Consider the following 57215-nt stretch of genomic DNA (forward strand, 5'->3'; position numbering starts at 1 on the left):
GTTCTGCAGCCCCGGATACCGAGCCCTGCTCGGCAATTGCCAGAAATGCCCTCAACCACTGAATTTCCAATCGGTATACCTCCTAATAAGGGAACTCTGGCCACGGTAGCGCCTCAGAGTAAAGTTCAAATTCCATAAAGGAATAGATTGAATAATAAATATAAATTGGTGTTATTTTCCAGGCCTAGTTAGACTCGGGGTCACAATTATTGAGAGGAACGGCTGTGGCAGGGCAAACACTCTACGACAAACTCTGGCAGGACCACCTGATCAAGACCCGTGACGATGGCTCCGCACTGATATATATCGACCGTCATCTGATTCATGAGGTGACTTCCCCCCAGGCCTTTGAAGGGCTGCGCCTGGCTGGCCGCAAACCCTGGCGCAGGGACTCCCTGGTCGCTACTCCTGATCACAATGTGCCATCCGAAAGCGCTGAACGCGCCGCCGGTGTCAGTGGTATCCGCGATGATATCTCCCGTATTCAGGTGCAGACCCTGGATGAGAACTGCCGGGATTTCGACGTGGTGCAGTTCGGTATTAACGAGCCGGGGCAGGGTATTGTGCATGTGATTGGCCCGGAAACCGGCGCCACTCTACCGGGAATGACGGTTGTATGCGGTGATTCCCACACCTCCACCCATGGTGCTCTGGGGGCTTTGGCCCACGGTATTGGCACCTCAGAGGTGGAGCATGTAATGGCCACCCAGTGCCTGATCCAGCGCAAGATGAAGAATATGCTGGTGCGTGTGGATGGGACTCTGCTTCCCGGTGTTACTGCCAAAGATGTGGTACTGGCGATTATCGGCAAGATCGGTACTGCCGGTGGTACTGGCTATGCCATTGAGTTCGGTGGCGAAGTCATCCGCAAGATGTCCATGGAAGGTCGCATGACCGTGTGCAATATGGCCATCGAAGCCGGTGCCCGCGCGGGCATGGTGGCGGTAGACCAGATCACCCTCGATTACGTGAAAGGCAAGCCCTACACGCCAAAAGGCGAACAGTGGAATCGGGCAGTTGAGGCCTGGCGTCATCTGCACTCCGATGACGATGCGGATTTTGATCAGGTTGTAGTACTACAAGGTGAGGAAATTGAGCCCCAGGTGAGCTGGGGGACTTCGCCGGAAATGGTTGTGCCCATCAGCGCCAGTGTGCCGGACCCCGCCGCCGAAACCGATGCCACCAAGAGTACCGGCATGCTGAGAGCTTTAGAGTATATGGGGCTGAGTGCCGGGCAGAAGATCAGTGATATTCGCCTCGACCGCGTCTTTATCGGCTCCTGTACCAATTCCCGTATTGAAGACCTGCGCGCAGCAGCCGCTGTAGCCAAGGGCCGCAGCAAGGCCGACAGTGTTAAGCAGGTATTGATTGTACCGGGCTCCCAGGCGGTCAAGGCCCAGGCGGAGCGCGAGGGGCTGCACGAAATTTTTGTCGAAGCCGGTTTCGAGTGGCGCGAGCCCTCCTGTTCTATGTGTCTGGCAATGAATGCGGACAAATTAGGAGCTGGAGAGCACTGCGCCTCCACTTCCAACCGCAACTTTGAAGGGCGCCAGGGTTACGGCGGTCGCACGCATCTGGTTAGCCCAGCGATGGCAGCTGCGGCGGCGATTGCCGGACACTTTGTTGATGTGCGTGAGATGGCACCAGTGCAAGCGCAAGAGGAGATGGCCTGATGAGAGCATTTACCCAGCACCAGGGCCTCGTAGTGCCCATGGATCGCGCCAATGTGGATACGGATCTGATTATTCCCAAGCAGTTTCTGAAGTCTATCAAGCGCACTGGCTTCGGCCCCAATCTGTTTGATGAATTGCGCTATCTGGATGAGGGTTTTCCCGGCCAGGACTGCTCGAACCGCCCGATCAACCCGGATTTTCCTCTGAACTTCCCCCGTTATGAGGGTGGCTCGGTGCTGCTGGCGCGGGAAAATTTTGGCTGCGGCTCCAGCCGTGAGCACGCCCCCTGGGCGCTGGAAGACCACGGTTTTCGTGCAATCATTGCACCCAGTTTTGCCGATATTTTCTTTAACAACTGCTTTAAAAATGGGTTGCTGCCAATCGTTTTGCCAGAAGAAGTCGTGCACCGCCTGTTCGAGGAAACTCACGCGCAGGAAGGTTACACGCTTACGGTCGATCTTGAGCAGCAGCATATACATAAGCCCTGTGGTGAGGCGATTGCCTTTGAGGTAGATGCCTTCCACAAGCACTGCCTGATCAATGGCCTCGATCATATCGGCCTGACCCTGGAGCACGCTGATGATATCCGCTCTTATGAGTCGGCCCGACGTGAAAAAGCCCCGTGGCTTTTCGATGCGGTTCAATAATTAAAGGAAACTCCTGTGACAAAGAAAGTGATGATTTTGCCGGGTGACGGCATTGGCCCGGAAATTGTTGAACAGGCCATGGCAGTGCTGGAGGTCGTATCCGGTAAATACCATTTGGGCCTTAGTTTTGAGCAGGGTCTGATTGGTGGTGCCTCCATCGATGCGCATGGCGAGCCCCTAACCGACGAAACGCTCAAGGCCGCAGGCGAATGTGATGCGGTATTGCTCGGCGCTGTCGGTGGGCCCCAGTGGGATACCCTGGCGCGTGAAATTCGTCCGGAAAAGGGGTTGCTGAAAATTCGCAGCGGGCTCGGCCTCTATGCCAATCTGCGCCCGGCCATTCTCTATCCGCAACTGGCCGACGCCTCTTCGCTCAAGCCCGAAGTGGTGGCTGGGCTGGATATTCTGATTGTGCGCGAACTCACCGGTGGAATTTATTTTGGTGAACCCCGCGGAATTCGCACCCTGGAAAATGGTGAGCGCCAGGGTTACAACACCTACGTGTACAGCGAATCGGAAATCGAGCGTATCGCGCGCTCCGCATTTGAAGCGGCGCAAAAGCGCAATGGCAAGCTCTGCTCCGTCGATAAAGCGAATGTATTGGAAGTCACCGTGCTCTGGCGCGAAGTGCTGGACCGCCTGGCGCCGGAGTATCCGGATGTGGAGCTGTCGCATATGTACGTTGACAACGCCGCGATGCAGTTGGTGCGTGCTCCCAAGCAGTTCGATGTGATGGTAACCGGCAATATGTTCGGCGATATCCTCTCCGATGCCGCTGCCATGCTCACCGGTTCTATCGGGATGCTGCCTTCTGCCTCCCTGAACGAAAATGGTTTTGGCCTTTATGAACCCTGTCATGGCTCCGCCCCGGATATTGCCGGGCAGGGCATTGCCAACCCCCTGGCCACTATCCTGTCTGCGGCGATGATGTTGCGTTATTCCCTGAATATGGGGGAGGCGGCGGATGCCATTGAGGCTGCGGTAAGTGAGGTACTGGAACAGGGGCTGCGCACTGCTGATATTTACACAGAAGGTTGCCGTAATGTTTCCACGGCGGAGATGGGTGCCGCTGTTGTCGCCGCGCTGTAAGCGCGTGGCGTCACACATTTACCTTTTTTACTATCGCGCCGCTTTCTCGGTGGCGCACGCTGATCACATCACTAACAGGACAAAGCAATGCAGAAAATAGGTTTTATCGGCTGGCGTGGAATGGTCGGCTCGGTATTACTGGAACGCATGAGCGCCGAGGACGACTTTGCGCATATCGCTGAACCGATTTTCTTCTCCACCTCTAATGCTGGCGGCAAGGCGCCGGATATTGGCCGCGATCTGCCGCCACTTGGAGATGCCTACGATATTGATGCGCTGGCAGGGCTGGATGCCATTGTCAGTTGCCAGGGCGGTGATTACACCAAAGAGGTTTTCCCTCGCCTGCGCGAGGCCGGCTGGCAGGGCTATTGGATCGATGCGGCATCCAGCTTGCGTATGCAGGAAGACGCGGTAATCGTACTGGACCCGGTCAACCGCGATGTGATCGACCGCGCAATTGCTGTCGGGCAGAAGAATTTTATCGGCGGCAACTGCACTGTCAGTCTGATGCTGATGGCTCTGGGCGGACTGTTCAAGGCCGGTCTGGTGGAGTGGGTGAGTGCCATGACCTACCAGGCCGCCAGCGGTGCCGGCGCCAAGAATATGCGTGAGCTGATTACACAGATGGGTGCGATCCGCGACGGCGTGGCAGCAGAGCTGGAAAACCCTGCCAGCGCCATTTTGGATATCGATCGCAAGGTGGTTGCGGACATGCGTTCGGCAGATTTCCCCACTGCGCAATTTGGCGCGCCTCTGGCCGGCAGCCTGTTGCCCTGGATTGATACTCAGTTGGAGAATGGCCAGAGCCGTGAGGAGTGGAAGGCCCAGGTGGAAGCCAACAAGATTATGCAAACCCAGAGCCCAATTCCAGTAGATGGCACCTGTGTGCGTATCGGCGCGATGCGCTGCCATAGCCAGGCCTTTACCGTGAAGCTGAAAAAGGATTTGCCGCTGGTAGAAATCGAGCAGTTGCTGAACAGTGCTAACGATTGGGTCAATGTAGTACCCAATGAGCGTGAAGCCACTTTGCAACAACTGACGCCTACGGCGGTTACCGGCAAGCTGGATATTCCGGTGGGGCGCCTGCGCAAGTTAAGCATGGGTCCAGAGTACCTGAATGCCTTTACTGTGGGCGATCAATTACTCTGGGGGGCGGCAGAACCGCTGCGCCGTATATTGCTGATTTTGCTGGGTAAGCTGTAACTGGTACAGTTTGGTATAAGTTATCTGGAGGCGCTTATTGCAGCACTTGTTAATAGAGGACATTTTGCCAAGCTGTGAACCCCATCAAGTAAAAAGCCGCTACTGGTTGTCATAGCGGCTTTTTCGATTTTTCCCCACGGGTATAATCGCCCCCTCATTTTTCCTTTCCAACTCAACGAAGTGAATAGCCATGTCCGAAGCCGCCCGCGAATTGGTCATCGTCGGTGTTGATAACGCCGCCTTTGCCCCTCTGCTTGAAATCCTGGAGGAGCGGGAAATTATTACCGCCGAGCAGCTGTGTTTGCTGGAGAGCGAGGAGCGCGAAGTGGACCCCCAGGTGTTCGCCAATCGCAGTATCTCTGTACAAGCCCTGGAAAAATTCGCTTTTGCTGAGGGGCAGGTGGTGATTTTGCTGGACTCCAGCGATGTCATTAACGCGGCGATGACCAGCGCTGAAAACAGTGGTGCCTGGGTGGTGGATGCGGCCAACAATACCCACGGCGATGAGAGCGTTGCCCTGATCCATCCGGCATTTAATGCGGCGGAACTGGCTAACGCAGAGCGTCGTCTGGTGGCATTGCCCAGCGCCGGTGCGGCCATGGTAGCCGAAGCGCTATTTCCACTGGCAGAACAACTGCAGGGTGTACAGGTGCAACTCAATCAGCCTGTATCCGCACTGGGGAAAGCCGCCATCGATGCTACAGCGTCGCAGACAGCGCGTATGTTCAGCGGTCAGGAAGCGGAAGTCGACCCCGCCATTGGGCACCGCCTCGCGTTTAATCAGCTCAGTGCCAGTGAAGCCCTGCTCGTCAGTGGCCACACGCTCGGCGAATTGACGTTGATACACGATTTGCGCCGTTTGCTCGGCGATAACGTCGCGGTGGATGCCTGCATTAACACCGTTTCTGTGTTTCACGGACAGCTGGCCAATTTGGGTATCGTTTTACGCGAAGACGTGGACCTGGAAAAAATACGCGCATTGTTAGCCAATGGTGTGCGCCTTCAGTTGGCAGAGCAACCCTCGGCGGAAAACGCTGTGGGCAGTGACGTGACAATCATCGGTCGCCTGCGCCAAAGCCTTTTGGGCAAGCGTCAGATAAATCTTTGTGCGGTGTCGGATAATCTGCGCAAAGACGTTGCAATGAACTGTGCACAAATTGCTCACTTGTTGCTAAAAAACTACTGATACTTAATACTTAGCCGCCATAGTGAAGGTGTTATCTTAACTTTGGTCCGGCTGCAAATGGCGAAATAATCGCCAAGGTTGGTGGCCGCCTGCACGGCGGTCAAATAGTCGAACGATTACTGTTCAGTAATGGGGATTTTCTGAAGGCGCGCTTTTCAGATGCCCTGGGAAGATTCTAACAATAAAGGGAATCGGATATGCGTGTGCGTAAGTTGGCACTTGCAGTTGGTCTAGTCGGTGCACTGGGAAGCAATGCGGCTCTGGCGCTCGGACTGGGGGAGATCAAACTCAACTCCACCCTTAATCAGCCACTCGATGCGGAAATTGGCCTGTTGCAAACCCGCGGCCTGGACGATGCTGAGATCAAAGTGCGCCTCGCGGGGCCGGATGAATTTGACCGCGCAGGTGTGGAACGCTCTTACCTACTCACTTCACTGCGTTTTGATGTGGATTACTCTGGTGGCAAGCCGGTGGTCCGTATTACCAGCCGCGAGCCAATCCGCGAGCCTTTCCTGAATTTCCTGGTGGAAACCCGCTGGCCCAGTGGCCGCTTATTGCGTGAATACACCCTTTTAATGGACCTGCCGGCGTTTTCACCAAACAGCGCCCAACAGCCGGTGCGCGCCGCTGAGCGCGAGCGCCAGCAGGTACGCCGCGACACCCAGGTGCAGAGGCCCGCGCCGCGCCCGGTACAGCCTGCCCAGCAACCGGTTGCCCAGCCTGAAGTGGAGCAGCCCGCAGAAACACCGGCGGCGCAACAGCCCGAGCCTGTGCGCCGTCAGCCGCAGCGCGCTGCCACAGATAGCGGCGACAGCAGCCAAGTTTACGGTCCGGTTTCCTCTGCCGATACCCTGTGGGAGATCGCCCTGGAAAATCGTGTGAGTCGTGATTTTTCCGTTCAGCAAACTATGTTGGCGATTCAGCGCCTGAACCCGGAAGCTTTTATCAACGGCAATATTAACCTGTTGAAAAAAGGTGCTGTGCTGCGTCTGCCAAACAGTGAGGATCTGCGCAGCCTGAGCCTCACCGAGGCAATCTCCGAGGTCGCCCAACAGAATGATTCCTGGCGCCAACGCAGCGGTGTTGAGGAAGTCGCCACGGGTGCGCCGCTGGATGCGCGCCCGGTAGAGGAAGAACGCATTGTCAGCAATGAGGTTGAGGGGCGCGTTAGCCTGACTGCGCCCGGCGACAATGAGTCTGTAATTTCGGGTTCCGGAAGCGGTGCAGAAGACAGCGAGGCGCTGGAAGGCGATCTGACGGTGGCCGAGGAAGAGCTGGATAAATCGCAGCTGGAAAATACCGAGCTGCGCGAGCGTATCGCCGAACTCGATGAGCAGATCGATACCATGGAGGCCCTGGTAGAGGTTTCCAATGAGGAGATGCTTGCGGTGCAAGCCGCAGCCGAATTGTCTGATCCGCTTCTTGATACCAGTGATATTGACAGCGCTGAACTGGCAGATAATACGCTGGGGAGTGATGAGACGCAGCTGGACGAGTCCCTCGCCGCTGAGGCTCTGGATGACGCAACAGAACAGAATGATACGCAGGTCGCTGAAACTGAACCGCAGTCGCGCAATCGCGTAGTGTCTGTTCAGACCCAGCCCGAGCCCAGCCTGATGGAGAAGCTTGGCGACAATATGCAACTGGTCGGCATCGGTGCCGCGGGTTTGCTAGTGGGCCTGTTTGGCTTCTTTACTTGGCGTCGTCGCCAGGCTGAGCAGGAAGCAGAGCAGCAACTGGAGCAACAGTTGGCCGCAGAGGAATCTCTGCAGGTGATGCCGGAAGAGACCGCTGAAGCTGATGAGACATTGGCTGCCGTAGAGAGCATGGAAGCCGATAACGCTTTCGACCTCGGCGATCTGGGTGATGTGGGCACCGATGACCCCATCTCCGAGGCCGAGATTCACCTGTCCCTTGGGCAGTACGAAGAGGCAGAAAGTAAATTGCTGCTGGGCCTGGAAAAAGATCCCCAGGTGGTAGATGCACGCCTGATGTTGATGGAAGTTTACGCCCACAATCAGGACGTTGAGAAGTTCGACGATCACTACATCCAATTGCTGGCTATCAGCGATGGCCCTGCGGCCGACCGCGCCGCGCGCCTGCGTGAAACTATTGCTGATGCTCCAGACTTTGAAGCCCCGGCGATGGATTTTTCCAGCGAGTCTCTGGAAGCGGCGCAACTGGATGATATCGGTGCTGCACTGGATCAGGATTTCTCCGCAGCAGAACCGGCCCAGTCCTCTATAGACGATTTTAATGGCGACAATTCACTGCTTGACGACCTCACCATGGACCTCTCCCAGGATGGTGAGAAGCTGGATAGTGAGAAAGCAGATGGCGAATTAGCCTCTGAAGAACTGTCTCTCGATTTGGAGGATAGTTTTACAGAACCTGCGCTGGAGGCGGGCGAATCCCTCGATCTGGACAATGAGTTCAACCTTGATGACCTGGATCTCGATGGTGCTTTTGACAGCGAGCAGGATGGTTCCCAGCTGGCGTCCAACAATAATGAAGAACTAAACCTCGACGACCTCGATCTTGGTGAGCTGGATCTCGGCGATCTGAATACAGGTGAAACTTCGGAATTGGCATTGCAAGACTCGCCAGTAGAGGAAGTTGCCGCCGAGAATGCGTCAGATTTGGCGCCAATTGATTTCGATACCTCAGAATTGGATCTTGATTCCCTGGCGCTGGATAGCGCTGAGAGCCATGAGGTGGGTGCCGACGAGCTGGTAGCGGAGCCCGAAGAGGCTGCAGTGGCGGCTGACAAGGCGAAGTCCGGTGGTTCCATTGGTGGTCTGGACTTCGAATTGGATCTCTCCATGATGGAAGAGGCCGAGCAAGAGCCTCAAGCCGATGAGGCCCTGGCAATTGAGGAGAGCCTTGAGGCCCAGGAACTGGACTCTCTGGAGACTGATCTCGATATTACGTCCAGCGCGGGTAGCGAAGATGAGCTCTCACTGGAGACTTTCTCCGAGAGTGACCTGGATATGATTGGTTCAGAGCTCGATGGGGAACTGGACCTCGATAGTATTAATCTCGATGATATTGCCGGGGACCTTGCCTCTACTGAATCTCTGCAGAGTGAAGATGGCGCCGCTGTAGCGGATACTACTGTGCCCAATAGCCTGCCCCAGGAAGAGGATCTCGATTTTGATATGGCCTCTCTGGAAGCGACTGGAGAGGAGCTGTCTCTCGATGAGGCTTCAGTGGAAGAAGAGTTTTCTCTCGAGGAGGAGCTGGCCCTAATTGACGAGTCCACCGATGGGGATCTGTCTTCCGGTCTGGACCTCGAAAGTGACTTGGGGTTGGAGGCTATGGCAGACCAAGCGCAGGGACTCCCTGAGCAAGAGTCCCAGCAGCAAGCGGATGAGGCTGTTGCCTCTCAGCAGCAGGAAACCGAGTCTGAATTTGCCGGCTTGGATTTCAACTTGGAAAATGATCTCAACTCCGAACTGAGCCTACTCGAAGGCGGCGATGAGATGGGTACCAAGCTGGAGTTGGCCCAGGCCTATATGGATATGGGTGACAAAGAGGGCGCCAAGGATATTCTCAAAGAAGTGGCCCAAGATGGCGGCGGCGAGCATAAGAGTCGCGCTGAGGAGTTGTTGGAGCGCATGGTTTAAGCGCTTCTCAACTCCGCCTGAAAAAACCTCGCACTGGATGCGAGGTTTTTTTATTTTGTCGGAGAATTCCCGGTTTCCCCCGGTTTGTATCCAGATAGTTGGATTTTGCTTTTTTACGCTCTCCTCGACTTTGAGGTGGCATCAATAGAGTAATTTTGCCGTTATGACGCAGGCAATTGAACGCGAATATATTTACAAGGCCAATGGCGAAGTTCCCCCTGGCGAGCAACTGCCCGAGGGGTTGCGTCGTATTGCGCTGGGCATTGAGTACTGCGGTGCGCGGTTACACGGCTTTCAGAAGCAGAAGTCGGCGGCGGAAACTGTGCAGGCCCACCTGGAGCGTGCCCTGTCAAATATAGCGGCAGAGCCGGTCACCCTGGTCTGTGCTGGGCGCACTGATGCCGGCGTGCATGCCACCAATCAGGTGATTCACTTCGATACCCATGCCCAGCGCCCGGAGCGGGCCTGGGTTCAAGGGGTGAATACCAAGTTACCGGATTCTGTGCGTGTACGCTGGGTTCGTGAGATGCCGGCGCAATTTCATGCGCGTTTTTCCGCCCATGCGCGGACTTATCGCTATTTGATTCACAGTGCCCCGACGCGCTCAGCGCACAGTTCGTCAGAGGTGACCTGGACCCAGCATCCACTGGATCTGGATGCCATGCGCGAGGGGGCGAAGCACTTGATTGGCCGCCAGGATTTCACCAGTTTCCGCGCTTCCCAGTGTCAGGCCAAAAGCCCTGTGCGGGAAATTACCCGCTTGGATATTGCCCGTGTTGGCCAGCTGATCGTGCTGGAAGTGAGCGCCAATGCGTTCTTGCATCACATGGTGCGCAATATTACCGGTGTGCTGATGGCGGTGGGCCGGGGGGAGCGCAGCCCGAGTTGGGTGGGAGAAGTGCTGGAGAGGCGCGACCGCTCCGCGGGTGGAGTTACCGCGCCACCATTTGGTTTGTATCTGGTGGATGTGCAATACCCGAAGGAGTTTCAGTTGCCTAACTGTGATCCGGGTCCTCTGCTGGTGCCTCTGGCGCTCGGCTCGCTTGCACAGCCTTAAAAGCTAGCTTTTGCTTCCCTTGCAGCCGTGAGGCTGCTACGCCACTTGAATAGCACGCGTTTCGCCCCCGGTGTCAATCTGCTAGTATCCAGCGTTCCCTCATTTTTGTTGGCCGCTCGGCTGGCTCCAGGTTAAGCGATGCAAGTGAAAATTTGCGGCATCACCCGTGTAGAAGATGCCCTGATGGCGATTGATGCCGGTGCGGATGCACTGGGATTGGTTTTCTACAAGGCGAGTCCCCGCTATATCGATCCGCAGGTTGCGGCAATGATTGCCGAGGCGGTTTCTCCTTTTGTTACCCTGACCGGCCTGTTTGTGGATGCTGCCCAGAGTGAAGTGGACCAGACTTTGGGGTTGGTTCCTCTTAATTTATTGCAATTTCACGGTGAGGAAGCTGCCCGTTACTGCGAACAGTTTCGCCGGCCCTATATCAAGGCCCTGCGTATGAAGGAGGGCTTGGATGTTGTCGCAGCAATGCAGGAGCACCCCAAGGCGCGCGGGTTTTTACTGGATGCCTATCGCCCTGGTGTTCCCGGTGGCACCGGTGAGACTTTTGACTGGGATAGGGTTCCTCAGGAAAGCGGCCGGTCCATAGTGCTTGCCGGTGGACTGACAGCGGATAATGTTGCTGCAGCAATATCGGCAGCGCGGCCTCTGGGCGTGGATGTCAGCGGCGGCGTAGAGCAGGCGCCGGGTATCAAGGATCGGCAAAAAGTGAGTGCTTTTATTCGTGCAGCTAAGAACAACTAGCTGGCGAGACAGAATATTTTAGCGCCACAAGAATGTGTCGCTGCCGGCAATGTCGGCGCGAGCCAGTAAATACCAGCAGATCCACGCATCTGCGCCGGTATTTTCTGGCAATGCTTGAATAGCTCTGGAAGGGCTATCTCTACATAAGATAAAAGCGGCATAGGGAAGTGCCGCCGCCGGCAATGCCGGCGCGAGCCAGTAAATACCAGTAGATCCACGCATCTGCGACAGTATTTCTGGCGGTGTTTGAATAGTTCAGGAGGAACTATCGCTACATAGGATGAAAGCGGCACAGGGAAGTGCCGCCGCCGGCAGTGCCGGCGCGAGCCAGTAAATACCAGCAGATCCACGCATCTGCGCCAGTATTTTCTGGCGATGCTTGAATAGTTCAGGAGGAACTATTCAAGCATTAATAAATAGGCAAATAGTTTAAAACCACGTGACCCACGGAGTATGAGTGTGAGTAAGCCAGGTGCTATCGATTTTTCCACCTTCCCGGATGCGAGCGGACATTTTGGTCCCTACGGCGGTCGCTTTGTATCGGAGACGCTGATCAGCGCACTGGATGAGCTTCAGGCAATGTATAGCCGCCTGAAAGATGATCCGGATTTTGTCGCTGCCTTTGATCACGATCTGGCGCACTACGTAGGCAGGCCATCGCCGCTGTATCTTGCTGAGCGACTGACTGAGCAGGCGGGCGGTGCGCGAATCTGGCTTAAGCGCGAAGATCTCAATCACACCGGTGCACACAAAGTAAATAACACCGTGGGCCAGGCGTTGCTGGCAAAGCACAGTGGTAAGAGTCGTGTTATTGCCGAAACCGGCGCAGGCCAGCACGGTGTGGCCACCGCTACCGTAGCCGCGCGTTTGGGGTTGCAGTGCACCGTTTATATGGGCGCTGAAGACGTCAAACGCCAGTCCCCCAATGTCTACCGCATGAAGTTGTTGGGTGCCGAAGTCGTACCGGTGGAGTCCGGTTCCAAGACCCTCAAAGACGCCATGAATGAGGCCATGCGTGACTGGGTAACGAATGTCGATAATACTTTTTACATTATTGGTACAGTGGCTGGCCCTCATCCCTATCCGCAATTGGTGCGGGATTTCAATTCTATTATCGGTCGCGAAGCGCGCCGTCAGAGTCTGGAGCGCTTTGGTCAGTTGCCCGACGCCCTGGTGGCCTGTGTCGGCGGTGGTTCCAATGCGATTGGTCTGTTCCACCCTTTCCTCAATGATTCAGAGGTGAAGATGTTTGGCGTTGAAGCTGGGGGTGAAGGCCTGGCCTCAGGTAAGCACGCGGCGCCACTCAACGATGGTATTCCCGGTGTTCTGCACGGCAACCGCACTTACCTGATGGAAGATGAGGACGGCCAGATTATCGAAACCCACTCCGTTTCTGCGGGCCTCGATTACCCCGGTGTTGGCCCCGAGCACGCCTGGCTCAAAGATATCGGCCGTGTGGAGTATGTTACCGCCGATGATAAAGAAGCGCTTGATGCCTTCCGCCGCCTAACCCGCACCGAGGGTATTCTGCCGGCGTTGGAGTCCAGCCACGCGGTCGCCTATGCGATGAAGCTCGCAGCTGAAATGGCGCCTGAGCAAAATATCGTGGTGAACCTCTCCGGCCGGGGGGACAAAGATATTTTCACCGTTGCCGCTATCGATGGCATTGAGGTTTAGCGGCGTTCTGCCCACCTGCCCGGGTGGGCGTATCGAAATAATCGTGACCAAGTGAGCTGGCACTAGGCCAGAAGTAGCTCAGGGAATACACAGTGACAGAACAAAATAGAATTGATCGCCGCTTTGCGAGACTGCGCGGTGAGGGCCGCAAGGCCCTGGTAACTTATATCGTCGCCGGCGATGGCGGCCTGGATAATACCGTGCCGTTGATGCACCAGCTGGTGGCCAATGGGGCGGATATTATTGAGTTGGGTGTGCCTTTCTCCGACCCCATGGCTGAGGGGCCGGTAATCCAAAAGGGGCATGAACGCGCCCTGGCCAATGGCGCCTCGCTGCGCAAGTGCCTGGCGTTGGTGAAAGAGTTCCGCCAGGTGGATGCGGAAACCCCGGTTATCCTGATGGGATATGCCAATCCGATCCAGCGTATGGGCGAGCGCGAGTTTGCCGATGCGGCGCTTGAGGCCGGTGTTGATGGTGCCCTTACGGTGGATTTACCTGCGGAAGAGTCGGGTCCGCTCAACAAGCTATTGGCCGATCGCAATTTGCGCAATATCTTCTTGCTGACGCCCACTACCACTGAGGAGCGTATTCGCGAGATTACCGGCCTGGCCAGCGGTTTTGTGTATTACGTCTCCCTGAAAGGGGTCACAGGTGCTGGCCATTTGGACCTGGATTCTGTGCGCGATAACCTCGAACATATTCGCCGTTTCACCGATCTGCCATTGTGTGTGGGTTTCGGTATCAAAGATGGCAGCTCGGCGCGCTCAGTCAGTGCCCATGGCGATGGGGCGGTAGTAGGCAGTGTACTGGTGTCTGCGGTGGATGAAGCTGCGGACCTAGTCGCAGCCAAGGCGAGGCTGGGGGAAATCGTCAGCGAGATGCGCCAGGCGCTGGACCGCTAGGCTTTCACCCAAGTTTAAGCGAAAAACTGGCCAGATCACCAAAAATAGCGGCTGATCTGGCTCAGTTTGATGTTCAGCTTAGTGTTTTAATTCGTAGCCTGAAACTCACCGGTCGGTAAAATGCACCGGCCTACAGAAAGCATCCGGATTTGGAAACGAGATGAGCTGGTTAGAAAAAATTGTTCCCGCGGTAATTCGCACCGAGCGACGTGCCGGCAGCAGCAAGGTCCCAGAGGGGGTATGGAAGAAGTGTGTCAAATGTGACGCCATGCTTTACCGCCCGGAGCTGGAGCGCAACCTGGATGTGTGCCCCAAGTGCGACCACCATTTGCGCATCGGCGCCCGCCGTCGCCTGGATATATTCCTCGATGAAGATGGACGCGAAGAGCTGGCTACCGATGTGTTGCCAGTGGATCGCCTGAAGTTTAAAGACGTCAAAAAGTACAAAGACCGTCTTTTGCAAGCACAAAAATCCACTGGCGAAAAAGATGCACTGATCGCCATGCAAGGCACCCTGAATGGAGAGCCCTTGGTAGCGGTGGCCTTCGAATTTGCTTTCCACGGCGGTTCCATGGGCTATGTGGTGGGTGAACGCTTTACCCGCGCGGCCCAACGCGCTTTGGAACAGCGTATTCCGCTGGTGTGCTTTTCTGCCACCGGTGGGGCGCGTATGCAGGAGGCCCTGATCTCTTTGATGCAGATGGCCAAGACCTCGGCGGTATTGGAAAAAATGAAGATGGCGGGAGTACCCTATATCTCCATTATGACCGATCCAGTGTACGGCGGCGTTTCAGCCTCTTTGGCCCTGCTGGGCGATATCAATGCGGCCGAGCCAGGTGCGCGTGCCGGATTTGCCGGCCCCAATATTATCGAGCAGACCATCCGCCAGAAGTTGCCCAAGGGCTTCCAGCGCAGTGAATTCCTACTGGAGCATGGCGCCATCGATATGATTATTCCACGCAAGGATATGCGTACCACCGTCTCGCGCTTATTGGGTAAACTGAGCGGTAATTAATTATTTCCCAATTCCCCGGAGGTCCTTAAGAGCAGTCGGTAAGAACGTCTGGCTGCTGCCTCCCACCAGCGATCTATCCAATTATGTCCTCACTACAAGATTGGCTCACCCGCCTGGAGCGGCTGCACCCCTCTGAAATCGAACTCGGTCTCGAGCGTGTCTCTTCGGTTGCAGCTGCCCTGGGGGTACAAAAACCCGCCCCTACGGTGATTACCGTGGCTGGAACCAATGGCAAGGGCTCCTGCGTAGCGACAATGGAGGCACTCTTGTGCCGCGCCGGCTACTCCGTCGGCGCTTACAGTTCTCCACACCTATTGCGTTTCAATGAGCGGATACGCATCAATGGCGAGGAGGTATCGGATCAGCAGTTGGTGGAGTCCTTTGTCGCGGTGGAGGCTGCTCGCGGGGCGACCAGCCTTACCTATTTTGAGTTCACTACCCTGGCTGCACTGTGGTTATACCAGCGCGCGGGGGTGCAATATGCTTTGCTAGAAGTCGGTCTCGGTGGTCGGTTGGATGCGGTCAACTTGGTGGATGCCGACTTGGCGGTTATTACCAGCGTGGCAGTAGATCACGAGGATTGGCTTGGTAGCGATCGGGAAGTCATCGGCCGCGAGAAAGCGGGCATCCTGCGTCCCGGGGCTCCTTTTGTCTGTGCAGATAGCTCTCCACCCCAATCTGTGCTGTCTGCGTCAGAAAAGCAGGCCAGTTCCAGTTATTTTATCGGCCAGGACTTTAATATCTCCTCAAGTGGTGAGAGTGAGATTTATCACTTTGGCGATTTGGTTCTGTCATTACCGGATATCACTTTGCCGCGCCCCAGTATTGCTGCTGCGCTTACCGCGCTGACGCTTCTGGATGCGCTACCCCAGGAGGGAATAGAGGTAGCCTTGGCCCAAATAGCCCTGCCTGGGCGCTGCCAGCAAGTCTACTGGCGTGAGCGAAATCTGCTGTTGGATGTGGGGCATAATCCGGCGGCGGCTGAACACTTGGCTACTTGGTTGAAGGCCAATCCGGTGGAGGGGAAGACCCACGCCTTGGTTGCGGCGATGGAAGATAAAGATCTCGTCGGTCTATTCGCTCCTCTGCGCAAGTTGGTAGATCGCTGGCACCCGGCCTTGCTGCCGGAAAATGGTCGTGCCACAGAGGGTGAGGCACTCTGCACCGGCCTGCTAGAAGCTGGGGTAGATGAGACGAATGTGGATCGTCGCTGTCCAACAGTGGCTGAAGGGTTGCGGCAACTGCTGCCAACCCTCAATCCACAGGATAGGTTGCTTGTATATGGATCCTTCTTTACTGTGGCGGAAGTTCTGCAGCAGATGCGAGACGAGGGTAATGGAGAATTGCGAGGATAAGGCCTCCCGCAGAGGGCGGCTGAACGACGGCTTTAAACAGCGTATTGTCGGTGCGCTGGTGCTGATTGCGCTCGCCGTGATTTTCCTGCCAAGTCTACTGGACCGGGAGTCAAAGGGGCATATCAGCGAGGTAAGCCAGATCCCGGCAGAGCCGGATATCAGCCCTATTGAGATTGCTCAGCCGGAGCCTGTTGCCGGTGTGGCGCCAGCACCGGCGGCTGGGGGAATTTTTCAGCCGGAAGTACCCGAGAAGTTCTCTAACCCCGCAGAGGGTGCGGCAAAATTTGCTGCCGCCGATACACAGCCGGGGAAGGGAAAAGATACAAATGATTCGACTTCATCAGTGGAGGTTGATACTGCCAAACAGGCGGCATCGCCATTGGTTGATGATCAGGGGCAACCGATGGCCTGGGTGGTTCAGGTGGCCTCCTACAAAGATGATTCCCGTGCACAGCAGCTGCGCATGCGCTTGATGGATGAGGGGTATCGCGCGTACACCCGTGCTGTGGAAACGGATAAGGGGCGCTTTGTGCGGGTCTTTGTAGGGCCGAAAGTGAATAAAGCCGACGCACAGACTATTAAGCGGGAGCTGGACGCACTACTGCAGGCGCAAACCCTGGTGCTTCGCTTCAAAGCTTGAGGTTTCTGTGGCTTGCGGCGGGCTGGCACTTTGCTAAAAAGGCTGGGCCGGTCTGGTCACCAAAGTAGCGGCAACCTATCCAGCTTGTGCCAGTATTTCGCGGATGGCTAGGATATTGGCTGGGCTTCTTTCACTTCTTGGTCTGGTATATCGCCTGTTTGCCCCGTGGCTATCCTCACGCAGAGGTACGCCTAAAGGGCAATTCATCTGCGCTTTTTTTGGCATAAATCCACTGCCGTAAGGTGATTAATCTACGGAGTTTTGCAGTTTGGAAAGGAAATTCCAATCGATTCGTCTACGGCTTCACGCGCTTAGTCCCTTAAGTTAGAATGCGCGCTCTTCGCGGCAGCAGCCGCCACGCAGGTAGGGTTGAATGAATTGGGCTGACTGGACCATTCTGGCTATTGTGGGTATCTCCACACTTATCGGCCTTAGTCGAGGTTTCGTGCGCGAAACCCTGTCACTGCTCACCTGGATTGCCGCTTTTGTGGTCGCGATGATGTTTCGCGAACAGCTGGCGCCACTGCTTTCAAACCTTGTCGACACCCCATCCCTCCAGGCGATTGCCGCCTTCGCCATTCTGTTCTTCGGAACGCTCCTGGCTGGGGCGCTTTTGAATATGATGCTCTCCGCTTTTGTTGAGGCCACTGGCTTATCGGGTACCGACAGGGTACTGGGCATGGTGTTTGGTCTGGCGCGTGGGGCCATTGTGGTGATGGCACTGCTGATTCTGGCTCCGGCACTGGTGCCGGTGGAGCAGGATAGTTGGTGGAGTGAGTCGGTGTTAATTCCCCATTTCCTCGAATTTGAGGGCAGTGCGCGGGAGCTGGCCAAGTCTGTGAAGGACTATTTCGTAGAGTTATTTTAATCGGGCGCTAGCGCCGCTTTTTCGATCAATAGGGTCAAATATATGTGTGGTATCGTCGGTATCGTCGGTAAGAGTGATGTCAATCTGCAGCTCTATGATGGGCTCACTCTGTTGCAGCACAGGGGGCAGGATGCTGCGGGCATCGTGACCTGTGACGATGATCGCCTGAACCAGCAAAAAGCCAACGGTCTGGTGCGCGATGTGTTCCGCGCGCGGCATATGGAGCGCCTGAAAGGTAACTTTGGTATCGGCCATGTGCGCTACCCCACTGCGGGCAGTTCCGGTCCCGCCCTGGCGCAGCCTTTCTATGTGAACTCTCCCTATGGCATTGCCATGGCACACAATGGCAATCTCACCAATGTGCGGGATGTGGTTGAAGAGATCTTCCAGCAGGATCTGCGCCACATTAATACGGATTCCGATTCCGAAGTGCTGCTCAATGTATTCGCCCATGAGCTGCATAAGTTACATAAGCTGCAGCCTAAGGCTGAAGATATCTTTACCGCCATGCGTGGTGTGCACAAGCGTGTGCGCGGCGCCTATGCCTGTGTGGCCCTGATTGTGGGTTACGGTATCGTCGCCTTCCGCGATCCCAACGGTATTCGCCCACTGGTTTACGGCAAGCGTGAGACCGAGAAAGGCACCGAGTATATGGTGGCCTCTGAGTCTGTTGCCCTGGATGTACTGGGTTACACCCTGGTGCGTGATGTGGCCCCTGGTGAAGCGCTGTATATCGAGCTGGACGGTACTGTGCACTCTGAGCAGTGCGCGGAAAACCCGACCCTGACCCCCTGCATTTTTGAACATGTGTACTTCGCCCGCCCGGATTCCATTATGGATGGCGTTTCCGTACACAAGGCGCGTTTGCGTCAGGGTGAGCACCTGGCAGATAAGATTCTGCGCCTGCGCCCCGACCACGATATCGACGTAGTGATCCCCATTCCCGATTCCGCCCGCACCGCCGGCCAGACTGTGGCACACCGGCTGGGGGTGAAATTCCGTGAAGGGATGGTGAAGAACCGCTATATTGGCCGTACCTTTATCATGCCTGGGCAGAAACAGCGTAAGAAATCGGTGCGCCAAAAGCTGAATGCCATCGAGCTGGAATTCCGCGGTAAGAATGTGCTGTTAGTGGATGACTCTATTGTGCGCGGTACCACTTGTAAGCAGATCATTCAGATGGCTCGCGATGCGGGTGCCGCGAAAGTCTATTTCGCCAGTGCGGCGCCAGCTGTGAAGTACCCCAACGTGTATGGTATTGATATGCCGTCTGCCAGTGAGCTGGTTGCGCACGACCGCACGACTGAAGAGATCTGTGAAGAGATTGGTGCAGACTGGTTGATTTACCAAGACTTGGAAGACCTGGTCGTAAGTTCCAGCGGAGGTAAGCAGAAAATCGATCAGTTCGACTGCTCCGTTTTCGACGGTAACTATATTACCGGCGATGTGGACGAAGATTACCTCGATAGCCTTCACGCGGCGCGCAACGACGAGGCCAAGCACAAGAAGGCCGACACCAGCACTCTGTAAGTTATCTCCGGCGGCGCTCTGTTCACGGCAGAAGAGGGCGCCATGCACGACTGTTTCGGTTAATATGACCGCTTCCAAAAAATACTGACTAGGAAGCGGTATATGTTTGAAGACGACGGTTACGCTCTGGAAACTCTGGCCGTTCGCGCCGGGCAGGTCCGCTCGGAAGAGGGCGAGCACTCCGAAGCCCTCTATCTCACCTCCAGTTACGTATTCCCCTCTGCTGCAGAAGCCGCTGCGCGCTTTACCGGCGAGAGTGTCGGCAACGTTTACTCTCGCTACACCAACCCCACTGTTCGTATGTTCGAGCAGCGCATTGCCGCGCTTGAAGGTGGCGAGGCTGCGGTAGCCACGGCCAGTGGTATGGCCGCGATCCTCAGTATTTGTATGGCACTGCTGAAAAGTGGCGACCGGGTGATTTGCTCCCGCAGTGTGTTTGGTACCACCACCGCGCTGTTTGGCCGCTATATGGAAAAATTCGGCGTGCGTGTGAGCTATGTGGATCTCACCGATATGGATGCCTGGAAGCAGGCGGTGGATGGCTCCACCAAGCTGCTGTTTATGGAAACCCCGTCCAACCCCCTGTGTGAAGTGGCGGATATCCGCGCGCTGGCGGAGGTGGCCCACAGCGCCGGCGCTCTATTGGTGGTGGATAACTGTTTCTGTACTCCGGCCCTGCAGCGCCCACTGGCGCTTGGCGCCGATATCGTGGTGCACTCCGCAACCAAATTCCTCGATGGCCAGGGGCGCGCCCTGGGCGGTGTCGCCGTGGGACGCAAAGAGGTTATGGATGAGCTGGTGGTATTCCTGCGCACTGCCGGCCCCAGTATGAGCCCGTTTAACGCCTGGGTTTTCCTCAAGGGCTTGGAAACGCTCAAGCTGCGTATGCAGGCCCACTGCACCAACGCCCTGGACTTGGCCTGGTGGCTTGATGAACAGGAGATGGTGGAAAAGGTCAACTACACCGGCCTGCCCAAACACCCCCAGCACCGCTTGGCCCGCGAACAACAGGATGCCTTTGGTGCGGTGTTGAGCTTTTCCGTGCGCGGTGGTCGCGAGGAAGCCTGGAAGGTGATCGACAACTGTAAAATCCTGTCTTGCACCGCTAACCTCGGCGATGCCAAGAGCACTATCGTACACCCGGCCACTACCACCCACGGGCGTCTCAGTGATGAGGACAAGGCTCGCGCGGGCATCACCGAAAACCTGATTCGTATTTCCGTCGGATTGGAGAATGCAGAAGACCTGAAGCGCGATCTGATGCGGGGGCTGTCTTTGTTGTAGGCGCTTTGCAGGGCCTTTGCTTAAACCAGGGCACTCCCTGTCTTCCTATGATTAATAGCGGGTGCCAAATTCGCTTTTTTGCGAGTTTGGCACCATAGTACTCGCCCTTCAGCGTTGGCGGGTGCTTACACCGGGCCGCTCCTTGGCCTGAGAAAAAAATGAGCAGTAATGGATTTGCCGTGCAAAAAATAGTTTCCGCCATCGTTTCCGATATTGGCAGTGTTTTACTGGGAAAAGAGCGTCAGGTGAAGTTGGCCTTGGCCTGCCTTTTGTCAAAAGGTCACCTGTTGATTGAAGACCTGCCAGGTATGGGCAAGACCACCCTGGCCCATGCTCTGGCGCAGGTGTTCGGTCTCTCCTATAAACGCGTGCAATTTACCAGCGACATGCTGCCGGCGGATATTCTCGGTGTATCAATTTTTGAGCGGGAATCCGGGCAGTTTCATTTTCATGAGGGGCCGGTTTTCAGCCAGCTACTGCTGGCCGATGAGATCAATCGTTCCTCTCCTAAAACTCAGAGTGCTTTGCTTGAGGCAATGGAGGAGCGCCAGGTTAGTGTCGACGGCGAAACCCGCGCGTTGCCACAGCCTTTCTTTGTGATTGCCACCCAGAACCCACTGCAGCAGTCCGGTACTTTTGCCCTGCCGGAGTCACAACTGGACCGATTCCTGATGCGCATCAGCCTCGGTTACCCCAACCGCGAAGCTGAGCGGGCCCTGTATTTAGGCGCTGATCCCCGCCAACAGCTGGCCAAGCTAAAGCCGCGTATCGACCTCGCTACTCTGAAAAAAATGCAAAGTCTGGTGGGGCAGGTGAAGGCTTCTGACAGTCTGCTCGATTATTTAGAGCGTTTGGTGCTGCATACCCGCCAGAGCCCAGATTGTGCGGTGGGTTTATCGCCCCGAGGGGCACTGGCGCTGCTGCGTGCTGCCAAGGCCTGGGCGCTGATTCATAATCGCGGCCATGTCCTGCCGGAAGATATCCAGGCGGTGCTGCCCTCGGTGGCTGGGCACCGTTTGCAGAGTGATGGCGGCAATGGCGATCAGCTGGTAGAGCGCCTTATGCGCCAGGTGGATATTATCGCGGCCTAAACAGATGAGTGTGATCCGCGACCTTCCCCGACAGGCTTCCAGTACAAGCTCGCGCAATTTTTTTCGCAGGCTGGGTGAGCGCTGGCTCAGCCGACGAGCGCCTCGCTCACGGGACATCACCCTAAATCACAGCCGCCTATTTATCCTGCCCACCCGCGCGGGGCTTGGTTATTTATTGATAACCGCTTTGCTTTGGCTGCTGGCCACCAATTACGAGAACAATCTGGTTTTTGCCCTGACCTTTTTGCTGATCAGTGTCTTCGTTATCTTGCCTGTGCATACCTTCGCCAATTTGAGTGGACTGCGCCTGCAATTGCTGGGCACTGAAGCGGCCTTTGCCGGCGATTTCGCCGAGGCACATATTAATCTGAGCCGAGCGGACAAACGCCAACGGGAGTGGATACAAATTTGTTGGCCACCGGAAGAGGGCGCATATGTGGATCTCTGTGAGGAGCCCTCGGCGGACTTCCGTATTGCGCTGCCAGCCCTGCAGCGAGGGCGAATTCAGGCGCCGCGCTTAAGAGTCGAGAGCCGCTTTCCACTGGGGCTGTTTCGCTGCTGGAGCCGCATCGACCTGGATGTTGAATTCCTGGTGTATCCGCGACCACTCGCCGCTGGCCCCCTGCCGTTGGGAGAGGCCCAGGCAGAGGGTACATCCGGCCAGGTACGTCGCGGCGGGGATGATTATGCCTCTCTCAAACCCTACCAGCCCGGTGATTCCTTGCGCCATTTGGCTTGGAAGCAATATGCCGCCGGTCGCGATCTCTATAGCAAGGAGTATGAGAGCCGCACCGATACCCGTCTCTGGCTCGACTGGGAGTTGTTGGAAGGGCGCGATGTAGAGACCCGCCTGAGCAACCTGTGTGATTGGGTCTTGCAGGCGGAGAAGCAGGGAATTGCCTATGGCCTGCGCATCCCCGGCACTACTTTGCCGCCCTCTCTCGGCACCGAGCACCAGCAGCGAGTGTTGTCAGCGCTAGCCCTGTTTCCCAAGTGGGGTGGCTGATGGCGAGCAACCGGGATCTATTGCCGCGCGAAAGCCTACTGTGGATTTTCGCTGCGCAGTTTGTCGCCCTGCTACCACAGCTGAGCCAGTTGCCACTGTGGATTGGTTTTGCCTGGGCGTTTGCGGTCTATTGGCGCTTGGAGGTCTTTCGCGGGCGCCGTGATCTCCCGGGGCGCGCCCTCAAACTATTGGTGATTGCGCTTACAGTGGCGGGTTTGGCGCAAACCTACCAGCGTTGGTTTGCACTGGAGCCGATGGTGGCGCTGCTGGCTCTGTCCTTTACCCTGAAAAACCTGGAATTAGTCAGCCGCCGAGATGCCTTTGTCAGTTTGTTGCTGGCCTATTTTGTTGCCGCGACCCTGTTTGTGCGTGAGCAATCGATTCCCTATGCCCTCTACGGATTGATCGCGACCCTGGTGATTACCGCTGCACTGGCAGCACAGCTGGGAAGCTTCAGTGCGCGGCCGCGTCGGGCCTTGGGGCTCTCCTTGAGATTGTTGGCGCAGGCTACACCCTTGATGCTGCTGCTGTTTGTGGTTATGCCGCGCCTGGGCCCTCTGTGGAATGTGCCCCAGGATACTTCTGCCGGCCGCACTGGTGTGAGTGACTCTATGGCACCGGGTGATTTCACCCGCTTATCCAAATCCGCCAAGCCGGCACTGCGTATCTCTTTCGATGGACCCATACCGCCGCCGGAGCAACGTTATTGGCGAGGGCTGGTGTACTCCGAATTCGATGGGCGTACCTGGCGGCAGGGTTTTGGTGTGGACCCGCGCAATGGTGGCCGGGTGTACTGGAATAGTGGCGAACGTCCACTGCCACAAGTCGGCCCGCGCTACCGCTACCAGGTGATCCAGGAGGCGAGCCGCAGCCCTTGGTTGTTCGCCCTGGCAAGACCCGCCTCGGACAGCGCGGGAGTAGGAGAAACCACGGACGACCGGTTGGTAAAACGTTCCCCGGTATATAGTCGCTTTGCCTATGAGGTGCGTTCTTGGCCCCGGGATTCCCAGGTTATTCAGTCCACACTCAGCGGTGCCGAGCGCCGTCGCAATTTGCAGCTACCGGCAGATGGAAACTTGCGCATCCGAGACTGGGTGGAGCGCCTGCGCCGCAGGGGGTTGAGCGGTGAGGAGATCTCGTCACAGTTACTGGCCCTCTACAATCGCGAATTCACTTATACCTTGAGCCCACCAGCACTCGGCAGAGACAGTGTGGATGAATTCCTGTTTGACAGCCAAAAGGGATTCTGTGAGCACTTTGCCGGCAGCTATGTTTTTGCCATGCGCGCCGCCGGAGTGCCGGCACGGGTGGTGGCGGGTTACCAGGGTGGCGAGTGGGTGAGTGGTGAGGAGTACCTGCTGGTGCGCGAGTACGACGCCCATGCGTGGGCCGAGATCTGGCTCGATGGACGCGGCTGGCAGAGGGTGGACCCCACTGCTGCGGTTGCCCCGGAGCGGGTCCGGGATGGTCTGGAGAGCGCTGCCGGGGAGGAGTTTATGCGGGATTCGCTACTGCCGGTGCACCGCTTCGATATTCTGGTGAAGCTGCGCCTGCAGTGGGACATGATCAATTACCGCTGGTATCAGACCGTGATTAGCTTTGATAGTGAGAAACAGCGGGACACCTTGCAGCGCCTGGTGGGAGAGCTCTCCCCCCTGCGGATGGCCCTTTTTTTTGCCACACCGGTGGCGGTTGTACTATTTGGCATTCTTCTGTGGACCCGTTTTACTGGGCGAGGACGAAAACAGCCTGTGGTAGAGCGCCTCTATGCGGTTTTCTGTAAGCGCATGGCTCGGGCAGGTATCAAACGGCGACCCGGTGAGGCGCCGCGGGACTTCGCCGAACGTATCGCACTGGAGAGTCCCCCATTGGCAGAGTTTTCCGGGCGTGCGACAGACGCCTTTGAGCGTGCCGCTTATGGCGGGGATAAAGAAGCATTGAATGAGCTGCGCCGACTACTGCGCTGGCGCTTGGGGCTCTCTTTTGGGGTGTCGGTACGTAAAAACCGGCTGACGGGTCATTAACTCTTGGAAAGTCTATCGCGTAAGATGCCTCATAGGCTGCAAAAATTTCTGCTGGGCTACAGTGGCACTTCCCTGGCTACCGGGCTGCAGGTGATTCTCCTGCCCTGGATTGCGCTCACCGTGGTGGATTTGCCGGCTCTGCAACTGGGCTGGGTGCAGGCTTCGGTGCTTTTGCCCAATCTGGTGTTCCTGCTGTTCGGCGGTGCCCTGGCCGACCGCCGTGATCCGGCCACTGTCTCCGCACTGGCTTGCATTGGTCTGGTCCTCTGCCACACAACTCTGCTGCTGGTTTACCTCCTGTCCATGATCTCCCTGCCGATATTGATGCTCTACGGTATTTGCCTTGGGATTTGTAGCGCTTTCCTGCAACCGGCGCGGGACAATCTGGTACAGCGCAGTGCACGCCAAGGCGGTGGGCAAACCTCCGAGCGACGGGTGCAGAAAACTGTGACCTGGATGATGTTGGCCCAATACGGTGGTCAGGCTGTGGGGATGTTGCTGGCGAGCCGCTTCGAACACTGGGGGCTGCAAGCCCTGCTGTTAGTACAGATAGGGGTATTGCTGTTGGCGGCCACAGCCTTGATTAGTCTGCGCGCGAGTGGGGCCAGCCGCATGACTAAGGAAAAAATCACCCACAGCCTGATTCTCGATGGCTTATCCCAGGCCTGGCGTCACCCAGTACTGCGTGAGTTGACCGCGTTGATGGCCTTTAATGGGTTTGTGCATATCGGTGTTTTTCTGGTGGTACTGCCGCTGCTGGCGGAGGATTACGGTCGCGGCGCCGGTTATTACGCCACGCTGCAACTGGCCTTCGTAGCTGGTACCGTAATTGCTACGGTGACTATGTTGCGCCGTGGCCAGGGGGCTGAACCTGGGCGCGGTATTCTTATGTGCCTGCTCTATAGCGCAGCGCTGTTGATTGCCATCAGCCTCGGTCCTACGAAGTTTGGCCTAATCCTGCTGTGTCTGTGTTGGGGGGCGGTGGCGGCGGCTTCCGCTGGCCTCGGTCGCGGCATAGTACAGTTGCTCGCCCCAGCGGAATACCGCAGCCGCATCATCTCCATTTATCAGTTTGCGCTGTTTGGCTCCGCCGCTCTTGGGGCACTGGCCGCTGGAGTCTTGAGTGAATACGCTGCCCCCCTGACCACCTTGCTGTGGGCGGGGATTTTAAGTCTGCTCGCCTTTGCCCTGGTGGCTTTGAGTGGTGCCCTGCGCCGGGTCAAAATCACTGACAGCGAGGTCTGAGTTGCTTCGTGCGACCAACATAGACGCCGCCACCATATAGTTAGGTGGGTCAGCCAAGAGTGGAGTTGTTGGTGAGTCCCGCGAAAAAGGCCAATTGGTCGGAAGAGGTCACGCGCCACAGTCATGCCCTGGATTTGAGTGAGGGCCTCTTTAGCCTGGAGGACCCGAAAGCGATCGCACAGGGCCTGAAAGCGGCTGCGGAATCCAGCCAGCGGCGCAAGTCTGACCCCTATCGCTCCGCTATGTCTATGCTGACGTTCTATATCAACCGGGCGGGACAGAGGCTGCCGGCGAAAAGGCGGCGATTACTGGAACAGGCCAAGGAAGAATTGCGCGGGCTTTACGGGCGTCCGCGCCGGCATTGAGCCGGCGGTGGAATGTGGTGTTGAGATGAAAAACTTTAGGGCGCTTGGCAGGGCAGGCAGCGCACATAGAGGGCGCGCGGGTCGCGATAGCTCTGCAGCTCGGCGATTGGCGCCAATACCGGCTGCACGCTGTTTAGCCAGGCGCCGAGTGGCAGATTGGCTTCAAGGCTCGCGGCAATTTTCGCGTCTACATTGTCGCTCAAAGCGCGCAGGAATTTTTCGCCGGGGCTCAGTTCACGCTGGATCTCTACTACGTCGTATTCTTCGATTTCAGCAAGCTGCGCGGCGTCGGCGATGGCGTCGCTGAGATTGCCGAGATCGTCTACCAATCCTAATTTCTTGGCGGCGCGGCCGGTCCATACCTGCCCCTGGGCAATCTTGTGCACCTCTTTGGGAGTGCTGCCGCGGGCTTCGGCGACAATACGCAGGAAGCGTGCATAGGTGTTATCCACCCCTTGCTGCAGAATGCTGGCTGCTGCTGGCGACAGGGCGCGATCCAGGCGCATACTGCCGGCCAGGTCCGAGGTACCTACGCCATCGGTGTAAACACCGATATGCTCAAGGGAGTTCTCAAACGTCGGGAAGGCGCCAAATACACCGATAGAACCGGTGAGTGTGGCCGGGGAGGCCCAGATGCGATCGCCGCCAGTAGCGATCCAGTAGCCACCGGAAGCGGCGAGACTGCCCATGGAAATCACCACTGGAATTTTTGCTTCACGGGTAGCCAGCAACTCCTGGCGAATGGCCTCGGAGGCAAAGGCGGAGCCGCCGCCGCTGTCGATACGCAGTACCAGGGCATCCACTTCTTTTTCTCGGGCGCGTTGGATTAATTTGCCGAGACTTTCACTGCCGATGCGACCGGCAGGTGCCTGGCCGTCGACAATAGAACCACTGGCGGTAATCAGACCAATTTTCTTGGACTCCCGGATAGGCTTGGCTGCCTCAGCAAGTTTATGGCTGCGCAAGTAGGCGAGGGCGTCAATAAACTTGTACTCGCGCTTTTTACTATCATCTTCGCCGATGGTCTTTTTCAGCTCCTCCATTGCCTCAATGCGGCTGGCGAGCTGGTCTACCAGTTTATTGGCCAGTGCGGCTTCGGCCCAACTGCCCTGATGCTGCTGCAGTTTTTGTGGCAATTCATTGATAAACAGGTCGATGCTCTCGGCGGGCAGGTTGCGCAGGCCGGTTACCTGCTCGCTGTATTCTCCCCAGAGTTCATTCAGCCAGCGCTGGTTGTTTTCACGCGAGGCGGGGGACATATCGTCACGGGTGTAGGGCTCGATAAAGTCTTTGTAATCGCCCACGCGGAACACATGGAAGTTGACTTTGAGTTTCTCCAGGGCGCTCTTGTAATAGTTGCGATAAACACCGAAGCCGGTGAGCATCACTGAGCCCATAGGATTGAGGTAGACCTTATCTGCGTGGCTGGCGAGGAAGTACTGGGGTTGGGTGAAGTTGTCACCCACAGCGTAAATAGGTTTGTCCGCAGCTTTAAAGCGTTGTAGAGCGGCGCCTATTTCATCGAGCTTGCTGAGACTGCCACCCACCATGTGGTCCAGCTCTAGCACCAGTGAGGAGATACGCTTATCCGTGGCGGCATTGTCGATAGCGTCTACCAGATCTTTGACGCGCACCTCTGCGGGGCCGCGGTTGCCGCCCAGGAAAATCGGTAAGGTGGCTGGCTGGGCCAGTTCATCCACAAGAAAACCATGGGGTGCTACGCGCAGGGCCGCGCCCTGTGGAACCACTAAACGCTCGTCCTTGCTGAAAATGGCGATACCTAGAAACAGCAAAATCAGCAGGAAGACGATATTGGTGAATACTCGTCGTAACCAAGTGATGGAGCCGCCAATCGCAGCTAAAAAGCCTCGGGCAAACCCTTTTTTCTGGGGTGAATCAGTCAAACCTCAAAACTCCTCAGTGCGTGGAAAGCGCATGTTTCCACGCCTTTGTGTCTGGAACCATTGGCGGAAATTCCGTCATGGGGTTACTGCATGCGATGCCAGCGACTGCTCATCATTGCAGAAAAGAATAGGATAAGGCTCAAAACCATCATTACGCCATCCTCCCAGCCTCGTGTAGGCATCATTACGTCGACAATGCTGGTGGTAATGTACAAAAGCAGAATAAAACAGAGCCAGAGATAACTGCGATAACGTTGCTTGATCAGGCCCGGCAGCACCAGCAGTAACGGTACCGTCTGAATCAGCCAAAGGGAGAGAGAGCCCCCCTCGATAAACAGGTTCCGCACTGCAAACAGCACCAACAGGCCGATATAGCAAAACCAATTGATACGGAGCGCAATGTGTAGTTTGCGCTGAATAGTGTCGTTCACGTTGAATCCTTTATTTGGCAGCTGGAACCGCTAGGGTCTGGGCCAGTTGGCCGACACGTGTACCGAGCGCCCTGCACAGGGTGATTTCATCTTCGCTCAGGTCGCTGGTATGCCCTTTATTCCAGTGAGAAGCGCCGTAGGGCGTACCGCCGGTACTGGTCCGCATGAGGGCCGCTTCAGAGTAGGGAATGCCAGCAATCAACATGCCGTGGTGCAGAAGTGGCAGCATCATTGAGGTAAGTGTGGTCTCTTGCCCACCGTGTAGGCTGCCGGTGGCGGTAAATACCGCAGCTGGTTTGCCAGTGAGGCTGCCATCCAGCCAAATGTCGCTGGTCTGGTCGAGAAAATAGCGCAGCGGTGATGCCATATTGCCAAAGCGGGTGGGGCTGCCCATCAACAGGCCTGCACACTGACGCAGGTCGTCGAGGGTGCAGTAGGGCGCGCCCTCACTTGGCACAGGGGCCAAACTGGCCTCGGAGTCGGGAGACACTGCGGGTACGGTGCGCAGTCGCGCGGCGATACCGCTGGCTTCCACCCCCCGCGCTAGCTCAGCAGCCATGCGCGCAGTGGCGCCGCTGCGGCTGTAATAGAGAATCAGCACATAGGCTTCGCTTTCGGGCGACATTTAGAGTAGCTCCAGCGCATTTTCTGGTGGGCGGCCGATCGTGGCTTTGTCGTCTCTTACTACGATCGGGCGCTGGATCAGGATGGGATTTTCTACCATGGCCTTGATTAGCTGAGCTTCGTCAAGGTCCCCGTCTTTCAGGTTGAGTTGCTTATAGGGTTCCTCTCCGGTGCGCAACAGGTCGCGTGCAGGGATGCCGAGTTTTTGCAGTACCTGGTTTAGCTCTTCAGCAGAAGGAGGGTTTTGCAGGTAGAGAATCACTTCCGGTTCCACACCGTTGTCCTGCAGCAATTGCAGGGTTTGACGGGATTTTGAGCAGCGCGGGTTGTGGTAGATCGTCCACATTATGTCGGTATCCTGTTACTGTTTGGCGTATTCTAACCGAATACCGTAGCGGAATTCTAAGGCGCAAGTCGAGTACTCGCAGCATTTGGCGGAGGTCGCACACAGGGAATGAAATTGAAATCAAGCGTGAAAGACTGGCTCGTTCAATGGCGGCGCTTTGCGACCTCTTTATGGTCTTTATTTGTGGAGAAAAACTGCCAAAAAAGTGCGGCGGCTCTCACTTATATGACTCTGTTCGCCATAGTGCCGCTGGTGACAGTGAGTTTTGCGATGCTGTCGCTGTTCCCGGACTTTGCCGGCCTGCAAACTCGCTTGCAGGAACAGCTTTTTTCCCACTTTGTACCGCAAAGTGGGCGTGAGGTTCAGGAGTATATCAGCAGTTTTTCCGCCCAGGCGCAGCGGCTTACCGGGCTGGGTATTGCCATGCTGGTGGTAACTTCGGGACTTACACTGCGCAGCATTGAGGGTACCTTTAATTCTATCTGGGATGTATCCCGTGGGCGCAGTGGGGTTTCGAGCTTTCTATTGTACTGGGCCATTCTCAGTCTTGGGCCCATCTTATTAGGGGCAGGGCTTGCTGCCAGTACTTTCTTGCTCTCACAGAAGCTGTTTTTAGGTGGGGAAGAGGGTATCGGCATGATGGCTGTGGTGCTGCGGGTGCTGCCTTTTATTTTCACCACGATTGTTTTCACCCTGCTTTTTGTCGCTGTGCCTAACTGCTATGTGTCCCTGCGCCATGGTATTGAGGGAGGGGTGGTCACTTCAATTGCCTTTGAAATCATGAAATACCTGTTTGGTGCCATCGTTGCGCGCAGTTCTGTACAGGCTATTTATGGGGCCTTTGCCTTTGTGCCTTTGTTCCTGTTGTGGATTTATATGATGTGGATGTTGGTGCTGGCAGGCTGTGTACTGGTGCGAACCCTTTCTGTGTATCGCGCTGCAACCCAAGGCCGTCAGCATTCAGACCTGGTTGCCACTTTGATTGTCCTCTGGCAAATGTTTAAAGGTGGATGGCATGGCAAACCGTTGCGCGAGCGTGATATTTCTTTGCTGGGAATTAAATTTGGCCAGTGGCGGCGCTTGCGGGATGTCTTACAGGCACATCGGGTGATTGCCCAGACCGATGGGAGTGATTATGTCCTACTGCGCGATCTAAATGCGGTATCGCTCATGGAGCTTTCCAGTTGGTTGAATCCTCAGTGGATTCCCAGTGGTAACACAAGCGATTTACAAGGGTTCGAGTGGTACAGCGAAGTGGAGAGTCGTTTTGCCAAGGCGCGCGGGACTGCCGGGGAACAGCTGGGAATCACAATTGGATCTCTTTTTACCGCAGCCTTGGAAAAGGAGCAGGCCGAAGCCAGTGAAACGGAAATACCAAAACACTTAGAAAATGAAATTATGGAAGCGGAGGGTCAGGATGATGTTGCTGATAATAAAAAAAATGAAGAAAACTCTGGTAGTAACCTCTCTATTCTTGGTAAGCGTAATCGGCGCTTGTGAGAGTGACAGGCGTTTGCACTCCGTGAGTGGTGCGCCGGTTGTTACCGAGGGGAAAATAGTCCTGGTCAACTATTGGGCGGAGTGGTGCAAACCCTGTCGGGAAGAAGTGCCGGTACTTAATGAGTTGGCGCAAACCAATAGTGATGTGGTAGTGGTGGGGGTTAATTTTGATGGTTTGCCCACACCTGCAGCAATTGAGCAGGCGCAGAAACTGGGCATAGAATTTCCGCTGTTGGCCCAAGAGCCAGATGGCCGCTGGGGGCAACCCTGGCCTGAAGTACTGCCTACAACTTTAGTGATTGGTGAAGATGGTCGCTGGATAAAAACACTGGTTGGCCCTCAGACTGCTGAGGACTTAAAGGTGGCTCTCCAGTAAAGTTGTCTCTCTAAGATAATTAAAAAAAATTAATCAATATAACTATAACCAAAGTATCTATAACCAAGGTAACTATAGGGCATTGGCATATCGCTGATAGCATGCCGCCACTTTTTTAGTTTGCCCAGGGTGGGATTCTCATACCATGCACATCGGCGCTTTTGTTCTGCTTCTCGGTTTTGTGGTTTTAATGTTTGGCTTGTACCGCTGGCAGCGTGGCAGGGACACCCTTGCCCCTGGTGTGTTTGCTGGGCTGTTACTGGGTGTGGCTTTTGGGGCGCTTCTACAGCTATCGCGTAACTGGGGTGTTGCTCCGGGTGAGGTTCTGCCCTGGATTGAGATGTTGGGCGATAGCTATGTAAACCTATTGTATATGTTGGTTATGCCACTCGTACTCACTTCTATTCTGGTGGCAGTGGTAAAAGTGAGTCACACTCAGGCGCTGGGTAAAATTAGTGTGTCGGTGCTGGGGGTTTTACTCGGCACTACTGCAATTGCCGCCCTGATAGGTGTGGCCATGGCCGATTTGTTTGGGCTCTCTGCTGCGGGTCTTGTCGAAGGAACCCGTGAGGCGGCAAGAGTAGAAGTGCTCAATGAGCGAATTGGGCGGGTCAGCGATCTCTCGATTCCCGAAATTATCACCTCTTTTATTCCGCGCAATATTTTCCTGGATTTGACCGGAGCCCGCTCTACCTCTGTAATTTCAGTGGTTATTTTTGCTGTGCTATTGGGGCTTGCGGCCCTGGCTGTACGCCGTGAGTTTCCGCAGGAAGGTGCCGCTATCGAGCGCTTTGTGCATGTCGCGCAAGTCTGGATTATGAAGTTGGTGCGTTTGGTTATGGCATTCACGCCCTACGGAGTTATGGCGCTGGTTGCTGGACTGATTGCCAAATCCAGCTGGGCGGATATTGCCAATCTGTTTGGTTTTGTCGTGGCTTCTTTCTGTGCGATAGGCCTAATGTTTTTGGTGCATGGTCTATTGCTGTTAGTAAATGGAGTGAATCCACTGCACTACTTCACCAAGGTCTGGCCGGTGCTGGTGTTTGCCTTTAGCTCCCGTTCCAGTGCCGCCACCATTCCTCTGAATGTGGAAACCCAGGTAGATGAACTGCGCAATTCACCGGCTATTGCCAACTTCTCTGCATCCTTCGGTGCCACTATTGGTCAAAATGGTTGCGCGGGAATTTATCCTGCGATGCTTGCCACCATGGTGGCGGTGCCGATGGGTATTAACGTGTGGGACCCAATGTGGTTGGGCACCCTGTTGGTAGTGGTGGTAATCAGCTCCTTCGGTATTGCCGGAGTGGGTGGTGGGGCAACTTTTGCCGCACTGGTGGTGCTGCCGGCAATGGGTTTGCCAGTTACCATCGCGGCGCTATTGATTTCTGTGGAGCCGCTGATTGATATGGCGCGCACTGCTCTCAATGTGAATGGCGCTATGACGGCGGGTACTTTGACCCAGCGCTGGCTTGGGGATGAGGTACCCGGTCCAGAGGTCGTAGAAGGATAAGTAAGAGTCGCAGGCCTATGGAATAAGCACCTGAAAAAATAAAATTTCTTGTCAACCTTTGATCCAGTAGAGCGTTCTAATCAGTGCAGTTTAAACCTTATTGGTTTTCCTCAAATGGAAATGGAGTGATTTATGAAAAAACTGATTGGACTCTCGCTGTTGACTATTGGCCTGGCTTTTCCTTACTCCCTTTATGCACAGAGTGATGAGAGCGAACCGCATGACCACGGTGACCATGTTGAAGATCGTCTCGATCAAAAAGGCGATCGCATAGAGGCGAGATTGGATCAAAAGGGAGATCATATTGAAGAGCGCCTCGATAACAAGGGTGATCGCATCAATGAACGCTTGGATCAAAGAGCTGAGCAGGCTGCTGCTAATGGCAATGATAAATTGGCTGAGCGACTAGACCGCAAAGGGGATCGTATCGACAACCGGCTTGACCAGAAAGGCGAGCGAATTAACGAACGCTTGGATAACAAGGGTACAAAAATCAATAATCGGCTAGACAAAAAAGGAGAGCGCACAGATCGCCGTATGGATCGACGTGCCAAGGCCCGTAAGCGTGAAGAGGGATGATCCCGAGAACTGGGGTGGCTTAAATAAAAAAGTGCGGGCGAAGTCTTTGTATGACGACTTCAAAATCAATAAAAAGAATCTGGAAGAGTATTCTGTGCGCAAGGACTTCAGCCGGTTTCTATGAATCAGTTCCTCGCCCAGGTGGAGAAACGGGCATTCACCATGGCGAATTACGCTGTTGGCAATCGGGATGATGCACTGGATATCGTGCAGGATTCCATGTTGGCGTTGGTGAGGAAATATAGTGGCCGCGATCGGGCCGAGTGGCGGCCGCTGTTTTTCACTATTCTCAACAACCGGATTACCGATTGGCACCGGCGTAACAATAAGCTATCCCGCTGGCAACTATTTCGGGAAAAGCTACCGGCAAACAGCGATGAGCTAGATCCAGCGCCGCTGGAATGGGTCGATAGCCATAATCCCGCCCCGGATAAGGTCCTTGCTGGCGAACGCCTATTGGAAGCCATCGATAGTGCTGTGGCCAAGTTGCCCCTGCGCCAACAGCAGGCCTTCCTGCTGCGCTGTGTCGAAGAATTCGATGTTGCCGAAACTGCGCGGGCAATGTCCTGCAGTCAGGGGAGTGTTAAGACCCATTTATCAAGAGCTATGCGCAGTTTGCGCAACCATCTAGAGGCATTCCAACTAGAGGCAACGCAATGAATAGTCGGCAAGAAAATCCAGTCGTGCAGAGTGATTCATTAAAGAAAGCTGCGCAGCATGCAGTTGTCCGGCGGGAGCGTGATATTGATACAGAGACTCTATCGCGGCTTGCTGCAGCCAGACAACGCGCAGTGGTGGCAAAGAAATCGTATTATCGCGACTCTCCCGGCTGGCTAGTTTTCACTGGCGCTTGTGCATCATTGTTGTTATTGCTGTTTTGGCCTGTATCCAGCGAGCAGGCCGCTACCGAATTGCTGAGTGCCACTGATTGGTATTTATATGAGGAAATGGATGTCGAAATGGTTGAGGATATGGAGTTCTACCAGTGGTTGGCGGATGAGTTGAATGGGCAATCCTCCTAGTGATGAAAAAGTGCTTTTTACTAAGAAAAGTATCGCTAAAGGCCTTTTCTATACGGTGCTCTTTTTTACAGCCCCGCTACTGGCGCAGGATCTGCAGCCACTGGATGAGGACTTCCTGATGTTTGTCGGGGAGTGGGCCGATGAGCAGGGAGATATACAAACGCCGGAAGCGCTGGAGATGTTGTTACCCAAGCCGGAAAAGCCAGCGATAACAGGCAGACCAAATACCGGGGGAGGGGAGACCCACGAGGAGCTGAGCGATGAGTGAGCGAAGAACCATATTGATTGGTTGGCTGGCCGCCGTGTATTTATCGCTCTTTGTGAATGTTTCCCAGGCACAAGATTGGCAGAGTCTCAGTGACAGTGAGCGCCGACTTTTACAGAATTTTGAGACGCGCTGGTCACGACTGAGTGAAGATCGACGGGAACAATTGTTACGCGGGGCCAGGCGCTGGAGTGAAATGAACCCCGAGCAGCGCCAAGAAGCGCGTCAACAGTATAAGCGCTGGCAGGATATACCCAGAGAGCGGCGCGCCCAGTTGCGGGACTCTTATCGCCGCTTTATGGACCTACCCGAGGAGGAGCGCCAGCGTATTCGCGAGGCGCGCAAGCGCTTCCGTCAGATGCCTCCCCAGCAGCGTAAACAGTTGCGGGAACAATGGGAGAAGGATAAACGCGGCCGTGCGGAGAATCGGGAAAGGCGGAACCAGCGGGAACGGCGCCGCAGGGAGAGACGGGAGCGGCGGCAGCAGAGGCGAGAGGAAACGGAGAGAACCTGATGTTTCTTACCCCCTCAGGTTAATTCAGCGTCTATTCAGATGAATTTGACTACTCTGGCTCCCGTTGATGAATAACGGGAGATCGATTGTGCAACTCTTCAAGCAGTTTATCGCTGGCGCGGCAGTCGCCGCGCTGGTGGCCTTGAGTGCTACCGCCAAAGCGGGCCCCAATGGCTACACAGACCCCTACGGTGCGGATAGCTACGACTTTGCCCGCGTCACCGAGGTTACTCCCGTTTACACCGATATTCAGGTTCGTAACCCACGCACTTACTGCCGGGATGAGCAGGTGGCCTACCGAGAGCCCGCTTCTCCGGCGGGTACTGTGGTTGGCGGGCTGATCGGTGCCGCTGTTGGCAACAGCTTGGGACGTGGCGGTCATCATGGTCGCTATCACCACCATCACGGCCAACGGGCTGGAGCCACTGTTGCGGGCGCACTGGTGGGAGCGCTGGTGGGTAACCAGATCAGTCGGGCCAACGCCCCAACTTATTACGCCACGGAATCTCGTTGCCAGGTTGTCGACGAGTTCAGTACACAGCGGGAATTAGTCGGATACGATGTGCGCTATCGGTATAATGGTCAGGTTTATCTGACTCGTACAGATTACCACCCGGGCGAGAGAATCCGGGTTCGTGTCGCAGTCTCGCCGGCGCCTTGAGCCGGCGGAAGGCGGTCGAAATAGTAAAAGGTGGAAAACCAGGACATCCACAGGAGCCGCACAGTGAAATCGAGCCGCACTTTTATTCGGCATTTTCTTTTCCTTATCGTTTTGTTTCCCGGTCTATGTGCTGCCTCCTGGCAGGGTGGGCCGGCTCCGCAGAGGGAAAACTTCCGGCATGAGTTCCGCTGGGTACAGGACGGGGGTGTTTCCCGGGAAAAGGCCGCTTCGATTGTGAAACGGCGTTTTGGCGGCAAAATATTATCGGTCTCTGAAACCCGCAAACAGGGCCAGGTGGTCTACCGGGTAAAGGGGCTGTCCGATAAGAGTCAGGTCTATGTAGTTTTTGTGGACAAGAAGAGCGGCAGGATCTCCCGTTAATCACCCGCTACCACAGACTCGCAGTACAAGGGAAAGAATATGCGCGCACTATTAGTCGAAGATGAAGTTTTACTGCGCCAGCAGCTGGCAGAATCACTGCGCGGCGCTGGCTATACCGTAGATGAGGCGCCGGATGGAGAAGAGGCGCTCTACCTGGGGCGTGAATATCCTTACGATGTCGCGGTTATGGATCTGGGGCTGCCAAAAATGGATGGCATTCAGGTGATTCAGACACTGCGTGGCGAAGACAAGCATTTCCCTATCCTGATTCTCACCGCTCGCGGCCACTGGCAGGAGCGTGTGGCCGGCTTGGAAGCTGGTGGTGACGACTATCTGGTAAAGCCCTTCCACACCGAGGAGTTACTGGCGAGATTGAATGCGCTGGTGCGGCGCTCCGCCGGGTTTTCTTCACCCACGATCAAAGCGGGCCCGATACTGCTGGATACCAGCTCTCAGCGGGTCACAGTCAACGACACCGAGCTGGAGTTGACCTCTTTTGAATACAAGGTGCTCGAATACCTGATGCTGCACCCGGATGAAGTAGTCTCCAAGACCACCCTCACCGAACATATCTATGAACAGGACTGCGACCGGGATAGCAATGTGATCGAAGTGTTTATCGGGCGCCTGCGCAAGAAATTTGATGCGGCGGCACAGCTTAAGCCCATCGAAACCCTGCGTGGCCGCGGTTACCGCTTTATGGCTCCCAGTTGACCCTGATTTGTAATGCGACTGTTTTCCTTTTGGCTGAATTCCCTAAAAGGCCGCCTGGCACTGGTTACCAGCCTGGTGCTGGTGGCTTTTGTGCTGCTGATTTCCGGGGTGCTGGAGCACGCTTATCGCACCTCTTTGAATGAGGCCAAACAGCGCGAGCTGCAGCTTTATATCTACACCCTGTTGGCACTGGCGGAACCTGAGGGCGAGAGTCTGGTGCTGCCGCCCGAACTGCCCGAACAGCGCTTCAACCAGCCGGATTCCGGCCTGATTGGCGCAGTTTTGGATGGGCAAGGGCGGGTAATTTGGCGTTCTGAATCGGCTCTGGCAATGCCAGAGGTGGAATTTTCCCCGCTGCCTCAAGGGCAGCAGTCTTTTATGCGTATTTCCCTGCCAGGTGGCGATGCCAATTACAGCAGCTTCCGCCAGGGAGTGGCTTGGGGTCTGGAAAATGAGCACCCTTTTACCTTTGTGGTGCTGGAGGATGCGGCGCCGCTACAGGCACAGGTCGGGCAGTTCCGTTCGACCATCTGGCAGTGGCTGGGGGTGGCGGCGCTGTTGCTGGTCTTGGCTCAATGGCTGGTATTGCGCTGGGGATTTGCGCCGTTAAGCGCACTGGCGCAGGCCCTGCGCGATATGCAGCAGGGTGGCAGCGATCGCCTGGAGGGAAACTTCCCGCTGGAGTTGCGCCCGCTTACCGACAACCTGAACCTGTTGATTGAAAATGAGCGGCGTCAGCGTGAGAAGACCCGCCATACCTTGGCGGACCTGGCCCACAGTCTGAAAACGCCACTGGCGGTACTCAAAGGGTTGAGCCTGGAAAAGGACCCCGATGCCGCCGGAAAAACCCTTGCAGACCAGGTACAGCGTATGGACAGTATTATTAGCTACCAACTTCAGCGTGCGGTAGCCAGCTCCCCTAAGTCTATCCTGCGCGGTATTGCCGTGGCGCCACTTCTGGAAAAGATCCTGGATGCCCTGGAAAAAGTCTATCGCAGCAGGCCCTGTGAAGTGCGAAGGGAGTGTGCTGAGAACGCCCTATTCTATGGGGATGAGGGCGATTTGATGGAGCTGCTTGGCAACCTGCTTGATAATGCTTACAAGTACGGTGCCGGCCAGGTTCGAGTTGTTATTGAGAACCCCGAGGAGGGGCGCAAGCTCTCTATCCGGGTCGCTGATAATGGGCCCGGCCTAGATAGCGATAAATGGCGCGAAGTAACCCAGCGCGGAGTACGTGCCGACCAGCAACAGCCTGGCCAGGGTATTGGCCTGGCTGTTGTGGTGGATATTGTTGAGAGTTACCAGGGGCAAATCAGCGCTGAATCTCTTCCCGAAGGGGGCACGGAAATTACTGTACTGTTGTAGTTACTACATGGCCCCTCCTGATCGTCACTCGCTAAAACCAATCGGCTCGCATATCGAACGGCAGGTTATTGCCACTTTGCAGCAGGCTTATTTGCGGCTGGATATTGGGTAGTTCCCATTCAAAATAAAAGAGGGCGGTGTGCAACTTGCCACGGTAAAAATTGCCATCTTCCTCGCTGGTAGTTCCTTCCAGGGCATTCGCGGCGATAACCGCCTGTCGCAGCCAGATCCAGGCCACCATAATGCAGCCGAAAACATCTAGGTAGAGAGTGGCATTACTGAGTCCGCGATCCACATCCTCCTGTAATTGCGTAAACAGGGCCATGCCCGTTTCGTCGAGCTTTTGCAGGGATTCCTCCAGGGTATCGGCCATGCTAACCAAACTCTCTTTCTGCCGTGCTTCCAATACCGTTTTGCGGATTTCCGTTTGCAGCAGCTGGTAGGCCTGGAAATTTTTGCTGGGCACTTTGCGCGCGAGTAGATCGAGGGCGTGGATACCTTCAGTGCCCTCGTGAATGGCGTTCAGGCGATTATCTCGATAAAGCTGTTCCAGGGGGAATTCCCGAATATAACCGGCGCCGCCGAGTACCTGGATGGCCAGTTCATTGGCTTTCAGGCAGTATTTGGAGGGCCAGGATTTCACTACCGGAGTAATTAGGTCTAACAGAGTGGCTGCCAGCTGGCTCTCTTCTTCCGTGGGTGCGCTGTGCTGGTCTTCATAAAGAGAAGTGGCGTACATACTTAAGCCCAGGCCACCCTCGGCATAGGCCTTTTGCATCAGCAGCATACGGCGAATGTCTGCATGTTGAATAATGGGTACTTGCTTGGCGCTGGGGTCCTGGTTGGAAGGCAGGCGTCCCTGGGGGCGGTCCTTGGCATACTGCAAGGAGTAGGCATAGCCCTGATAACCCAGAATAGAGGCCCCTGCGCCGACACTGATCCGAGCCTCATTCATCATCTGGAACATATATTTGAGCCCCTGATGAGGCTCACCGATCAGGTAGCCCACTGCGCCCTGATCCTCACCAAAGCTCAATACTGTAGAAGTCGTGTTGCGAAAGCCCATTTTATGCAGCAATCCCGCCAGTTTTACATCGTTGGGCTGGGCTACCTGGCCGTTTTCATCAAGGAGCATTTTAGGCACTAAAAATAGGGATATTCCCTTAACGCCGGCGGGAGCACCCTTGATTTTTGCCAATACCAGATGAACGATATTTTCTGTCAGAGACTGGTCGCCGCCGGAGATATACATCTTTTGTCCGCGAATACGGTAGCTGCCATCTTCAGCCTGTTCGGCACTGGTGCGGATATCGGCCAGAGCTGAGCCCTGATCGGGCTCTGTGAGGGCCATAGTGCCGGCGAAGCGGCCATCGAGCATCTGCGGCAAAAACTGTGCCTTTAGGCTGTCACTGGCAAATGAGCGCAGTAGGTTGGCGGCGGCAATAGTCAGGAAGGGGTAGCAAGCACTGGCAATATTTGCGGCACTAACATAGCCAAGGGCCGTGCTGATTATCGCTTTGGGCAGCTGCATACCGCCTTCATCAAAATTGCAATGCCCCGCGAGAAAACCGGCCTCGGAGAAGGCATCCCAAGATTGCTTGGTCTCTGCGATCATCTGTATTTTTTCGCCGTCAAAGTTGGGCTCATTGGCATCGCCCTTGGCATTGTGGTTGGCGAAAAATTTTTCGGCAATAGTGCGTGCGGTTTTCAGTGTTGCATCGAAAACTTCCCTGGAATGCTCCTTGTAACGTGGTCGCTGTAGCAGCGCTTCGGTATCGAGAAATTCATAGAGTAGAAATTCGGTATCACGGTCGTTGAGCAATGAATTAGTCATGCTTACCTCATTATTTTTTTTATGGAGCAAATGTACATATTAGTCCGACTACAAAAATTTCAAATCCACTGCACTATTGCTGGAGATAGACTCTCGTGCCGTGCTGATCAAATATTTTTTTGAGTGCTGGATAAATAAATGTCTAGTTGGTGATTGAATGGCAGATAAGTAAACGCTGAGGCTCAAAATTGGGCAATGACTTTTTGTGTGAATGCGCTTGGCGATATGGTGGGAGAAGGCCGTGGGCCATAGACTGGCAGTGGTCTTTACAATTGTGCATATCGCAAAAAAAGAAGGACTAGTCAGTAGCGTTCTGGTAAGTGGGTGCAGACCCTTCGGTGGGACGGGGGGTCACTTGTCGCCATAAGCTGCGGGCAAGATCTGCGGGGTCTCGCTTGCAGCCCTGTGCTATCCAGGCAGCAATAGCTTGTGCGACATCTGGCCATTGGATACGTACAGATTTTGGCCTCTCCTGCAACCAGGTGTGAATACTATTGGCATCTATGGAGCGTACGATCTTCGCCAGCTTTAGTTGTTCTAGTGCTTGGGCATTGGCTTCCTGTTCAAATTGATAGGCCAATGGTCGGCTTAGGATGGGTTTGCCTTGAGCCAGGGTCTCTGCCAGTAATTCAAAACCACTGTTACAGATTACTGCACGGGCATTGACCAAGTCCTGTTGGAATCCTAGTGTGGACGGCGACTTTATCTGGATATTGTTTGCCGTGGGCAGATTTTCTGGCACACCGTAAACAATAAATTGCCGTTCTACTTTGGCCAGTTCCTCCAGCATGGGTATTGGGTGTTCAAAGGGCAAGTAGACCAGAATGTAATCTTCTGTGTCACTCTCGGGTTTGGGTTGAGGGGGGACTATGGGCGGTAATATGGGGTTGCCAAAGTGATGCCAGTGCAAACCCAGGCTTTTTTTTGTGGGAGCAAAGATACGTAAAACGGTATGAAAAGGCCAGTTATACCTGGGCATGGGAATCGAGTGTAAAAAAGCGTATTGGTGACCGATACCCACACTGGGCTTTTTGTGCATTTTCGCCGCCCAGGCGGTGACAGGTTCATAGTCACTGATGATTAGGTCGTATTCGCTGACTGGCAGTTTGCGGACATCCTGGATTAATTGGCGCAATTTAGCCTGGGCAACCGTGGCCAAGCTTCTGAGGCGCCCCTCACTGTGGACAATGGTCATTCCCTCCCGCCACCAATAGTCGCCAAACAATTCCATGCCAAACAGGTTTTCCTTGGGTCTACCTGAAAACAGCCATTGGATTTCAAGTTCTGGGTATTGTTGCAATGCCTTTGCCAATGTGCGCGAACGGGCAATATGTCCATTGCCGGTGGCCTGAACGCCATAGAGTATTTTCATAAAAGGACGGCGCCAGTGGCTAATGCGACACATGAACCCAGAAGGGCACCGGCGAAAATATCAGAAGGGAAATGTACTCCCAAGCCTACACGGGCGGCGCCTACCCCGGTCGCCCAGATATAACCTAGTCCCCACATTGGGCTGACTTGTTGAGTCATAAATGTAATAAAAAGAAAGGCTGCAGAGGTATGTCCCGAGGGCAGGCTGAAACGGTCATGGGCGATAATAATCGGGCGCATACCGGGGATAGCCTGAGGTGGACGCCTGCGGCGGGTCGTATTTTTGATTGTCCAATAGAGAGAGCGCTCTACCGCCAAGCCAGAGCATGCGGCAATAAAAAGCTGAGTGGCGGCGTTGGAAATAATATAACTGAGGAGTACGGCGACGGTGAGCCAGCCATCTCCAGATTTGGATAGCCAAAGGTACCGTCTGCGTGAAGTGGGACGTGACGCCCGTTCCGTGAGATACAGAACCAGGGACACATCAATACTCTTCAAATTCATGGATAAGTCTCGCATGCCGCAAACTTAAAAATTGATTATTGCACGGAGTTGACCAAATGATGTCGTAATAGTGAAATCTCAAAATAGATGTTATTTACGCCTATATACCGCTTTAAAAAGCTTGGCAGAAAATTGATCCAGGATAGGTGAACAAGGCGCTAAGAAAGGAATGGCTGGAAAGAGAGTCGGAGCAGCTTTCCGCGGCTCCATGATTTGCCCGTTAGAAAAAAGCAGAAAGGTTTTGAGAATAGTGGCTAGGCCGATTTGATTTCGATCGTTCCAGAGCCGTGTAGATTCTCCACCAGCTTATGGCCGCAGAGTTTTGATGGCGTGAAATAGCCCCCTTCGCCCTGATAGTCGAGGAGATATTGCATGATTGCCAGGGAACCAGAGACGGTAACATCGTAGCCGTTGGCGGTGGTGAGTCGGCCAACTTTACGCTCACCGCGACGGTCATTGCGCACTTCTCCCCAAACCCAGGTTTTCTGGCCGGCACGACGCTCTTCACTGGGGCCTCGAACAGACTTGCTCACTTTTGCTTTCAGCCAGTTTTGTAGCCACTGGGTACGAAGCAGCCAACGAAATCCATTCAGGCGCTTTAGCTTCTTTGCTCTTGCAGGGCTCATGGGGATGTAGGCCTCAATGTTTTGAATACCGGTTGAGTGGAAGGCAGTGGAGATATCGCCCCAGGGAATTGCGACAGCAAACTTTTCACCTCGGCCAAAATCGATGGTGCGGGTAAGCTGCCCATGGCCAATGGTTTCGATTTTGCCATTGCGCCGAATGGCGCCTCCCATACCGAGGCTTTCGATAGAGGTCTTGGCTGTACCGGGGCTTAAACTCGACTCCGAGTCGAAGCCAAGCGCCAGGTGCGTGGCTGACGGTAGAGCCCTGTGTAATGCGGCAGCGAGGCAATCAGTAGGAATGACATCGAATCCCGCACCAGGGCAAAGTACGACGCCCTTGGCTTTGGCTTCATCATCAAGACGGTGTGCGGACTCATAAACGGAAATTTCACCAGTGATATCCTGGTAGTGGGTACGGGTGTTGAGGCAGGCCCTCATCATGGATTCAGCGGTAGCAGAAAATGGACCGGCGCAGTGGATAACCAGATAAACGTCTCGCAAGCTGCGTTCCAAGACTTCTGTATTATCCAAGTCGATGGCCATGGCCGGGAGATTAAGGGCTTCTGCCAGAGGCTGTAATTTTTGAGCATTGCGACCAGCTAGAATGGGGCGATAACCCAGCGCTACAGCTTGGCGGGCAATCAGCTCACCAGTGTAACCATAGGCGCCATAGATCATAATATTCTTGTTGTTCACCGGTTTTCCTTGTGGGTTCGAGAGCGGGCTGTCCGAGAGGATCAAGCTTGGCGCCAAATTTTATCGATTAATATCGGCTTCTGTCTGACACGAGAGGTTATCCCTCTGGCATTAAATGGCGCAACACAGGGATTGGAGACTGATTGGATTTATTTATTCTGGCGCTTTTTTTACGTGGGTGTTATCCATCATTTCGAAGGCTTTTTCGAGTTTAAAGCGGGGGAATGTTTTTCCATCCTCTGAGACTGTGTCGCTAAACATAGCGTAAGGTCTAGCCGAAACAATATAGTTTCCGTAGAGAGCGCGATAGATCACCAGGAGCTCTTCTGTTTCGCTATGGATGGCCGTGTGCAGGACTTCGTAAAGATTTCCTTTGTAGTGGCGATAAAGACCGGGTTTCATCAACAAATACCAAGTTAACTCAAATGGTGTGGAGACAGCTGTAGCTGCTCAATACGGCGGCCGTGGAGAATTGCTACACCGGAATAGCGATGTTCTCCAGTGGAAGTAAATTCAAACTCATAACTGCGTTGCAGGCTGATCTGGCCTCGACGGTCACGCTTTAAGCGGGTGCGTACCAGCACGACCGTATCGTCGAGAAGTTGCACTCCCAGTTGTTTGCAGTGATTGGCCGCAGCGCGCCTGACATGTTCTTTTGCTGCCATATTGGCCCAGATATACCAAGCCACGGTAGCTAATAGTAATAACCAAAGTAGATTGTCGGGTGAGTAGTACATTGTTCTACAGTTGCTATGATCGCGATCCGCAAGAATAACACTGAAGGAGAGGCGATGTCTGGCACCATAATGATCACCGGCTGTAATAGAGGCATAGGTCTGGAGTTGACTGCCCAGTTTGCCAAGGATGGATGGCGTGTATTCGCCTGTTGTAGAGATCTGAAAAAGGCCGATGAACTCAACGCCTTACAGGCTAAATACCCATTGATAGAGCCCATCCAGTTGGATGTAACCGACTATGAGCAAATGATTGCTCTCGGTAAGGCCTTGAAAGGGGAGCCTATCGATATCTTGCTCAATAATGCGGGATATTACGGCCCAAAAGGCACTGGTTTTGGAAAAGTGGACCGGGAAGAATGGCGCCGCGTATTGGAGTCCAACACCATTGCGCCATATATGATGGCGGAAACTTTTTGCGATAACGTAGCGGCCAGCGACTACAAGCTGATAGCCATGATGAGTAGCAAGGTGGGCAGTATCGCCGATAACCGCTCTGGGGGTGGTTATATTTATCGAAGCTCCAAAACAGCACTCAACCAGATCGTTAAAAGCTTGTCGATTGATCTCCATGATCGCGGAATCACAGTTATGGCCCTGCACCCGGGCTGGGTGAAAACTGCGATGGGAGGTCCCGGTGCCCTGATTTCAACGGCACAAAGTGTGGCTGCACTGAAGAAGCTGCTTACGCAAGCGGGTCAGGGTAAGAGTGGACGATTTTATAATTATGATGGCAGTGAAATCCCCTGGTAATCCCCATATCTCCTCAATTGGCCTCTGTTGATCACCTACTAAGAAAACGCCCTTTGGGTAGGAAGAACCACTCCCTGAATTTGCCGCATGTTTGTACCGATTGCAAGATTGGGCAAGGATGCGGAAGAAGTCTGCTACCCGCAAATTCAAAAGACGCGAGAAAATACACTTAATGGAGGGATGACTATAGCTCCTCCACTTATTGTTATCAGTAGTCAGCGTGGCGTAGAAAGCATTTAGGCAAGGAATTGCCAGTCATTAATGCGTGCAGCGGAGATTGAGAGAAAGTAATGAATAGCGTAACTGAAAGTCTCGAACATAGTAACGGGCAATCTCAGGAACGTCTTTTTACTGGGTTGCGGATTTTTCTGAGTGCCTCTTTGGCGATTGTGGCAGCCCAGCTTGTTGGTGTGCCCAGCTGGGTGGCGGCCCTGGGTGCTGTTACCTATTTTGCCAGAGGCGGCAGTTTGCGTTCCGGTGGCTATAACCTGGCCTGTGCAGTTACAGGACTTGGGCTAGGATTGGTCGCAATTGTGGGAACTGCAGGGTGGCAACTGGAACATCCATGGTTAGCTTTACCTATGGCCTTATTATTATCGGCCATTGGGGCCTGGGCAATGGGTTTGGTTACTGGGGTTGGCAATATTATTAGTTATGGGATTGGTATCTTGATCGCTTTCACAGCTCAGCAACCGATCTCTTTAGATGGTTATTTCCTGCTTATTACTGCTGCTGTACTTGGCGCGATAGTCGCGGGGTTGGTTGATTTTATCTGGCCGGGAAAACTCTTTATCTCTGGATCGACGAAAAGCAAATAACTTTTGGCTGTTGAAGAAAGAGAGAGTACTCCGGACTCCCATTATATCTGTGAAAGAATTGTTCTGAGGTATCGATAATGTTGAAGAGCATCGTATTTACAGGGGCCTTTGTTTTTTTAACTGCACTGGCTTTCACTGAGCCCGAGGCTTCCGGTCCTGAAGCAGAGTCTGAACTGGAATACCTTTTATATTAGATTTAGTGAGTGTGAAGGATCTCTGAATTATCCGTCAAAGTTATCAGAAATAACTGTTAGAAAGCACATGGGGGTGCAACATGGAAGCGACATATTGGCATGAGAAGTGGAAGAAAAATAATATAGCTTTCCACGAAGCCTCTGGAAATTCCTTACTGTCGGAGTTCTTTTCACAGCTTTCTCTCTCTAAAGGCGATAGGGTATTTGTTCCACTATGTGGCAAAACCCGTGATATCGCCTGGTTGCTCTCTGGAGGTTATCGAGTCGTCGGTGCCGAGCTGAGTGAAATGGCGGTAGAGCAACTATTTCAAGAGATGGATATAACCCCAGAAGTCGAGCAAATTGCCAACCTTAAGCGCTATAAGGCCAGTAATATTGATATTTATGTAGGGGATATTTTCGACCTGGATAAGGAAATACTACAGGAAGTTGATGGTATCTATGATCGTGCCGCCTTGGTGGCGTTGCCACAAGACATTCGCCCAGGGTATGCCCAGCACCTGATGGCGATGACAAAAGTGGCCCCTCAATTACTGATATCTTTTGAGTATGAGCAGTCTGAGTTAGCGGGTCCCCCCTTCTCCATCAGCTCTCAGGAGATTTTTGAGCGTTACAATGCGGATTACCACCTGAAGATGCTGGCCTCCAGGGATGTGCCAGGTGGCTTAAAAGGGCTGGTACCAGCGAGGGAAGTGGCTTGGCTGCTTACCAGGCGCTAGTCGCTTAGGGCTCACGAGGGCACAATGATGGTTAGCTGGGTAAATCAGGCAATGCCATTGTGCCGGCAATAAGCGCTTCTTTTTTATGCTTGGGCCACCTCTTGATGGCGATTTCCAATTTCAGTGCAGAAGATTTATCCTGAGTTTTTACCTGATATTCAAGTGTGAGAGGCCCTTTACCGCGAAGGGCCTTGGCCGCTTTGGCCCCGCCACCACAGTGCTCGGCAAAGCGTCGTTGAATATCTTTAGTTATCCCCGTATAGAGGGTACCGCTGGAAGTGCGGATTAAATACAAAAACCAGGCATCCATTAAAATCTTGTCCGCAAGGGATTTTTCTCAGTTTCTTGTAGGTTAAAACGCATAGCTCAGTTAAAAAAGAGACTGCTGCTCGCCGGCTAGGGGTGGTGCATTAAATTGGCTGCTATCCAGGGATAGGCGCCGGTGATTTAACCCCAATTTCCTAATGGCGACAATAAACCGCTGCCGCAGTAACTGAGCGAAAACCCCTGTACCGGTTCTGCGTTGGGAAAAGTCACTTTGATAGTCCCGCCCACCGCGGCTCTGTTGTATCAGACTCATTACATGGTCGGCCCTTTGTGGGTAATGTAGTGATAGCCACTCACGGAAAAGTGGCGCCACCTCATGGGGTAGCCGCAGGAGGATATAGGCCGCCCTCTCGGCACCTGAATCCCGCCCGGCCTTCAAAATAGCTTCCAGCTCACAGTCATTAAGTGCGGGGATCATTGGAGCTGCAAGTACGGCCGTGGGTATCCCAGCCTTGCTCAATTGTTCGATAGTACGCAGGCGGGCAGAAGGCCCCGCTGTGCGAGGTTCCAATTTCCTTTTTAAATCCCTCTCCAGAGTAGTCACACTAATTGCCACCTGAGCAAGGTTGTCCTGTGCCATCTCAGCCAAGATGGGAAGATCCCGTAAAATCAGCTGGCTCTTGGTGACAATGGTGACCGGTTGTCGAAACTGCTGCATTACTGTAAGCAATGCCTGGGTTATGCCTTTCTCTTTCTCTAGCGGCTGATATGGGTCTGTATTCGCGCCTAGTGCTATGGGACTACAGGTGTAGCTTGGTTTGCGCAGCGTCTGCTCCAACAATACGGGCGCGTTAGCCTTAAAAAAGATCTTGCTTTCGAAGTCGAGCCCTGGGGAAAGATCCATATAGGCATGAGCTGGTCTCGCGTAGCAATAGACACAACCATGCTCACAGCCACGGTAAGGATTGATAGACTGAGTAAAGGGGATGTCGGGCGATTGATTGGTGGCGATAATCGACTTGGCCTTCTCTTCAATGGCGGTAGTCAGTAGTCGCTCCAGAGGCTCAGCCTCGGTTTGCCAACCATCGCTTTCCCGTGTACTGATGTGCTCGGCAAAACGACCATTGATATTACTGGCGGCTCCGCGCCCTTTATGTAAGGGCTGAGGATTGTTTGATTCTATCTTTTTCATCGGAACTAGGGTGCTGTATGTTTGTACAGTTTACGGTTTTGGTTCAGTACAAAGCAATGGCCAATCAATCTTTGTAATTGTCTATCCGCGGCTACTTAGTCAGCTCACTCAGGAGATGGAATCTACGAATGGCTCAGGTCCAACCTTTCAGGATTGATATACAAGAATCTCAGCTGGCTGATATGCACCGAAGGATACGGGAGGCACGTTGGCCTGAGGCAGAAACCGTAGATGGATGGGCGCAGGGAATCCCTTTGAATTATCTTAAGGATTTCTGTGATTATTGGCTAAATGACTATGACTGGTATGCCACTCAGCAGAGGCTGAATCAATATGACCAGTTCATAACAACCATTCACGACCTGGAAATTCATCTAATTCATGTCAAAAGCAGTCATAGAAGCGCCACGCCAATCGTAATAACCCATGGTTGGCCCAGTTCTTTTGTGGAATTTCTCAAAGTGATAGGGCCCCTGACTGAGCCGACTCAATATGGGGGGAGTGCTGAGGAGGCTTTCCATGTGGTATGCCCATCGCTCCCTGGTTTCGCTTTTTCGGGTAAGCCTGTAACGACGGGGTGGGGTATCCCAAGAATTGCCGCTGCCTGGGATACCCTAATGCATCGCCTGGGGTATCAATCGTACTTGGCTCAAGGGGGAGATTGGGGCCGGTCGGTGACCACTGAAATTGGCATACAGAATCTGGGCGCGTGCAGGGCTATTCATATCAATAATCCCAAGGAAGAGCCAACCGCTGAAGCCTTGCATTGGCCCAGTGAGGAAGAGAAAGAGGCTCTGGCCGGAATACGATTCTTCAATTGTTGGGATTCCGGTTTTGCCAAGGAACAGAGCACCCGCCCTCAAACACTGGGGTATAGTCTTGCGGATTCTCCCATAGGACAGGCTGCCTGGATATTAGAGAAGTTTCATTTATGGAGCAATTGCCAGGGAACTTTGGAGAGTATTTTTACCAGGAATGAATTACTAGACAATATCATGCTTTATTGGCTGACAAATACAGCGGCCTCTTCTGCGCGACTATTTTGGGAAAGCTTCGATGCCCCCTATGGCCCCGATCAGGAAAAGGTAGTGCAATTGCCTACTGGAGTCAGTATTTATCCTGGGGAGATGGTAAGAATACCCCGTTCTTGGGCTGAGGGGCGTTATAAGAACATTTGTTATTGGAATCATTTGAAACGGGGAGGGCACTTTTCGGCTTTTGAACAGCCCGAATTATATGTCGAGGAAATAAGGGCCTGGAAGAGAAGCTTGCAGTAGAAGCTGGTAACTTCTCTCCATAAGATAGCCCTCACCCTACAAGGTGAGAGCCGCCCCCCCCATAAAGCCCTCATCCATTATAAGAGCCTCAGTGTTACGCAGACAGAAACTGGCATCACTTGGTCATATCAAAAATTGGTAGAGTTTCTCTACTAACTGGCTACAGATTATTTCCTCAGTTTCCAATACGAAAGGGTTTTATTGAGCTTAATGAATCTAATTGCCGAGATATCAATTATTCTGGGGCCAATTTGGGATTACGAGACACTTTCGGTCTCGGGGTTATACTTAGGTGGCATGGTTAGTCCGGGTCGCTCATCATCCCAAATCATATTGACGATTTTCCATGAATGCCCATCGTGATAAAGCTGAATGCTGTTTATCCCCCGCTTGATAAACTGGGTTTTATCACTATCTCTCCAGGCTTCGTAACTACTGAATGCGTGAGCGATATTGCCGAAAGACTCAATAATATTGTGAATTTCTACCTCATAAAAAGCGGCATCTCCAACCACCCTCTGAAAATTTTCAGGGTAATCCTGGATATCCATGACCAGCGCCTGGGGATTACCTTCACCATCTAAAGAGGTTCGAATGACTTTAGCGTAAGGTGTGAATAGCGATAATTGTTTTTTCCAGTCGCGCTTGAATCCTTCTGGGCCAGAAATTACTTGATACAATTCTGTAAGAAGCACTCTGATTTCACTATGAGATCTCATTTCTAACTCCCTCTAGGTTTTTTAGGGGCTACTACTGTTTTATTGTTTAACTTTTACCTGTAAAACATTTTGTATTATTTTCTGGCTCGGAAGGGAGCCAGGATAAGATTTTCCACCCTTCTTCAGTATTGGCCAATGTATAAGTACTGCATTGATAATCCAGAACCTGTTTTTCTGAGGTGTAGCGTTTAAGCAGTATTGTTGTAACTGACATATTCTCATTCTGAAAGAAAGACTTAAACTCAAGGATCTCAGAATTTTTATAACCTCGCTTGGCTAGACCATCACGTATTTTAGATAGTACTTCTTCTACTTGTGCTGAATCTTGTGGGGTTAAAATGTGTGGGCCAAAGATAAAGTGAGGTGATTCTGTGAAGAAGTGAGATGCGGAGCTTTTTATATTGTTCGAAGAAAATTCATTAATGAAGTCTGTGATATGTTCTTCGACTGTGGGCTCTGCGAGTGATTGAAAGCTGGTACACATGAGCAAGGTTGCTAGGAGAATAATTCTTTTCAACTTGATTTCCTTTAGTTAAATTGGGGTAACTCTCTTAGGGTTCGCCATTCTCAGTAACGCTTATTTATCGTGATTGCGTCCCAATAACAATCATTCTTTTAAGATGATAAATTAAATAATATTCGAGTGTAAATATGTCCTTGTTCTTAGCGATGTTTGGGTTTTCGCTCACTATGTCGATCACGCCAGGGCCTGTAAATATGGTAATCGTCTCATCTGGAGTGCAGTATGGTTTTGCTCGTACCATTCCATTTGTATCTGGGGCGACAATAGGATTTACCTTGCTGCTTGCCATGATCGGCTTTGGACTTTACCAGGTACTGGAGCGTTATCCACAGGTGTTGCAGTATCTTGCTATCGCTGGATCACTCTATGTCATCTATCTGGGGTACAAGATTGCCAGCGGGCCCACGGAAGAGATAGCTGTTTCTGAACGTACCCTGCCACGCTTCCATGAGGGGTTTCTTCTGCAATGGTTAAATCCAAAGGCATGGATTGCCTGTGTATCTGGTGTTGCCTTGTTTTCAAGCCCTCAGAGTAACAGTTTATTTTATTTTGTGGGGATTTATTTTTTTGTCTGTTATTTGTCATTAACCGCCTGGGCTCTTATGGGGGATAGAATCAGGCTGGTGTTAGGGACTGAAGTGAGAATTAAAATATTTAATAGAGTGATGGGGGCATTGTTAGCAACTTCCGCAATCTATCTGCTATACAGTCAATTTCTTGAAAAATAGCGCCTTACAGCTAAGGTGCTTGGCTTGACTGGTGAGCCGGATCTCTTGCGACCATATCGTTACATATATTCATTGATTGTAGTTTCTAACCCTGTGAGATTGATGTTCGCAATGACATAGGGAAGCCGGGAGGGAATATTGATTTATGATTAAGCCTTATATTATTTCTTTTCTATACTAATTGGCAGTAACCTCCCTTTAGGGGCGAGTCTGCTATGGAAAAAACAAAACCTTTTCGTAAGCTTGGGGCTCAGGAGGCTCTCTTTGTAGAGTTGACCGAGAGGTCTAAGGGTGCAGTACAACTGGTTGTCTTCTTCAGAGCATGCAAGTCTATAGGTGTTGAAGAGTTAATGGAGGGGATGGAATACCTACATAATCGTCATCTAATGCTCCGTTCTCGTGTGGAAAAAAAATCTTATGCTCAATGGTTCTGTGATGTAGGATTCCGAGATATTCCTACTGAGATTAAGAGCGATACATCTTCTTTTGATTATCAAGCAGAGTTTAACCGATTGGGAAATGAAATTCTTGAGTTAGATAAATATAGTTATCGTTTGACGATTTACACCGATAAGCATGGATGTGTCATGTGGGTTGCTCTTGTTGTAAGTCATGCTGCCATTGATGGACGTTCAGCATTAATTTTGATTCGTGATTTGGATAGGTTCTTGAGGGGGCAGCAAAAAAACCAGTTTTCCGCCTCCATAATGGATAAATCTATGGTGGAATATATTAGCTCAAGGCAGAGGCTTAAAAAGCCACAATTATCTGGTTACAACAATAATTGTAAAACCGTAAAATGGCCGGTTGAAAAGGCTGAACATGCTTCCTCTCGGAGTGGGTGCTCTATTTATCGGCTTCTCCCTAAAAAGCTGTACGATCATTTTTGTTTGCTTGCAAAACAGGAGAATGTTCAAACGACTTCAATCTATAGTGCTATTGCTGTCCTCGCTGCAAGATCGTTACCAAGCTTCCATCCCATGACAGAATTAATGTTACCTATTAATGCCCAATACTTGTGTAAATCTCAAATAGAACAAGATGTTGTAGGAGAGTGTACGACTACGATAACTTTATCCTTATCCGCAAAAGATACCAGCCTCGATTTGTTGAGTCTTGCACGGCTAATACAAAAAAAAGTTCGTTTATGTTTAAGGCGTAATAGTTTTTTTGAGCCTCCTTTGAAGCTCGATTATAGGCTCGTGGAGATAGAAGATCTGGCTGAGTATTATGCTTCTAAAAAAAACTATTTCCCGTCAGGTCTTTGTGTTTCTAATGTGGGGGATGTGTTTGGGTATACGGGTTTATTGGAATTCTTTGATTTTGGTTTGGTTATGACTGTTCAAACTCATGGGGCGCACCCAATAATGCTGGTGACTTACGCTCTAGGTGGGGAAGGTGTTTTTGTTTTTGGTTATTGTGAGCCACTTATCAGTAAGGAGAGTGCGCTTAAATATGTGAAAACTTACATGGAGTTAATTGCCGATATTTCCAATGGTTATGCTGTTGAATAAAGTTGCTTTAAAAGTATAGCAGTTCTTCCTAAGTTTATAGTTAATAGATACATTCCTGAATCCCCCAGTTTTTTACTCTCATTTGAGTTGTTTCCAGAGTATAAGGTTTCTCAAGTTTGCGGTGATTGCCGACAGTAGAGGTTAGATAGGCTATTGATTGTAGATGAATAAATTTAAGGGTTTACAGGTATATTGACTGCACCTTGGATATCGGTCTCTTTTTGTTTAAAGAATTTTAAATGAAAATACGTTTGGGCGTGTCGATATTAAGTAATCTATTTATTTTTCTATACTAATTAAATAGTCATCTTAACTTGTGATGTACATCTGTGCAGGATTGAAGCTATGCAATCAGAGCCATATTCACGAGAGTTAGGTGCGGTCGAGGCCTTGATGGTCGAGTTTGCCAGGGAGTGTCATGGTGGGACTCAAATTGTCTCCTTTATTAAGGTACTTCAACCATTAAATGTGAAGACTTTGCAAGACGGGCTGGCCTGGGTGCACCATTTGCATCCTATGTTGAGAGCAAGGGTTAAATTGGGGGCGAATTTCGAATGGCATTGTAATGTGGACTTTAGCTCAATCCCTTTAGAAATTTATGTGCTTGATCATGGTTTCAATTTTGAGTTGGAGTATGTGAGGCAGTCTAAAAAAATTATAGATATAGAAAAGTATACTTATATGATTACACTTTACATTGGTAATAACCAGTGTGTGGAATGGATTTCCTTAGTTGCAAATCATGCGGCTATTGACGGTAGATCAATAATGGTCTTGTTCTTTTATCTAGATTTATATTTGAATAAAGGTGGAAACCTAGAGCTAGAGCCGCTGCCATTATATAAGCCTATAGAGGAATATCTCAAGGAAGCGGGGTACAGTGGTGGTGATCATCTGCTTCTACCAGGTAAGGACTATCTTGCATGGCCGGTCGAGCAAACCGCAGACTTGGCCAGGCGTCAAAGTAGAGCAATCCTGCGTACTTTATGTTTCGATGATGTAGAAAAATTAGCCTTAATAATCAAAGAGAAAAAAATAGGTTTTACTGCGCTGTTCAGTGCTTTGGCAGTTATTTCATCTCAGCAGTTGGCCAATCATCGTCCATGGACAGAGATCGTATTGCCAATGGATGTACGTGGTCTGTGTAAACCAAAGATAGGTTTAAATGTTATTGGGGCCTTTACAGCGATAACAACTGTGGAAGTTTCACCGCACAATTCTGGTGTGGGAGTTTTGAACTTGGCCATAGAAATACAAAATAATTTGAATGAAAGATTTAATCCCAGCGAGTTGAAAGGCTTGATTTTTGAGTCTAGTTGCAGGCTAAAAGATATCATGCAAGCTGCAAATGAATACTCCCATAAAAGAGAGTCATTTCCAGCGGGCATTTGTGTTTCGAACCTAGGCAGTATGAGAGGATTGTGTGGTGAATTGAAACATTTTGATATAGCTGCTGGTATGCTTGTTCAAAATCATGGTCACTACCCTATGATGGTGATTGCCTATACTACCAATCAAAATGGGGTATTTGTTTTTGGGTATTGTGAGCCACTTATTAGTAAAAATAGTGCGATAGCTATGGCTGATCAGTATATGGAGTTATTGCAAGAGCTTGTTTGTTCCTCATGAGGTCTGAACTGATGAACCCTTGTTTGTTCAATTTTTAAATTGATATATTGCCGTTCATTTCCCCCCTTTCTCCTATACTGAATACTGATTGTGTAGCCTTTCTATACGACAACTTCCACCAATGTAGGGCTCAAACATGCACTTAGAGCCATTTTTTCTCGAGCGGCATTCCCAGGATACTAACTCTAAGAGGATGACTACTGGGTCGGATTTTGGGGGCCAAATTTCGCTTTCTAAGCGGGGGTGCATCAAACTTCTGAGCAGTACTAGTGCTGACTTTCTATTGAGTAATGTTGTTCGTCAGGGTGAGAGATCCTTGTGATGTGGTTCGGTTGCATGAATATTAGTCATGAACTTTATCGGCATTTTTGATGAGTTATCGACCCTAATAAATTGTGATTGCTAGGAATTTTTACAAGTTGATCAAAGTCATCAAATCATATGTAGCTAAGGCCTTGTGGTTATTTAGGAGTTTATTAATTAGCTGGCGGGAAAGAGTTAATTTCATAGTGCTTTATACAGATGATGGCACAAGGTTGTATCCTTCTGAGGAGATGGGTGATAGTACATTCCACTGGAGAGTAAACTTGTGAATGATGTGGTTGTCATTGTAGGGCAAGGGCTCTATTTGTCTGTGGCAGCAATTATTGGTTTGGGTATTTCCCGGATATTAAGAATTGATAATACACTAGGATGCTTATTGGCTGGTGTATTGGCTGCTTTTCTGTTACCGGTAATCGATTATGATACAGGGTTGAGGGCAACCAGCTTAAGGGAATTGGTTTTTTTTGTGATTTTGCCCGTTCTAATTTTTGAGTCTGCTTGGCAGCTGGAGCCAAGGATTTTAAAGCGTTGGATTGGTCCGATTCTATTATTTTCGACTCTAGGGTTAGTCATTTGTGCCTTCCTGATCGCAGCAATTACTTATTATGGAATTGGCCATCCGGCGGGATTTCCCTGGATAGCGGCATTGTTGACTGGTGCTATTCTGGCGGCTACCGATCCTGTAGCGGTAGTGAATAAGTTGCGACAAGAAAAAACTGGGGAAGATTTACTTTCTCTTGTTGAAGGGGAAAGCTTATTTAATGATGCCGCAGCGGTAGTCCTTTATTCTCTGGTCCTAGGGTTGGCCACTTACTCAATTGTACAGGGGACCGGAGTAAGCGCTGAGGCTCCATCGCTGAGTGTTAGTTCAGTAACGCTGTATTTCTGCATGATATTCTTTGGTGGCGTTGCCGTAGGCTTGATTTTGGGGTTGCTGACAACACTGGTTATTTTGTTCCTACGAACACCAAGTGCAGCATTAATGACTCTAGTGATTGTGGCTTTTGGTAGCTTTTACCTTGCGGAAAGCATTTTGCATGTATCTGGTATTATTTCTGTTATGACCTGTGCCATAGTGGCTAGAGCCTGCTTGCGAAAACAAAGGAAAACCTATCTGGTAGATGCAGAAACCACTTGGGAGTGGTTGGGGCTTCTCTTTACTTCAATTATTTTTGTGATCATGGGGTTGGTCATTACTTTCGAAATGTTTACCCATCAATGGTTGGCGATGTTAATTGCCACGGCCGCAGCACTGGGCGCTCGGGCCCTGTCGGTGGTGCTGGTAGCACCATTAACACGCTTCGTGGGTCCGCCAATTCCAAAGTCTTGGCGACTGCTGATGAGTTGGGGTGGCTTGCGTGGAGTGATTGCTGTAGCCCTGGTACTTTCCCTTCCCGTTGAATTGCCCTACTGGTGGACTATCCAATCTATGGTTTTTGGTGTAGTACTTTTTTCCTTGCTGGTGCAAGGAACTACCAGCGGGCGTTTAATAAGAAAGCTGGATATCTAAAGCTTAACTACTGGGTTTTTTCTGTTTGATTATGGGCAGGAGTAATCTGGGAATAAAGTTCGAGAGATGTTATTGATATTTCTGCTTAATTGCGTTGTGATTTAAGGTTTATCGTTTCCTGTTGTGCTTTTCTATTTACGTTAAGGCGGTTTTTAGTAAGAGCCTGCTTCAGGTAGGGATGATTTGAATGAGATAAACTGGTTGGCTGTAGTTTTTGGGGACTCAAGCATTGGTAAATGCCCAATGTCTTTGATCAGCTGTAGTTGGGAGTTAATAATTTCTCTCGATAAGATTGTGCCTGCGCCAGGATGAAGTATTCTATCCTTATCGCCCCAGGTGATTAAAGTAGGCTTGGAAAACCCCTTTAATCTTCCCTCTAGTGGAGATGAAAATTTGATACTTCCATCTTTTATCTGATGAATATCTTTAAATATCTTTTGGTACAGTGAAAAGTTATTTTCAGCTATTTTTGATAGCTCTGATATTGCAAAGCCTGGTATAAAAGGTCTTTTGTGGAAAACATTATCTAATAGCGATTCATACTCCTCTCTGTTCTTGGACAGAATAACAGGTAATTCATCGCGTAAAATTTGCTCAAACATTGGACTGCTGGGTGAACTTTCCACTCCAAGAGGGTTTAAAAGCCATAAGCTATTTATCTTTTCTGGAAACTCTACAGCATAGTTTCCAGCTATGTATCCACCCATTGAATTGCCTGCAAGGTGAAAGTGCTCTAAACCCATTGCATTCACAAAGCTGTTCAGGCGTTGAGTTTGGGGTAGGACATCATAGTTTAAGTCTGGATCTTTAAAGCTCTCTCCAAATCCAGGTAAATCGGGTGCAATGATCTGAAAGTGT

General features: G+C 52.6%; 58 protein-coding genes (2 of these 58 cut by a window edge). 41 read left to right on the forward strand and 17 right to left on the reverse strand.

Annotation, left to right across the window (positions count from 1 at the left end):
- A protein-coding gene (locus ACJJJA_RS08085; RefSeq protein WP_444888434.1) for a LysR family transcriptional regulator crosses the window boundary here: on the reverse strand, positions 1 to 70 show its start. 803 nt of this gene lie to the left of the window's left edge; 70 of the gene's 873 nt are visible here — the first part of the coding sequence; its start codon is at positions 68 to 70; its stop codon lies off the left edge, out of view.
- A gap of 154 nt (positions 71 to 224) precedes the next feature.
- On the opposite strand from ACJJJA_RS08085, the gene leuC reads away from it, so the two are divergent.
- The 8 genes from leuC (at position 225) to ACJJJA_RS08125 (ending at position 11231) form a co-directional block, all read left to right on the forward strand.
- Positions 225 to 1673, forward strand: coding sequence for a 3-isopropylmalate dehydratase large subunit (gene leuC / locus ACJJJA_RS08090; protein WP_444904275.1), 1449 nt, complete (start codon positions 225 to 227; stop codon positions 1671 to 1673).
- On the forward strand, positions 1673 to 2320 hold the full coding sequence (leuD, locus tag ACJJJA_RS08095; protein ID WP_444888436.1) for a 3-isopropylmalate dehydratase small subunit: 648 nt from the start codon (positions 1673 to 1675) through the stop codon (positions 2318 to 2320). Before leuC ends, leuD begins: the two co-directional genes overlap by 1 nt.
- A 30-nt stretch (positions 2321 to 2350) precedes the next feature.
- On the forward strand, positions 2351 to 3409 hold the full coding sequence (gene leuB / locus ACJJJA_RS08100; RefSeq protein WP_444888918.1) for a 3-isopropylmalate dehydrogenase: 1059 nt from the start codon (positions 2351 to 2353) through the stop codon (positions 3407 to 3409).
- Positions 3410 to 3496: 87 nt separating this feature from the next.
- The gene (gene asd / locus ACJJJA_RS08105) at positions 3497 to 4612 is read left to right on the forward strand and encodes an aspartate-semialdehyde dehydrogenase (protein WP_444904276.1); all 1116 of its coding nucleotides are present in this window, start codon (positions 3497 to 3499) and stop codon (positions 4610 to 4612) included.
- Between the two features lie 190 nt (positions 4613 to 4802).
- The gene (locus tag ACJJJA_RS08110; protein ID WP_444904277.1) at positions 4803 to 5798 is read left to right on the forward strand and encodes an Asd/ArgC dimerization domain-containing protein; all 996 of its coding nucleotides are present in this window, start codon (positions 4803 to 4805) and stop codon (positions 5796 to 5798) included.
- Positions 5799 to 5995: 197 nt separating this feature from the next.
- Complete coding sequence (locus tag ACJJJA_RS08115; protein ID WP_444904278.1) at positions 5996 to 9424, forward strand: motility hub landmark protein FimV; 3429 nt, start codon at positions 5996 to 5998, stop codon at positions 9422 to 9424.
- Between the two features lie 163 nt (positions 9425 to 9587).
- The gene (truA, locus tag ACJJJA_RS08120; RefSeq protein ID WP_444904279.1) at positions 9588 to 10481 is read left to right on the forward strand and encodes a tRNA pseudouridine(38-40) synthase TruA; all 894 of its coding nucleotides are present in this window, start codon (positions 9588 to 9590) and stop codon (positions 10479 to 10481) included.
- Positions 10482 to 10619: 138 nt separating this feature from the next.
- On the forward strand, positions 10620 to 11231 hold the full coding sequence (locus ACJJJA_RS08125) for a phosphoribosylanthranilate isomerase (protein WP_444904280.1): 612 nt from the start codon (positions 10620 to 10622) through the stop codon (positions 11229 to 11231).
- Between the two features lie 18 nt (positions 11232 to 11249).
- Here ACJJJA_RS08125 and ACJJJA_RS08130 read toward each other — a convergent pair whose 3' ends face one another.
- On the reverse strand, positions 11250 to 11453 hold the full coding sequence (locus ACJJJA_RS08130; RefSeq protein ID WP_444904281.1) for a hypothetical protein: 204 nt from the start codon (positions 11451 to 11453) through the stop codon (positions 11250 to 11252).
- A 231-nt stretch (positions 11454 to 11684) separates the two neighbouring features.
- Between ACJJJA_RS08130 and trpB the strand changes: the two genes are divergently transcribed.
- The 13 genes from trpB to ACJJJA_RS08195 all read left to right on the forward strand — a co-directional run bounded on the left by trpB (position 11685) and on the right by ACJJJA_RS08195 (position 26233).
- Entirely contained in the window at positions 11685 to 12908 is a 1224-nt protein-coding gene (gene trpB / locus ACJJJA_RS08135) for a tryptophan synthase subunit beta (RefSeq protein WP_252085165.1), read from the forward strand.
- Between the two features lie 92 nt (positions 12909 to 13000).
- On the forward strand, positions 13001 to 13810 hold the full coding sequence (gene trpA / locus ACJJJA_RS08140; protein WP_252085166.1) for a tryptophan synthase subunit alpha: 810 nt from the start codon (positions 13001 to 13003) through the stop codon (positions 13808 to 13810).
- 160 nt (positions 13811 to 13970) lie between these two features.
- A complete protein-coding gene (gene accD / locus ACJJJA_RS08145) occupies positions 13971 to 14825 on the forward strand; it encodes an acetyl-CoA carboxylase, carboxyltransferase subunit beta (protein WP_252085167.1) in 855 nt (284 codons plus the stop codon).
- A gap of 83 nt (positions 14826 to 14908) precedes the next feature.
- Entirely contained in the window at positions 14909 to 16180 is a 1272-nt protein-coding gene (folC, locus tag ACJJJA_RS08150) for a bifunctional tetrahydrofolate synthase/dihydrofolate synthase (RefSeq protein ID WP_444904282.1), read from the forward strand.
- Positions 16161 to 16820 (forward strand): SPOR domain-containing protein, encoded by a 660-nt coding sequence (locus ACJJJA_RS08155; protein WP_444904283.1) that lies wholly within the window; start codon positions 16161 to 16163, stop codon positions 16818 to 16820. Before folC ends, ACJJJA_RS08155 begins: the two co-directional genes overlap by 20 nt.
- Before the next feature lie 373 nt (positions 16821 to 17193).
- Entirely contained in the window at positions 17194 to 17688 is a 495-nt protein-coding gene (locus ACJJJA_RS08160) for a CvpA family protein (RefSeq protein WP_252085170.1), read from the forward strand.
- Between the two features lie 42 nt (positions 17689 to 17730).
- A complete protein-coding gene (gene purF / locus ACJJJA_RS08165) occupies positions 17731 to 19218 on the forward strand; it encodes an amidophosphoribosyltransferase (protein ID WP_444885603.1) in 1488 nt (495 codons plus the stop codon).
- Positions 19219 to 19320: 102 nt separating this feature from the next.
- Positions 19321 to 20502 carry an O-succinylhomoserine sulfhydrylase gene (locus ACJJJA_RS08170; protein ID WP_444885602.1) on the forward strand — a complete coding sequence of 394 codons (1182 nt, stop codon included), beginning with the start codon at positions 19321 to 19323 and terminating at the stop codon, positions 20500 to 20502.
- 179 nt (positions 20503 to 20681) lie between these two features.
- Positions 20682 to 21593, forward strand: a complete 912-nt coding sequence (locus tag ACJJJA_RS08175; protein WP_444885921.1) for an AAA family ATPase — start codon at positions 20682 to 20684, stop codon at positions 21591 to 21593.
- Between the two features lie 4 nt (positions 21594 to 21597).
- A complete protein-coding gene (locus ACJJJA_RS08180) occupies positions 21598 to 22599 on the forward strand; it encodes a DUF58 domain-containing protein (RefSeq protein ID WP_444904284.1) in 1002 nt (333 codons plus the stop codon).
- Positions 22599 to 24623 (forward strand): transglutaminase TgpA family protein, encoded by a 2025-nt coding sequence (locus ACJJJA_RS08185; RefSeq protein WP_444888447.1) that lies wholly within the window; start codon positions 22599 to 22601, stop codon positions 24621 to 24623. The genes ACJJJA_RS08180 and ACJJJA_RS08185 overlap by 1 nt, the downstream gene beginning before the upstream one ends.
- A 24-nt stretch (positions 24624 to 24647) precedes the next feature.
- On the forward strand, positions 24648 to 25868 hold the full coding sequence (locus tag ACJJJA_RS08190; RefSeq protein ID WP_444890873.1) for an MFS transporter: 1221 nt from the start codon (positions 24648 to 24650) through the stop codon (positions 25866 to 25868).
- 71 nt (positions 25869 to 25939) lie between these two features.
- Positions 25940 to 26233 (forward strand): DUF3175 domain-containing protein, encoded by a 294-nt coding sequence (locus ACJJJA_RS08195; protein WP_444898704.1) that lies wholly within the window; start codon positions 25940 to 25942, stop codon positions 26231 to 26233.
- A 35-nt stretch (positions 26234 to 26268) separates the two neighbouring features.
- Here ACJJJA_RS08195 and sppA read toward each other — a convergent pair whose 3' ends face one another.
- The 4 genes from sppA to arsC form a co-directional block, all read right to left on the reverse strand.
- Positions 26269 to 28137 (reverse strand): signal peptide peptidase SppA, encoded by a 1869-nt coding sequence (gene sppA / locus ACJJJA_RS08200; RefSeq protein ID WP_444885597.1) that lies wholly within the window; start codon positions 28135 to 28137, stop codon positions 26269 to 26271.
- A gap of 83 nt (positions 28138 to 28220) precedes the next feature.
- Positions 28221 to 28568, reverse strand: a complete 348-nt coding sequence (locus tag ACJJJA_RS08205) for a DUF2069 domain-containing protein (protein ID WP_444904285.1) — start codon at positions 28566 to 28568, stop codon at positions 28221 to 28223.
- Between the two features lie 10 nt (positions 28569 to 28578).
- Positions 28579 to 29193: an NAD(P)H:quinone oxidoreductase gene (gene wrbA / locus ACJJJA_RS08210; RefSeq protein WP_444888452.1), complete on the reverse strand. Its 615-nt coding sequence runs from the start codon at positions 29191 to 29193 to the stop codon at positions 28579 to 28581.
- Positions 29194 to 29538, reverse strand: a complete 345-nt coding sequence (gene arsC / locus ACJJJA_RS08215; protein ID WP_252085180.1) for an arsenate reductase (glutaredoxin) — start codon at positions 29536 to 29538, stop codon at positions 29194 to 29196. It lies immediately after the preceding gene.
- A gap of 108 nt (positions 29539 to 29646) precedes the next feature.
- Here arsC and ACJJJA_RS08220 point away from each other — a divergent pair, with 108 nt between their 5' ends.
- The 12 genes from ACJJJA_RS08220 to ACJJJA_RS08275 all read left to right on the forward strand — a co-directional run bounded on the left by ACJJJA_RS08220 (position 29647) and on the right by ACJJJA_RS08275 (position 38425).
- Positions 29647 to 31038 carry a YihY family inner membrane protein gene (locus tag ACJJJA_RS08220; RefSeq protein ID WP_444904286.1) on the forward strand — a complete coding sequence of 464 codons (1392 nt, stop codon included), beginning with the start codon at positions 29647 to 29649 and terminating at the stop codon, positions 31036 to 31038.
- Between the two features lie 22 nt (positions 31039 to 31060).
- Complete coding sequence (locus tag ACJJJA_RS08225; RefSeq protein ID WP_444885594.1) at positions 31061 to 31414, forward strand: TlpA family protein disulfide reductase; 354 nt, start codon at positions 31061 to 31063, stop codon at positions 31412 to 31414.
- 145 nt (positions 31415 to 31559) lie between these two features.
- Positions 31560 to 32924: an L-cystine transporter gene (locus tag ACJJJA_RS08230; protein ID WP_444885593.1), complete on the forward strand. Its 1365-nt coding sequence runs from the start codon at positions 31560 to 31562 to the stop codon at positions 32922 to 32924.
- Between the two features lie 132 nt (positions 32925 to 33056).
- Positions 33057 to 33503: a hypothetical protein gene (locus tag ACJJJA_RS08235; protein WP_444885592.1), complete on the forward strand. Its 447-nt coding sequence runs from the start codon at positions 33057 to 33059 to the stop codon at positions 33501 to 33503.
- A gap of 120 nt (positions 33504 to 33623) precedes the next feature.
- Positions 33624 to 34163 carry an RNA polymerase sigma factor gene (locus tag ACJJJA_RS08240; protein WP_444904287.1) on the forward strand — a complete coding sequence of 180 codons (540 nt, stop codon included), beginning with the start codon at positions 33624 to 33626 and terminating at the stop codon, positions 34161 to 34163.
- On the forward strand, positions 34160 to 34525 hold the full coding sequence (locus ACJJJA_RS08245) for a hypothetical protein (protein WP_444904288.1): 366 nt from the start codon (positions 34160 to 34162) through the stop codon (positions 34523 to 34525). Before ACJJJA_RS08240 ends, ACJJJA_RS08245 begins: the two co-directional genes overlap by 4 nt.
- Entirely contained in the window at positions 34509 to 34793 is a 285-nt protein-coding gene (locus tag ACJJJA_RS08250; RefSeq protein ID WP_444885590.1) for a hypothetical protein, read from the forward strand. Before ACJJJA_RS08245 ends, ACJJJA_RS08250 begins: the two co-directional genes overlap by 17 nt.
- Positions 34786 to 35304 (forward strand): DUF3106 domain-containing protein, encoded by a 519-nt coding sequence (locus ACJJJA_RS08255; RefSeq protein ID WP_444904289.1) that lies wholly within the window; start codon positions 34786 to 34788, stop codon positions 35302 to 35304. The genes ACJJJA_RS08250 and ACJJJA_RS08255 overlap by 8 nt, the downstream gene beginning before the upstream one ends.
- Before the next feature lie 88 nt (positions 35305 to 35392).
- Positions 35393 to 35965, forward strand: a complete 573-nt coding sequence (locus ACJJJA_RS08260) for a glycine zipper 2TM domain-containing protein (RefSeq protein WP_444888455.1) — start codon at positions 35393 to 35395, stop codon at positions 35963 to 35965.
- A 63-nt stretch (positions 35966 to 36028) separates the two neighbouring features.
- On the forward strand, positions 36029 to 36346 hold the full coding sequence (locus ACJJJA_RS08265; RefSeq protein ID WP_252085190.1) for a PepSY domain-containing protein: 318 nt from the start codon (positions 36029 to 36031) through the stop codon (positions 36344 to 36346).
- Positions 36347 to 36385: 39 nt separating this feature from the next.
- Positions 36386 to 37060 carry a response regulator transcription factor gene (locus ACJJJA_RS08270; RefSeq protein ID WP_252085191.1) on the forward strand — a complete coding sequence of 225 codons (675 nt, stop codon included), beginning with the start codon at positions 36386 to 36388 and terminating at the stop codon, positions 37058 to 37060.
- Positions 37061 to 37072: 12 nt separating this feature from the next.
- Positions 37073 to 38425, forward strand: a complete 1353-nt coding sequence (locus ACJJJA_RS08275; RefSeq protein ID WP_444904290.1) for an ATP-binding protein — start codon at positions 37073 to 37075, stop codon at positions 38423 to 38425.
- Between the two features lie 31 nt (positions 38426 to 38456).
- On the opposite strand, the gene ACJJJA_RS08280 is transcribed toward ACJJJA_RS08275, so the two are convergent.
- From ACJJJA_RS08280 to ACJJJA_RS08305, 6 genes are all read right to left on the reverse strand, one after another.
- Positions 38457 to 40259 (reverse strand): acyl-CoA dehydrogenase, encoded by a 1803-nt coding sequence (locus ACJJJA_RS08280; protein WP_444885586.1) that lies wholly within the window; start codon positions 40257 to 40259, stop codon positions 38457 to 38459.
- Positions 40260 to 40557: 298 nt separating this feature from the next.
- A complete protein-coding gene (locus ACJJJA_RS08285; protein WP_444888458.1) occupies positions 40558 to 41631 on the reverse strand; it encodes an MJ1255/VC2487 family glycosyltransferase in 1074 nt (357 codons plus the stop codon).
- The gene (locus ACJJJA_RS08290) at positions 41628 to 42134 is read right to left on the reverse strand and encodes a phosphatase PAP2 family protein (protein WP_444888459.1); all 507 of its coding nucleotides are present in this window, start codon (positions 42132 to 42134) and stop codon (positions 41628 to 41630) included. The genes ACJJJA_RS08285 and ACJJJA_RS08290 overlap by 4 nt, the downstream gene beginning before the upstream one ends.
- 254 nt (positions 42135 to 42388) lie before the next feature.
- Positions 42389 to 43456, reverse strand: a complete 1068-nt coding sequence (locus tag ACJJJA_RS08295; RefSeq protein WP_444904291.1) for a saccharopine dehydrogenase family protein — start codon at positions 43454 to 43456, stop codon at positions 42389 to 42391.
- Positions 43457 to 43609: 153 nt separating this feature from the next.
- Positions 43610 to 43858: a DUF1653 domain-containing protein gene (locus tag ACJJJA_RS08300; RefSeq protein WP_252085197.1), complete on the reverse strand. Its 249-nt coding sequence runs from the start codon at positions 43856 to 43858 to the stop codon at positions 43610 to 43612.
- Between the two features lie 14 nt (positions 43859 to 43872).
- Positions 43873 to 44193, reverse strand: a complete 321-nt coding sequence (locus ACJJJA_RS08305) for a DUF3301 domain-containing protein (RefSeq protein ID WP_444888462.1) — start codon at positions 44191 to 44193, stop codon at positions 43873 to 43875.
- A 54-nt stretch (positions 44194 to 44247) separates the two neighbouring features.
- Between ACJJJA_RS08305 and ACJJJA_RS08310 the strand changes: the two genes are divergently transcribed.
- From ACJJJA_RS08310 to tmpT, 3 genes are all read left to right on the forward strand, one after another.
- Positions 44248 to 44943, forward strand: coding sequence for an SDR family oxidoreductase (locus ACJJJA_RS08310; RefSeq protein WP_252085199.1), 696 nt, complete (start codon positions 44248 to 44250; stop codon positions 44941 to 44943).
- Between the two features lie 290 nt (positions 44944 to 45233).
- Entirely contained in the window at positions 45234 to 45761 is a 528-nt protein-coding gene (locus ACJJJA_RS08315; RefSeq protein WP_444904292.1) for a DUF1097 domain-containing protein, read from the forward strand.
- A 274-nt stretch (positions 45762 to 46035) separates the two neighbouring features.
- On the forward strand, positions 46036 to 46674 hold the full coding sequence (tmpT, locus tag ACJJJA_RS08320; RefSeq protein ID WP_444888465.1) for a thiopurine S-methyltransferase: 639 nt from the start codon (positions 46036 to 46038) through the stop codon (positions 46672 to 46674).
- 31 nt (positions 46675 to 46705) lie between these two features.
- Here the strand turns inward: tmpT and ACJJJA_RS08325 are convergent, their stop codons facing one another.
- Positions 46706 to 46984 (reverse strand): GIY-YIG nuclease family protein, encoded by a 279-nt coding sequence (locus ACJJJA_RS08325; protein ID WP_444885578.1) that lies wholly within the window; start codon positions 46982 to 46984, stop codon positions 46706 to 46708.
- Between the two features lie 60 nt (positions 46985 to 47044).
- A complete protein-coding gene (locus ACJJJA_RS08330) occupies positions 47045 to 48133 on the reverse strand; it encodes a PA0069 family radical SAM protein (protein WP_444888466.1) in 1089 nt (362 codons plus the stop codon).
- Between the two features lie 128 nt (positions 48134 to 48261).
- Here ACJJJA_RS08330 and ACJJJA_RS08335 point away from each other — a divergent pair, with 128 nt between their 5' ends.
- The gene (locus ACJJJA_RS08335) at positions 48262 to 49410 is read left to right on the forward strand and encodes an epoxide hydrolase family protein (RefSeq protein WP_444888467.1); all 1149 of its coding nucleotides are present in this window, start codon (positions 48262 to 48264) and stop codon (positions 49408 to 49410) included.
- A 257-nt stretch (positions 49411 to 49667) separates the two neighbouring features.
- Here ACJJJA_RS08335 and ACJJJA_RS08340 read toward each other — a convergent pair whose 3' ends face one another.
- Positions 49668 to 50129 carry a hypothetical protein gene (locus tag ACJJJA_RS08340; RefSeq protein WP_252085205.1) on the reverse strand — a complete coding sequence of 154 codons (462 nt, stop codon included), beginning with the start codon at positions 50127 to 50129 and terminating at the stop codon, positions 49668 to 49670.
- Positions 50130 to 50175: 46 nt separating this feature from the next.
- A complete protein-coding gene (locus tag ACJJJA_RS08345) occupies positions 50176 to 50646 on the reverse strand; it encodes a DUF6841 family protein (protein ID WP_444888468.1) in 471 nt (156 codons plus the stop codon).
- Positions 50647 to 50780: 134 nt separating this feature from the next.
- Between ACJJJA_RS08345 and ACJJJA_RS08350 the strand changes: the two genes are divergently transcribed.
- The 4 genes from ACJJJA_RS08350 to ACJJJA_RS08365 all read left to right on the forward strand — a co-directional run bounded on the left by ACJJJA_RS08350 (position 50781) and on the right by ACJJJA_RS08365 (position 56357).
- Entirely contained in the window at positions 50781 to 51380 is a 600-nt protein-coding gene (locus ACJJJA_RS08350; RefSeq protein WP_444888469.1) for a LysE family translocator, read from the forward strand.
- A gap of 215 nt (positions 51381 to 51595) precedes the next feature.
- Positions 51596 to 52894 carry a condensation domain-containing protein gene (locus tag ACJJJA_RS08355; protein WP_444888470.1) on the forward strand — a complete coding sequence of 433 codons (1299 nt, stop codon included), beginning with the start codon at positions 51596 to 51598 and terminating at the stop codon, positions 52892 to 52894.
- Between the two features lie 345 nt (positions 52895 to 53239).
- Complete coding sequence (locus tag ACJJJA_RS08360; RefSeq protein ID WP_444888471.1) at positions 53240 to 54523, forward strand: hypothetical protein; 1284 nt, start codon at positions 53240 to 53242, stop codon at positions 54521 to 54523.
- Positions 54524 to 55112: 589 nt separating this feature from the next.
- A complete protein-coding gene (locus ACJJJA_RS08365) occupies positions 55113 to 56357 on the forward strand; it encodes a cation:proton antiporter (protein WP_444885570.1) in 1245 nt (414 codons plus the stop codon).
- 152 nt (positions 56358 to 56509) lie between these two features.
- Here ACJJJA_RS08365 and ACJJJA_RS08370 read toward each other — a convergent pair whose 3' ends face one another.
- A protein-coding gene (locus tag ACJJJA_RS08370; RefSeq protein ID WP_444885569.1) for an alpha/beta fold hydrolase crosses the window boundary here: on the reverse strand, positions 56510 to 57215 show its 3' portion. The gene runs 206 nt beyond the window's last position; only the last 706 of its 912 coding nucleotides appear in the window; its start codon lies off the right edge, out of view; the stop codon is at positions 56510 to 56512.

It is taken from the genome of Microbulbifer mixtoriginis (SeqCode) (assembly GCF_052466865.1).

Coding starts and splice junctions, on each gene's coding strand:
- leuD (WP_444888436.1), top strand. CDS start 1,673: ATGAGAGCATTTACCCAGCACCAGGGCCTCGTAGTGCCCATGGATCGC.
- leuB (WP_444888918.1), top strand. CDS start 2,351: ATGATTTTGCCGGGTGACGGCATTGGCCCGGAAATTGTTGAACAGGCC.
- asd (WP_444904276.1), top strand. CDS start 3,497: ATGCAGAAAATAGGTTTTATCGGCTGGCGTGGAATGGTCGGCTCGGTA.
- ACJJJA_RS08110 (WP_444904277.1), top strand. CDS start 4,803: ATGTCCGAAGCCGCCCGCGAATTGGTCATCGTCGGTGTTGATAACGCC.
- ACJJJA_RS08115 (WP_444904278.1), top strand. CDS start 5,996: ATGCGTGTGCGTAAGTTGGCACTTGCAGTTGGTCTAGTCGGTGCACTG.
- truA (WP_444904279.1), top strand. CDS start 9,588: ATGACGCAGGCAATTGAACGCGAATATATTTACAAGGCCAATGGCGAA.
- ACJJJA_RS08125 (WP_444904280.1), top strand. CDS start 10,620: ATGCAAGTGAAAATTTGCGGCATCACCCGTGTAGAAGATGCCCTGATG.
- ACJJJA_RS08130 (WP_444904281.1), bottom strand. CDS start 11,453: ATGCGTGGATCTACTGGTATTTACTGGCTCGCGCCGGCATTGCCGGCG.
- trpB (WP_252085165.1), top strand. CDS start 11,685: ATGAGTGTGAGTAAGCCAGGTGCTATCGATTTTTCCACCTTCCCGGAT.
- accD (WP_252085167.1), top strand. CDS start 13,971: ATGAGCTGGTTAGAAAAAATTGTTCCCGCGGTAATTCGCACCGAGCGA.
- folC (WP_444904282.1), top strand. CDS start 14,909: ATGTCCTCACTACAAGATTGGCTCACCCGCCTGGAGCGGCTGCACCCC.
- ACJJJA_RS08155 (WP_444904283.1), top strand. CDS start 16,161: ATGGAGAATTGCGAGGATAAGGCCTCCCGCAGAGGGCGGCTGAACGAC.
- ACJJJA_RS08160 (WP_252085170.1), top strand. CDS start 17,194: ATGAATTGGGCTGACTGGACCATTCTGGCTATTGTGGGTATCTCCACA.
- purF (WP_444885603.1), top strand. CDS start 17,731: ATGTGTGGTATCGTCGGTATCGTCGGTAAGAGTGATGTCAATCTGCAG.
- ACJJJA_RS08170 (WP_444885602.1), top strand. CDS start 19,321: ATGTTTGAAGACGACGGTTACGCTCTGGAAACTCTGGCCGTTCGCGCC.
- ACJJJA_RS08180 (WP_444904284.1), top strand. CDS start 21,598: ATGAGTGTGATCCGCGACCTTCCCCGACAGGCTTCCAGTACAAGCTCG.
- ACJJJA_RS08185 (WP_444888447.1), top strand. CDS start 22,599: ATGGCGAGCAACCGGGATCTATTGCCGCGCGAAAGCCTACTGTGGATT.
- ACJJJA_RS08190 (WP_444890873.1), top strand. CDS start 24,648: ATGCCTCATAGGCTGCAAAAATTTCTGCTGGGCTACAGTGGCACTTCC.
- wrbA (WP_444888452.1), bottom strand. CDS start 29,193: ATGTCGCCCGAAAGCGAAGCCTATGTGCTGATTCTCTATTACAGCCGC.
- arsC (WP_252085180.1), bottom strand. CDS start 29,538: ATGTGGACGATCTACCACAACCCGCGCTGCTCAAAATCCCGTCAAACC.
- ACJJJA_RS08220 (WP_444904286.1), top strand. CDS start 29,647: ATGAAATTGAAATCAAGCGTGAAAGACTGGCTCGTTCAATGGCGGCGC.
- ACJJJA_RS08230 (WP_444885593.1), top strand. CDS start 31,560: ATGCACATCGGCGCTTTTGTTCTGCTTCTCGGTTTTGTGGTTTTAATG.
- ACJJJA_RS08235 (WP_444885592.1), top strand. CDS start 33,057: ATGAAAAAACTGATTGGACTCTCGCTGTTGACTATTGGCCTGGCTTTT.
- ACJJJA_RS08240 (WP_444904287.1), top strand. CDS start 33,624: ATGAATCAGTTCCTCGCCCAGGTGGAGAAACGGGCATTCACCATGGCG.
- ACJJJA_RS08245 (WP_444904288.1), top strand. CDS start 34,160: ATGAATAGTCGGCAAGAAAATCCAGTCGTGCAGAGTGATTCATTAAAG.
- ACJJJA_RS08250 (WP_444885590.1), top strand. CDS start 34,509: ATGGGCAATCCTCCTAGTGATGAAAAAGTGCTTTTTACTAAGAAAAGT.
- ACJJJA_RS08255 (WP_444904289.1), top strand. CDS start 34,786: ATGAGTGAGCGAAGAACCATATTGATTGGTTGGCTGGCCGCCGTGTAT.
- ACJJJA_RS08270 (WP_252085191.1), top strand. CDS start 36,386: ATGCGCGCACTATTAGTCGAAGATGAAGTTTTACTGCGCCAGCAGCTG.
- ACJJJA_RS08275 (WP_444904290.1), top strand. CDS start 37,073: ATGCGACTGTTTTCCTTTTGGCTGAATTCCCTAAAAGGCCGCCTGGCA.
- ACJJJA_RS08280 (WP_444885586.1), bottom strand. CDS start 40,259: ATGACTAATTCATTGCTCAACGACCGTGATACCGAATTTCTACTCTAT.
- ACJJJA_RS08285 (WP_444888458.1), bottom strand. CDS start 41,631: ATGAAAATACTCTATGGCGTTCAGGCCACCGGCAATGGACATATTGCC.
- ACJJJA_RS08290 (WP_444888459.1), bottom strand. CDS start 42,134: ATGAATTTGAAGAGTATTGATGTGTCCCTGGTTCTGTATCTCACGGAA.
- ACJJJA_RS08300 (WP_252085197.1), bottom strand. CDS start 43,858: ATGAAACCCGGTCTTTATCGCCACTACAAAGGAAATCTTTACGAAGTC.
- ACJJJA_RS08305 (WP_444888462.1), bottom strand. CDS start 44,193: ATGTACTACTCACCCGACAATCTACTTTGGTTATTACTATTAGCTACC.
- ACJJJA_RS08310 (WP_252085199.1), top strand. CDS start 44,248: ATGTCTGGCACCATAATGATCACCGGCTGTAATAGAGGCATAGGTCTG.
- ACJJJA_RS08315 (WP_444904292.1), top strand. CDS start 45,234: ATGAATAGCGTAACTGAAAGTCTCGAACATAGTAACGGGCAATCTCAG.
- tmpT (WP_444888465.1), top strand. CDS start 46,036: ATGGAAGCGACATATTGGCATGAGAAGTGGAAGAAAAATAATATAGCT.
- ACJJJA_RS08325 (WP_444885578.1), bottom strand. CDS start 46,984: ATGGATGCCTGGTTTTTGTATTTAATCCGCACTTCCAGCGGTACCCTC.
- ACJJJA_RS08330 (WP_444888466.1), bottom strand. CDS start 48,133: ATGAAAAAGATAGAATCAAACAATCCTCAGCCCTTACATAAAGGGCGC.
- ACJJJA_RS08335 (WP_444888467.1), top strand. CDS start 48,262: ATGGCTCAGGTCCAACCTTTCAGGATTGATATACAAGAATCTCAGCTG.
- ACJJJA_RS08340 (WP_252085205.1), bottom strand. CDS start 50,129: ATGAGATCTCATAGTGAAATCAGAGTGCTTCTTACAGAATTGTATCAA.
- ACJJJA_RS08350 (WP_444888469.1), top strand. CDS start 50,781: ATGTCCTTGTTCTTAGCGATGTTTGGGTTTTCGCTCACTATGTCGATC.
- ACJJJA_RS08355 (WP_444888470.1), top strand. CDS start 51,596: ATGGAAAAAACAAAACCTTTTCGTAAGCTTGGGGCTCAGGAGGCTCTC.
- ACJJJA_RS08360 (WP_444888471.1), top strand. CDS start 53,240: ATGCAATCAGAGCCATATTCACGAGAGTTAGGTGCGGTCGAGGCCTTG.